This window comes from Vagococcus sp. (assembly GCF_052102835.1).
Taxonomy (GTDB): domain Bacteria; phylum Bacillota; class Bacilli; order Lactobacillales; family Vagococcaceae; genus Vagococcus.
The window spans coordinates 1-57671 of sequence record NZ_JBQEIL010000003.1 but is presented as its reverse complement, the minus strand read 5'-3'; the positions used below and the strand labels follow the sequence as shown (position 1 = coordinate 57671).

The window sequence follows — 57671 nt, the reverse complement described above, 5'->3', positions numbered from 1 at the left end:
CGCATATTTTACCTTATCACGTATGTCACGAATTTCTTCAACACCATTATTACTCGCAGCATCAATCTCTAAAACATCGTTAATTTTACCCTCAGTAATGCCAATACAACTTTCACATTTATTACAGGGTTCACCATTTTCACTATGAGGACAGTTGACTGCTTTAGCGAATATTTTAGCTGCACTCGTTTTCCCAGTTCCTCTTGGTCCTGTGAAGAGGTAGGCATGTGATATCTTTTGATGCATAATTGCATTTTTCAACGTCTGTGTCATCATTTTCTGACCAACTAAGTCATCAAACGTTTGACTACGCCACTCTCGATACAGAGCTTGATACGTCACATTCAGTTCCTCCCTTTTCTATGAAATCACTTCTTCCATTATACGTGAACTGGCCTAAAATTACCATCAATTATGATAAATTACTCTTCTTTCCTCAGACTTTAGAATGATTGCTAGTCTTGTAAAAACTATGATAAAATATAATGATAACGAACAAAGGAGTGATTTAATTATGGGACTTATTAAAGCTGCAAGTAGTTCACTATCTGGTGGGTTAGCTGATCAATGGCTAGAAATCATTGAACCAGATAACTTAAGTGATCAAACCGTTCTAACTAGAGGAATTAAAGTCAGAAAAAATGATCGTCGCGGTTCAAATCGTAAAGGAACGGAAGACGTTGTTTCAGATGGGTCCGTTATCCATGTTTATCCTAATACAATGATGCTTTTAGTCGATGGTGGAAAAATTATTGACTTTACTGCTGAAGAAGGCTATTTCACTGTTAAAAATGACCTTGCTCCATCCATGTTTACTGGTGGAATGAAAGAAGCTATTCAAGAATCTTTCAATCGTTTTAAATTTGGAGGTGTCACTCCACAAAAACAACAAGTGATTTATATTAACTTACAAGAAATTAGAGGGATTAAGTTTGGTACAAGTAGTCCCATCAATTATTTTGATAATTTTTATAACGCCGAACTCTTTTTAAGAGCTCACGGAAACTATTCGATTCAAATTGTGGATCCGATTTTATTCTACACGAATGTCGCAGGTAAAAATAAAGAGCATATCGAAATGAATGATATTAACGAGCAATTTCTTGCAGAATTCTTAACGGCACTTCAAACCTCAATCGGTGAAATGTCGATGATGGGGGAGCGAATTTCTTATATTCCTTCAAAAACAACAGCCCTCAGCCAACAAATGGCTACAGTTTTAGATGATAGCTGGCGAGCTTTACGTGGAATGGAAGTTGTTTCTGTTGCTGTTTCGAGCATCTCTTATACGGATGATTCTAAAGAATTAATCAATATGAGAAATAAAGGAGCCATGCTTGGTGACGCCAATATTCGTGAAGGTTTTGTTCAAGGTTCGATTGCTGAAGGTTTGAAAGATGCAGGCTCTAATCCAAATGGAAGCATGACTGGTTTTATGGGAATGGGCGCTGGCATGGGGGCCTCTGGTCATTTCTTTGGCCAAGCATCCCAAACAAATCAAGAACAAATCAAACAACAACAAGCTCAACCAAGCAATGATGAAAATTGGACTTGTCCCAAGGATCAGACTGTTAATACTGGAAAGTTCTGCTCGGAATGTGGGTTACCAAAACCCGAAGCCACTACGCCACAAGGTATTAAAATGCGATGTAGTGCCTGTCATGCCGTAATTACCGTTGTCGATCAATTGCCTAAGTTTTGCCCAGAATGCGGACAGCCTTTCCAAGCCGTTCCGTTATAAAAAGGAAGGATTGGAAAAAAATGAATGATGTGGTTTCGCATAAGTGTCCCAATTGTGATGGACCTTTACTTTTTGATCCAGAGAAGCAACAATTCCATTGCGAATACTGTTTAAGTAAATTTACAGAACAAGATATTCTGACCGACCAGTTCGCTGAAAAACAAGAAAACCTCCAAGAAACAAAAGAAAAAACATTTAATCTTTATCATTGTCCAAGCTGTGGTGGCGAAGTCGTTACCAACGATACCACTGCTGCTACCTTTTGTTATTATTGTCACAATCCTGTTGTTTTAACCGACCGAATCACTGGTGATTTCTTGCCTAATGCAATTTTACCTTTTAAGATTTCAAAAGACGACGCTCAAAAAAAATTTTTAAACTGGGCTAAAGGAAAAAAATTTATTCCTAGTGGTTTTTTTAATAAACAACAAATCGAAAAATTAACAGGGGTTTACTTCCCTTATTGGAATGTGGATGCAACCACAAAAGGAAAAGCAACAGCTAAAGCAACAAAAATCGATATTTGGCGGGTAGGAGAAACCGAATATACACGAACGAGACGTTATGATATTATCCGAAATGGGACGATTTCTTTTAAAGCTTTACTAAAAAATGCGCTCTCCAAAAATGATAAACAAAATATGATAGAATCCGTTCAACCATTTCCTGTGGAAGATGTTCAAGAGTTTCACAGTCAATTTCTTTCAGGATTTCAAGCGGAAAAAAGAGATATCGAATTTACCTCACTTCATCAAGAAGTTAATGAAGAATTAAGTCACTTTACCAAAGACGTCTTATTAAATGATGTTTATGGATATACTTCAGTGACACGGCAACAATCAAAAACAAAAATAATTGATCAATCTAATCTTTATCTCTTATTGCCTTTATGGTTGATTACTTATCAAGATACCAAAACAAAAAAAGTTTATTATTATGCGATGAATGGTGCAACGGGTAAAGTTAGTGGTATCCTCCCCATTAAAAAAAGCAAACTTTTTAGTTATGCCTTATTAATAGGAGCCGCACTTGCTGGACTCCTTCTAGCTGGGGGGTATCTGATTTTCTAATGACTGTTAAAAAAATGAATTTATTTTTTATCATACTATTGAGTGGGGTTTTCTTATTCGCTAGTCCAACTTTTGCACAAACACCTGCTGAAACCGATAACCGTATTTTCGATGAAGCAACGCTCCTATCCACTGAACAAAAGGATGAGCTCAATGACAAAATTAAAGACTTGCAAAAAGAATTTAAAATCGACATTGTCCTTTTAACGACAAATGACACTCAAGGACAAGAGACAAAAATGTTTGCTGCTGACTTTTACGACTATGGTGGTTTCGGTTTTAATGAAACAAAGGATGGCGTCATCTTCATTATCAACATGCAAGCTCGAGAGTTTTATTTTGTCACTACTGGCCATCCAATTGCCGTTTTTTCAGACAGACGAATTAAAAAAATAACCGACCAACTAACTGAACCTATGTTAGAAGAAAACTATTTTGAAACGTTTAACCTTCTTCTATCTTTAGTTCAAGATTATAGTTTAAAAGGGGCTCCTAAAGGCTATCGTTACAATTCAAAAACAGGGCAAGTCGAGACTTATCGCTACCTTTCAGCCACTAAAATTATCGTTGCCCTCATCGGTGGCATTGTCGTCGCTTTTGTTTTTGTAACTATCATTATCCGTCGTTATCAATTGAAAGATCCAGATTATCACTACGATTATCTTGCTCAGAGTGAAGTTGAATTTCAAGTGCATCAAGATATTTTAACAAGCAACATTATCACGACACGACATATCCCTAAAAACAATGGAGGTTCTGGTTCGAATATGGGTGGTGGTTCCTCTACCTTCACTGGTAGTAGTGGAACTAGTCATGGTGGTGGAGGCGGGAGCTTCTAGCTTAATTTAGTGAAAAAAACAAAAGACTGACCTACTTCAAAATTGAAGTAAGTCAGTCTTTTCATTCATTTTTATTTATTAAGAGGTTGGTCCATTACTTTATACGTTTTGTGTTGCACACGATTTAAAATAATTTTCGTAATTTCCATTAACACAACAGCAACTAAAGCTAAACCAATACTTAAAAAGATATAATTTAACGTAAAGCTAGCCGGTAATGAAAAGACTGTTCGTAATCCTGGCAATAGAGTCACACTATAAAGTATCGCACATAAAGCAACCGCTAAAAGGACCATACGATTACTGAAAAATCCAGCTTTGAAGGCTGTTTGTGTATTTGATCGTGCTGGAAAAGTTTGTAGTGTTCGACTCCAAATCAAAGTCGAGAACGCCATTGCTACTCCCAATTCGGGTGAATGTAGATTACCAATATATTGTGCTACAATTACAACCGCTCCTATGATAACACCACGATAAATAACTGAATTCAATGTGCGTCCACTAAAAATCCCTTCTTTAGGATCACGAGGTGCTAACTTCATAATTGAAGGTTCTGCTTTTTCCATACCTAAAGCAATCGCTGGTAATGAATCATTGACTAAATTTATAAATAGTAACTGTAAAGCAGTAAATGGATTATTCCAACCCACCACTAAAGCAAAGATAATAGCGATAATGGCACCCAAGTTACCTGAGAAAAGATAAGAAATAGCTTTTTTGATATTATCAAAAACACTTCTACCTACTTCAATCGCACTCACGATTGAAGCAAAATTATCATCCATTAAGACCATTGCAGCCGCATCTTTTGCGACATCCGTTCCTGTTCCCATCGCAATTCCAATATCAGCTTGCTTAAGTGCCGGTGCATCGTTCACACCATCGCCGGTCATTGCAGAAATCTTCCCTTTATTTTGCCAAGCTCTAACAATCCTAATTTTATTTTCTGGAGAAACACGCGCATACACCGAAACCTTCTCTAAATCACGCATCAACTCATCTTCATTCAATGCATCTAGTTCTGTTCCTGTTAAAGCCATATCACCATCTTCAAATATACCTATTTCACGTGCAATCGCTACGGCGGTTGTCTTATGATCCCCCGTAATCATCACGGTTTTAATCCCTGCCGATTTAGCATCTGCAACCGCACCATATACTTCTTTACGTGGTGGATCAATCATTGCCAATAAACCTACAAATATTAAATTATTTTCATCCTCTAAAGTTAAGGTTGTTTCTTCTAAAGGTTTATACGCAAAAGCTAAAACACGTAATGCTCGTTGAGAAAAAGCCTCATTTTGTTCTTGTAATTGGCCTTTAATTTCTTCAGTCAATGGAACAACTTTACCATCAAGTAATACATGTGAACAACGACTGAAAATGATATCTGGACCACCTTTAGTCATCATTAATGTTTCGTCATTCATTTTATTTAATGTTGACATTAATTTTCGTTCCGAATCAAAAGGTAAATCAGTCAAACGAGGATGTGCTTTTTGTAAGGCTTTAAATGACTGGTTATTGGTGTCACTATAATCGATTAAAGCAATTTCAGTTGGATCACCCAGCTTAATTCCTTCGTCTGTAATCGTCGCATCATTAGCTAAAACACTGACTTCAATCAAGCGACGCTCAGCCATTGTCCAAGTTTCAGGTTGTGAATTAAATGCTCCAGTTTGACCATTTGGTAAATAATAATCGAGAACCGTCATTTTATTTTGAGTTAACGTTCCCGTTTTATCCGTACAAATAATACTTGTAGAACCCAACGTTTCAACCGCTGGTAATTTACGAATAATCGCATGGCGTGCTGCCATTTTTTTAGTGCCAATCGATAATACAATCGTAACAATCGATTGTAAGGCTTCTGGTATTGCAGCAACGGCTACAGCAACGGCAAACATAAAGGCATTGACAATTTCTGTCGTCATATCTCCATGGCTACCATGAACAAATAGTCTAAAGAGTTGAACACCTAAAATCACAAGTGACAAAATCAAAATTCCAATACTTAATTTCTTACTAAATGTATCTAAACCACGTTGTAGTGGTGTTTTTTGTTCAGTTGTTCCTTCTAAAAGACTTGCGACTTGACCAATTTCTGTCTGATTACCAGTGGCTGTCACTAGGTACTTCGCACGACCGTAAGTAACAATCGTCCCACTAAAAACCATATTTGTTCGATCGCCAATTGGAACGACATTTGAAATATCGGTTAATGTTTTTTCAACAGGTACAGACTCACCTGTCAACATTCCTTCGTCCACTTTTAGTGAGCTAATGTCTAACAAGCGGCCGTCCGTCGGAACATAATCTCCCGCTTCAAGAATAACAATATCACCTACAACTAAATCTTTTGCTGGGATACTTTGCTCGCGGCCTTCACGGATAACCGTTGCATCTGGTGCTGATAAACTTTTCAATGCATCTAAGGAACCTTCTGCTTTTTTAGTTTGGATCACACTAACGACTGAATTCAATAATAAAACGGCGAAAATAACAATAGATTCAATATAGGCACCCATGACCATTTGAACTACTGCCACGACAAGTAAGACAATCACCATTGCATCTTTAAATGTCTCTAAAAACAATTGAAAACTACTTACTTTCGCGGCTTCTTTCAAAGCATTTGGACCATTTTCTGCTAATCTTTGTTTTGCGGTTTCTTTCGTTAATCCTTGCTCTGAACTATTGAGATTTTTAAAAATAGCTTCAATAGCTTCTTGATACATTTCTTTTTTCAATCGACATTCCCCTTATATTTTTTTAATCCTCAAAGCCCGAAATAAAAAGAGACCTAAGGCAGGATTTACCCTTGCCTTAGGTCTCACCATTTAAGATGATACCAGAAAGTTACGTAGAAACTTCCTGACTGTTGATATCATCGCAATATTTTGCCGGTTACTCCCCTAAAGGATTGATTTATTTAATTTATTATAACGGAAGCTAAACAATTTATCAACTTCTTTATTCTATTTCTAAAATTTACTAATGACTTCTTCGACATTTTTAATCATCACAGATAAAGTGCCATCAGGATGATTAATAAACTCAACAATTTCTTTATCTTTAAAAACATCAACTGGAATCGTCAATTCAATTCCATTCGTCAATTTAAATTTTTGTTTACTATATTTTTTTTCGTATTTCGGAACATTATTTGGAATTTCCTCGGAAAAGCGAGTTTGTTTCACCAAATCTAAATAATCATTTTGCGCAGAGAGATTCGTTTCAAAAACACTTTCTGCTATTCGTTGATTATCTAAACTTCCCTGTTCTTCAATACTCTCAAATATAGCCTGTTGTGCCTGAGAAAAAGCAACAAATTCAGATTCATTATACTTATTAGATATCTCTTTCACGGCTTTTTTTACGATTTTTAAATTTTCAGTAACCGTCGGCGTTGGATCGATTTTTAACCAACGTTCGGTGATAAAAAAGCGTTTTTGTCCTTCAAATTGATATTTTTTCTCAACAATTTGTGTTTGATAAGTCATTTGATCAACTAAGAGACACTCTTCAATTCGTTGGGTGGGAGACGGAAAAATTGTTTTATTTAAAATAATATTGTTTTGCATAATATCTTCTTGATAGTCAACAAAATGCGTATAACTGGGTTTATAATTAAATTTAACAATTCCGAAAAGAGGGCCCTTTTGATCTTTACCTTCAAAAAAGAGTAAGTCTCCACTTGGTGCATCTTCACTAATCGCTAAACTATCAAATAAATCTTGAGCAATATCTGCTGTTTTTTCTTCAAACGAGACATCACTCTCTTTAATTTTTTGATAGAGTAACGTTTCTTCAGATAATTGACCTAATTTAAATTCTGCTTTTTGAAGTTGTTTTACCACTCCTTCTAAATATTGTTTGACTGCATATTCATTTAAATCTAAAACTGCTTGTGAACAAATTAAATGTCCCGCTTCCCGATCTAAAATATGCAAGATTGCTTTCGTAATTTCCATCCTATCGTCTCCTCTATAAAAGGGTTGTAACAGATTAGAACATCCGCTACAACCCCTCTCAACTAATTATTTTTTATTTTCTTTTTTCGAATTTTTCTTTTCTTCCGAACGAATTTGGTCACTCAATTCTAAAATCAAATTTTTTAAATCTTCTTTAATTTGAGGATGCTCCAAGCCATATTCGATACTTGTTTTCATAAAACCAAATTTATCGCCAACATCGTAGCGTTTCCCTTTATAATTTTTAGCAAAAACGCGTTGTGTTTTATTCAAAGTATCAATGGCATCGGTTAATTGAATTTCATTGCCTGCTCCTGGTTTTTGATTTTCCAAAATGTTAAAAATTTCAGGAGTTAAAAGGTAACGACCAATAATTGCCATATTACTTGGTGCTTTATCTACAGCAGGTTTTTCAACAAAATTAATCACATTAAATAAGTCAGGTTCAACCTCTTTTCCCGGATTAATAATGCCATATTTATTGACGTCTTCTTTAGGCACTTCCATTACGGCAATAGTTGACGCATGAGTATGGTCATATTTATCAATTAGCTGCTTCGTCAATGGAACTTCGTCGGTCATTAGATCATCACCTAGCATCACAACAAAAGGTTCATTGCCTACAAAAGATTTTGCTTGTAGTACGGCATGGCCTAAGCCTAAAGGATGTGATTGGCGAATAAAATGTAAATTTAACCCTGTTGTTTCTTCAACTAGTTTTAATAAATCCGTTTTACCTTTTTCTTTCAGATTCATCTCTAACTCTAGATTCGAATCAAAATGATCCTCAATCGGGCGTTTGGCTTTACCTGTAACGATCAGAATATCTTCAATACCTGAAGCCCGTGCTTCTTCAACAATAAATTGAATCGTTGGTTTATCGACGATAGGTAACATTTCTTTCGCCATCGCTTTCGTTGCTGGTAAAAAACGAGTCCCTAAACCAGCAGCAGGGATAACTGCTTTTTTAACTTTTTTCATTTTATAGATCTCCTTATTAAAATTCTTGTTCAGATTTATAATCTCTCAACATCGTTTCTTTAATAACTGAAGCAATCGATCCATCTTGATAAAGGACGCGATAAATCGCTTCTGTAATTGGCATTTCAATTTTACGTTCCTGAGCCAATTCATAAGCTGCTTTCGTTGTCGACACACCCTCAACAATCATCCCCATATTCTCCAATACATCATCTAAATTTTGACCCTGACCCAATAAATTACCGGTGCGCCAATTTCTAGAATGGATACTATTACACGTTACTTCTAAATCGCCAACGCCACTTAAACCAATAAAGGTTAATGGATCGGCTCCCATTGCTACACCTAATCGGCTAATTTCTGCTAAACCACGCGTCATAATTGCTGCTCGTGCATTATCACCATAACCTAAACCATGTAATGCTCCTGAACCTAAAGCAATGATATTTTTCAAGGCAGCACCCATTTCAACACCAATCACATCTTGATTCGTATAAACACGGAAATAAACATTTGAAAAAATAGCTTGAACATATTTAGCACTTGCTAAATGACTGCAAGCTGCGGTAATTGTTGTTACATCTTTAACTGCCACTTCTTCTGCATGGCTAGGACCAGATAAGACCACGATATCTTTACGTTTATTTGCGGCGATTTCTTCTTCTAAAACAATCGAAATTCGTTTGTGTGTTTTTTGTTCCAACCCTTTACTTGCATGAATAATAATCGGTTGGTTTTCACACACTTCATTAAATGATCTCGACACTTCCCGCATCGCTTTTGTTGGAACAACAAACAGAACTGCATCTGCCTCCTTAACACACTCAGCGATTGTTTCAGACGCTTTTAATGCCTGTGGCAACTCAATATTAGGAAGGTAATTTTTATTAGTATGAATTGTATTAATCTCTTCAATCTGATCTTTATGATGACCCCAAAGAGTTACCTCATGACCATTTTCTACTAAAACCATAGCTAATGCCGTTCCCCAAGAACCCGCACCTAAAACAGCGATTTTTTGTCTCATTATCATTCTCCTTAAACTAATCTGACTTCTCTTCTATTTTAACATAGCTCATCTAAGATGGTAAGGCTTTATTCCGAGTATAATAAGGAACCGTTTGTGTCTTGCGACGATAAATAAACAAACCAATAGCTGCTACGAAAAGGATTCCAGATAAAACTTGTGAGATTCTCAACGTATTAAATAACATCAGACTATCTGTCCGCATTCCTTCGATAAAGAAACGACCAAACGAATACCAAATAACATACGTCAAGATGATTTCTCCCTCTTTAAAGAAATTCGTCCGACGACGAAGGATGATAATAATAATAAAACCTAAAAGACTCCAACTACTTTCATAAAGAAAAGTAGGTTGACGATAAGCCCCTTCAATATACATATTCTCAATAATAAAGTTTGGTAAATGAAGTTTTTCTAAGAAAGTTTTTGTTGTCACTTCCCCAAATGCTTCATGATTCATAAAGTTACCCCATCTGCCAATTGCTTGCGCTAAAATAACACTAGGTGCTAAAACATCTAAAAATTTCCAAGTCGAGATAAAGCGATGTTGGGTAAAGAAATAAACCACTAACGCACCTGCAATTAACCCACCGTAGATGGCTAACCCACCATTTCTAAACGCTAATATTTCTAATGGATGCTTAATATAATAGTGCCATTCAAAAAGAACATAATAGAGACGGGCCCCTACAAATGCAATTGGAATCGCCCAAAGCATAAAATCAACAATATCATCTTCTCTCAGTCCGACACGTTTTGCTTCCCGACTAGCAAGATAAGAGGCTAAAACAATCGCTGAAACAATAATGATCGCATACCATTGAATGGCAATCCCAAAAATCTCGAAAGCGGTAGGATTAACAGTTGCTAACATCAATTAATCATCCTTTCCTTCTGAGTTCGTTTGAATTAATTGAGCTAAATTATTTTCAAATTTTTTCGTGGCATCATACCCCATCGTTCGGGCTCTAAAGTTCATAGCAGCGACTTCAATAATAATCGCTACATTTCGCCCTGTTGAAACAGGAATTGTAATTTTCGGAACAGGAACATTTCCTAAAACAATTGATTCTGTGGCTGAACCTAAACGATCATACTTATTATCCTTACTCCAATCCTGCAAATTAACCACCAATGAAATTTGTGAGCTATTTCTTACCGAACTAGCCCCAAAGAGATTCATGATATCAACAATACCAACCCCTCTAATTTCCATCAAGTGTTCTAAGATTTCAGGCGCTTCCCCTATGACGGTTCTTTCGTCTTGTTGATAAATATCAACGCGATCGTCCGCAATTAACCGATGGCCTTTTTTAATTAACTCTAAACCGGTTTCACTTTTACCAATTCCACTATGTCCTTGAATTAAAACTCCCAGACCATACACTTCGACCAGAACGCCATGAATAGAAGTTCTTTCGGCCAGTTCACCTTCTAAAAAGTTAGAAATAATTCCTGATAAGCGTGAGGTTGAAATCGTAGACGTAATAATTGGAATTCCTGCTTTATTCGCTCGCTCAACCATTTCTAGTGGAGGAATATAACCTCGTGCAATCACAATACAAGGGGTATCTTTTCGACATAAACTTTTAAAAATCATATAGCGTTCTTCAGAAGTCATCTTTTCAATAAAAGTAATTTCTTTACGACCAAAAAGTTGGATTCTATCATGTGGATAATAATTAAAATATCCCGTTAATTCTAGTCCAGGTCGTGAAATTTCACTGGAAGAAACGGTTCTATTTAAAAATTCTTCTCCTGAATAGACGTTTAATTGCAATTGGTTAACGATTTCTTTAATTTCTACTAATGGCATTTGTCACAAACACTTCCTTTCGATTACAGTTGACTGCTTCATTTTAGCATTTTATAGTCACTCTTACTAGAAATCTAACCAAATAAAAAAAGCCGAATCTTATTTTCGACTTTTTATATATATTTACTGGCATTATGATTAGCAACAATTGAATTAATCACTGATAAAATCAATGAAATAAATAACGCTGAACCAAAGCTAGAAAAAGCAAAATAATATTCGCCCATGATAGCTGAGGTCATCATTAACATCGCAGCATTAATCACAAAACTAAACAAACCAAAAGTAATAATCGTTAAAGGTAACGACAAAATGTGAAGCAATGGTTTGATCGTAAAATTCAAAACAGCTAAAACCAAGCTAGCGATAACAGCAATCAAGAAACTGCCGACATAAATTTTAGAAGGGAACATCACCGATAGTGATACAAATGCTAAAGTATTAACAATAATTCGCTGAAAACCAGACATTAAAAATCGCTCCAGTCGTCATCATCATCCACTTTTTTAGCTTCTTTTCTAGGACGACTATCTCCTTGTCGTTTTTGATAATAAGGATTTTCCTTATAATGCGTTGATTGCCCAAAAAAGTCGTTGCGTGATTTATTTTCTCTTGATTTAGGAATTAAAATCATCAATAAAATGTACACCATGATGCCTGGAAAACCTGCTGAGAAAAAGGATAGTATGATATAACATACCCTTAAAACAGTTGGATCAATCCCTAAGTATTCTGCAATTCCTGCTAAAGATCCTGAAATAACAATGTTAGTATTTGATTTTGTTAATCTCTTTTTCATTTTATTCACCTCTAATTTTATCTTTAATTTTTGCTATCAGTATCTTTCAAATAAATATTCCCTGTCGTTGTACTTAATTTCAACTGTACCATTTCTTCTTTCAAGCGACGCATTTCTAACTTTTGACTACTACGATCTTTTTTCTCACGTATAATTTCTAACTCTGCTAACCGACTTTTGATATTCCCAAAGTTTGTCTTACATAAACCTTCCACACCCAATTCACTAGGAAGGGCAACTTTAATTGAACCACTCACAACACTCGCTTCGATACGACGATAAGTTGAGTCAGTTGCGGTTACTCTCACGTCTCCATTGATTAGATTAATTTGTTGATTAACAACATTGCCTCTAATCGTTACATCCCCATTCACTAAATCTCCTAAGAAATCCGTAATGTTGCTGTCTTTAATTTTCACTTCTCCATTGACGCCTTCAACTTCAACCATCGTTGCTGTAAAGTTAGTAACAGTCATGTCACCGTTCGTCGTTTTTAAGAAAACATCTGTCGCATCCATATTATTCAAATGAATGTCACCATTTAGCATCTTGATAGCTAAATAATCATACATATGATCTGGCAAATAGATTTTTAACTCGGCACGTACCCGTTTATTCGGAATATGAACTAAGATCTTATCATCATCCACTTCAAGGCGACTACGTTCTAGAAAAGCTTCTAACGGTGTCCCTGCATTCATCTTACCATACAATTTAATATCAGCTTCAATCTTAACATCGGGTTGATCCCAGGTTTCAAGTTGAACTTCACCGTTTGCCAATTTGATATCAAGAATCGTCGCTTCATTCGCTGGATAGATAAATTCATGCGTGAAGCTCTGAGTGACCACACTTGGAACTTTAATGTTAATATCTTTCCAATCAATATTATCATTGACTGAGCTACTCACAGTTTCAAAGGTTTTTTTGACAATCGTACCAAGCTGATTCCCTGTTTTTCCCATTTTGTTGGCGAAACGATTAATCGTTTCATTGGTTTGTTCTTTCCAATCTTCTGGTAGATCAAATTTAGAGAGCAGATCGTCTTTCTTTTGATGTCGTTGCGTTTTTTTGATGCCTTCTAATTTATTTTGTAACCCTTCTTTTTCTAGTAGCAAACGTTTTAATGTTTGTTCTAATTCTTCTAAACGATCATAATGTGTTTCACGTTCTACTACTTGTTCAGCTGATATTTCTTCTAAATCTTCAAACGTATCGATTACAGTAATTACTTCTTGCGCATCACTCATTTGGCGTTTAATTAAATGAATATCTTCATTCACTTGATCTAAATGGACAGAAACTAAATTAGCTTCTTCTAATAACTTGGCATATTGTTCTTCGCGTTCGGCTTCATAAGTTTCATTGACTTGTGAACTCGTTTTTACACGAGCTGCTTCTTCATCAACTAGTTTTTCATCTTTCTCAGTTGCTATATTTTCAAGTAGCACTAATGCTTCTTCAGTTGACAAGACACCTTGCTTTACTAAGTCTAAAATTCTTTCTCTTTCTTGCATCTTAATAGCCTCCTTATAATAGGTCTTTCCTATGTCTCTATTATGCCAAGTTTCTTGCCAATTGTCATAGGACCTGAGTTGGATTTATTCATCTATTTCTAGTCTGAGCTTTTTCTAGTCTTTTAGATAAAGTGGCGCACGAAAATAATCTTGTTCGCCTTTAATAGGGCCTAATTGATAAACCAGACCAGCTTTTATATCTAATGATAATCGTTTTTCATTTTTACGATTGATATTAGTAATCAACGGTGAGGATACTTTCGGTTTTTGCTGTTTTAAATAGGAACGACCTTTTTCATTAAAGCCTAAAACTCTTAAATAAGAAGAAGCGTTCGCTTCAAGCATTTCTTTTTTACTAATATTTAATAAGACATAGGTCAAAAGTCGTTGAATTCGTGTCCACGTATAGCGTTTAGATTTTAGCAATTCAACCAAATGTTCAAAAGAAGTTGCTTTTTTGCTCATTTCTTTTAATCGATATTCTAAGCCTTCTGACACTTGATGGATTTGACTTAGTTCCAAGATTGAACTGGTTAATAGGCGATATTGAAGTAACGGCCAAAAATCAGACCATTGCGTGATGGGGGTATTTTCTAATAAACGATAGCTTGTTTGAGGAACAAAGGATTGAATCGTCGGCAGCTCACCTCTTACTAAAGCTTGACGAATCGCAGTTGCACTCGTAAATTCTTGGTTTTTAAGTTCCACCTCATGATAAGTACTTCCTTTTCTCGCTATCGGATAAAGTATCATTGGTTCATCAAATCTTGCGTTTTCCTTAGCATAAGCCATTCCTAAAATATGATTAGGTGATGAAAAATCAAGGGTCCATTCAGGAAGTAACTCACGATAAATAGTAGTCATTCGCTCTGGATAACTAGCATTTTGTTGTTCTAATTCTTGGAAACGTTGGTTAATTCGTGCTTCCTGACTCACATGAAACTTGCCAAAAGCTGCATAATCCATTGTTTCTGTTTGATCAGTCCCAAAACACAAACTATCCACACCTAATGCATGGAGTAACTTAATACCACCTGATGCAAAATAATCGGCAGATTGAACGGCGGAAGCAAAAGGTAATTCCACAACTAAATCGATACCTGACGCTAAGGCCATTTCTGTTCGTCGCCATTTATCGAGACACGCTGGTTCGCCACGCTGTAAAAAATTACCACTCATCACTGCTACGATGACGTCCGCTTGACTTTTTTTTCGCGCTTGTTGGATATGATACGCGTGCCCAAGATGAAAAGGATTATATTCAACAATTAAACCACAACTTTTCACGGGTTTCTTCCTCTCTCTTTTTTTATTTACAAAAAGGTTGCAACAAAATAGTTTCATTTTGCCACAACCTTATCTAAATTTTATTATTTTTCACAGACAAAGAACCAACGTTTAGATTCTTGAGTTGGTACTTGATCAGTAAAATCAGCATACGTTTTAATCATTTTAAACCCTGCTTGTTTTAAAAGTGTCAGATAAGTTTCGATTGGATACGTTCTTTCTTCATGAAGTTCATCATATCGAGTGAATTTCTCTTTTTCTTCTTGGATGAAAAAAGTTAAAAAATGCTCAACACTATGGTCAACTTCACCAGGATAAGATTCCCATAAAAAGGCAAAATCATCCGTCTGATAATGATAACTGTACTCCTTAAAACCATTCTCTATTTGAGAGATGGAGTGCACATCAAAAATAAAGGTTCCCGTTTCTTTTAAACTTAAATAAACACCTTCAAAAACTTGTGCCAATGCCTCTTCATCTGCCATATAGCATAATGAATCAGAATAGCAAGTCACCGCATCAAAAAGAGTTTCTTGCGATAATTCTAACATATCGCCTTCTACAAATTTAGCATTTGAGTTAGCGGCTTCACCACGTTCCTTAGCTAATTTAACCATCTCAGATGATAAATCTAAGCCAGTCACATCATATCCCTTAGCTGCTAGCAAAAGAGATAAAACTCCAGTCCCACAAGCTAATTCTAAAATACGTTGTGCTGATTGAGGTAACCTTTTTTGAGTAAATGCCAACCAATCTTCATACAGACTATCATCCATAACCTCATCATAGATTTTAGCAAATGTTTCATAGCTAGCCATTTTAATCAACCATACCTGAAACATCAACTAGTGGTGCATCACGCCATAATTTTTCTAAATTATAGAAGGCTCTTTCTTCACCATTGAAGACATGAACAATCACATCTCCTAAATCGACAAGTACCCACTTACCAGAATCACGACCTTCGACTTGTTTCACTTCGCCTTTGTTTTTATAGACGCCGTCAGTGATTGCATCAACAATAGCCACCACTTGCTTCGAACTATTTCCATGACAAATCACAAAATAATCGGCCAATAATGACACCTTTGACACATCTAATGCTATAATTTCCTCGGCACGTTTATCGTCTGCTGCTTTTACTGCTATTTCTAAAAGTTGTTTGCTTTCTAACATAAATCCTCCTTGTAGTTTGCTACCCATGTATTGTAAACATCGATTGTTTTTGGGTAAATTTTTTGATTCTTTGAAGCTAAGAATAAAAGTGTTTGCTTGATTTCATATCTGACGGCTTCATCTAAATTAGTCAGAGCTAGTTGACGTGCGTCCTCTACACCTGGAAAATCACGACCTTCTTCAACATAATCGGCTACAAATATAATTTTGTCTAATAAAGTCATGACGACATCTCCCGTTGTATGCACACGAATCGCTTGCAAAATTTCCGCATCCGTAATTCCTAATTCTTCTTGAACAATTTCAGCTCCCATCACACCATGCCAAATGGCATTACCAAAAGAAAGGATGGTTTGATCGACCTGACTTTTTTTAATTCTTGCAATCATTTCCTCATCTGGGCGTTCTTTAGCATAATCGTGTGTTAAGGCTGCGATACTAACTTTCTCTAAATCCATTGGAAATTTCCCTGCAATTTCGAGAGCTTTTTCTTCAACACGTAAAACATGTTGAAATCGCTTGTTACTCATTTGAGAAGCGACTTTAACTAAAAGTTCATCACGTGATAAAGCAACAAAGTTTTGACGCCACTCAGTTTGTTTTGTCATTCTTTGTATAACCCTTCTTTCATTATATAATCAATCACTGAATCTGGTAAAAAATACTTGACGGAACACCCTTGCTTTATTTTTTGGCGAATAGCGGTTGAACTTAGTGACATTAAAGGCACATCGACCCAAATAATAGGATAAGGGGTTTCTTTCAAATAACCAGGTCGATTGACCCCTACAAACTGAACCATTTCAACAAGTTCATCAATTCGATACCAAGTTGATAAATACTCTACCATATCTCCACCAATAACGAAATAGTATAACGTATCTGGATTTTTTTCAATCATTGATTGAATCGTATCAAAAGTATAGCTTTTTCCACCCCTAGTAATTTCTGATAAATCTAAGCTAAGATTAGGATTATCTTCTGTGGCTAATTTAAGCATCTCAACTCTTTTATCCGCACTGATTGTTTGTTTTGGATCAACGTGTGGTGATTCAAAACTAGGAACGAGATAAAACTCATCTAAAGAAAGCTGATGACACACTTGATCCGCGATAAGCAAATGCCCATAATGGACAGGATTAAAACCGCCACCCAACAATCCAACTGATTTCTTCGGTTGCATTGCCGCTATTCTTAAAGTTTCAACTTGCGTACCACTACTTGTTTTGAGCTTCATTCGTTAAAGTCACCTCCAAATCTTAAAGCACACGAACTTGTTGTGAAACTCTTTGATATTTTTCCTTTGATGAAGGTCTAAACACAACTAATACTCGACCAATCATCTGAACGACATCGGCATGTAATGTTTCTTCAATAACTTCAGCAACATCTTTAGCTGTTTCTTCAGTGTTTTGTAATAAACTAACTTTAATTAATTCACGACGTTCTAAGCACTCATCGATTTGATCTAATAACGTTTCACTTAAACCACTTTTTCCAATCTGAACAACTGGATTCAGATGATGTGCTTCACTACGTAAAAAACTTTTTTGCTTTCCTCTTAACTTCATTTATATCCTTCTTTCATTAAATTAATGCTTTTCTTATCACAACATCAACACCCTTAGGCGCCCATCCAGCAACAACTCCTGGATCTTTTACTGTAATCCAACCTAACCCAGCAAAAACTAAGTCTGTTGGTTCTTTAATCGAATACTCAAAACGAACGAGTTCTGGAAAATCAGTTACTTCGTCTTTAGCTGGTGGTTTTAATAACTCTCCAACATGTGTTTTATAAAAATCTGTGGCTGTTTCTAACTTCGTACGATGTAAATATAATTCATTAGAAACATATACCACAAAAGCTGTTTTAGCTCCTTGAATATAATCAAAACGAGCCAGTCCACCTAAAAATAAAGTTTGACCTGCATTTAATTGATAAACTTTTGGTTTAATTTCCTTCGTTGGTGACGTTAATTTTAAATCTTTCTTACCTAAATAATGGGCCATTTGATGACGATGAATAATACCAGGAGTATCAATTAATAAACTACCATCTTCAAAAGGAATTTCGATTTTATCAAGCGTTGTTCCTGGAAATTGAGAAGTCGTAATAACATTATCAACACCTGCCGTAGCACTGATGATCGCATTGATTAACGTTGATTTACCAACGTTCGTCACACCAACAACATAAACATCTCGGCCTTTTCGATATTTTTCAATTTCATCTAATAAATCAAACATCGCATTTTTCTTCTTAGCGCTCGTTAATACAATATCAATTGGATGTAGTCCTGCTTCGTGTGCTCGCTCACGCATCCACTGGGTTAACTTCCCTTTTTTAAGTGATTTTGGTAAAATATCAACTTTATTCCCCACTAACAAGACAGGATTATCACCAACAAAACGGTGCAATCCAGAAATCAAACTACCATTGAAATCAAAAATATCAACAACATAAACAATCAATGAATCCGTTTGACCGATACTATTTAATAGACGTAAAAAATCATCATCTGACATCGCAACATCATAAATATCATTATAGTGTCTTAAACGAAAACAGCGCTGACAATAAACTTCACCTGACTCGATACCTTTGTTCAATGCTGACACAGGTGTATAGCCCATCTCATCCTTATTTTCTGTTTGAATCAATGCACCACAACCGATACAATGAATTTCTTCTGTCATCATAATGATGTCCTCCATTTCATTTCTTCTGGATATTTAGTTAATAATTCTTTCATGACACGTTTTTCACGCCAACGATTTATTTTCGTATTCCAAGCATCACTTTCCACAATTGGTTTAACCAAAATAGAACGTATCCCTGCACGATTAGATCCTCTGATATCTGTCATCAATTGATCGCCAACCATGACTAGCGATTCTTTGGGTAATTCAAAACGACGTTCTACTTCTTTAAAGCCTTTTGTGAAAGGTTTCATCGCACGAGAGACATACTCCAACCCTAAATGTTCAACCGCACGGGCAACACGAGACGCTTTATTATTTGAAACAACAATGACAGGAATATCTGCTTCTTTCATTTTTTTAATCCATTGTTTTAATTCTGGTGTTCCATCTGGATTATTCCATGCAATTAATGTATTATCCAAATCAGTCAAAACAGCTTTGATTTGATGGGTTCGTAATTGTTCTGGTGTAATATCATAGATTGCTTCCAACACCCAATCTGGTTTATAATTTTCAACCATACCTTTTCCTTTCATTAAAAAAAGGAGACCTTTAGAAAGCCCTCCTCAACTCTTACCCCTCATTATACGGTAAAATTCAAGAAAATTCATCTAATTTGACAAGAAAACTGAGGGAAAGTAAATGAAACGCTCTCTTTAATGTGATTTGCTTAATCACTATAGAAATCGACACGCTTATAAAATTGCTGAATTCAAATAAAATCGATTGTTATTTATTATAGAAACTTAGGCTTTCCCACAAAAAAAGACGAACCTAAAAAGGCCGTCTCTCTTTATTTTATTCTATTTTCCTAAATCACCACGATAGTAAAATCGATCCAATGGTTGCTTTTCTAACCACTGATACAACGTAGTATGTGCTGCTGACAGGTCTTCCTTTGTCGTAGTAACTAATAAAATGCGTCCACCGGCCGCTATTAGATTAGGACCACTTTTAGCTACTCCCGCATAAAACACTTGAATATCTTCTGGTTGATCAATAAAATTGGGAATTAAACTACCTATTTCATATTCGAGTGGATATCCCTTTGCGGCAATGACGACACCTAAACTAACGCTATTTTTCTTCCATTTAATTATTGGTGCTTGATTTGCTAGTAAATCTTTAAAAATCAAAGCTAAATCACTATCTAATTGTTGTAATAAAACTTGGGTTTCAGGATCACCAAATCTTGCATTATATTCTATCACCTTTGCTCCTTCTGAAGTCAGCATTAAGCCTGTATATAGAATACCCGTAAACGTAATTCCTTCTTCAGCCAACGCCGCAACAGTTGGTTCAACAATGTTCGCAATTATCTGATCCTGCTGGTGTTCTGTCATTTCAGGAATCGGACTAAAGGCTCCCATCCCACCGGTATTAGGTCCTCTATTGCCATCGTAAATCGCTTTGTGGTCTCGTGCTGTTATCATCGGATAAATCCCTTTCTCTGAAACAAAAGAAAGAAGAGAGCACTCCTTACCCACTAAAAATTCTTCAATAACGACTTTTTGGTTTAAACCTTTGGCAAATAATTCGATTAATAATTTTTCGCCTTCTGCTTCATTTGCTACAATTGTCACTCCTTTGCCTGCAGCTAAGCCATCTTCTTTAACTACTGTTGGAAAATCTTGTTGCTTTAAATAAACTAAAGCGGGTTCTAAAGAGGTGAACGTCGCAAAATTGGCCGTTGGAATTTGATATTTCTTCATCAGCTGTTTAGCGAAATCTTTGGATGCTTCCAGTTGAGCGGCTTGTTTGGTAGGTCCGAAAACCAATAAATCAGCTGCTTGAAAAGCATCCACGATGCCTAAACTAAGGGGCAACTCGGGACCAACGATAGTATACGTTATTTCTTCTCTTTGACAGAAAGTAATGAGTTGACAAAAATCAAGTTCTTCTATTGGAACACATTCAATTCCATCTTGGTGCATACCTGGATTTCCTTTAGCACAAAAAACACGACTGACTTCAGGACTTTTCAAAAGTGATACTGCTAAAGCATGTTCGCGTCCACCACTGCCTATTACTAATATTTTCACAACTTTGCCTCCGTCTTTTTTAATGTTTAAAGTGACGTTTTTTCGTAAAGATCATCGTCATATTCGCTGCATCAGCTACCTTAATTGACTCTTCATCCCGAATACTACCACCGGGTTGAATAACAGCTTTAATCCCTGCTTTCGCTAATTTTTCCAAACTATCTGGCATTGGAAAAAAAGCATCACTCGCAACGACTGCATCAGTTAAACAACCTTTTGCTTGTTTTAAAGCGAGTTCGACAGAGCCCACCCGATTCATTTGACCGGCTCCAATCCCTAAAGTTTGCTTATCATTTGTTACCACTACCGCATTGCTTTTGACGTGTTTAACAACCGACCAAGCAAATTTTAGTGCATTAATTTCTTCACTTGTTGGTTTTCGCTGTGTAACAACCTTCCAATCCTCAACACATTCTTCTGCCAAATCCTGCTCTTGTAACAAGACACCACCCAAGAGAGAAGTGACTTCTAACGTTGTTTTTTCTGGTTCTCTAGCCATTGATAATGTCAATACTCGAAGGTTTTTCTTCGTTTTTAACCAAGCGAGTGCTTCTTCCGTAAATTCTGGAGCAATAATAATTTCTAAAAAAATAGACGTTAGCTCTTTCGCTAAATCCAAAGAAACGATTCGATTAAAAGCAACAACTCCTCCAAAAATTGAAACAGGGTCACTTTTCAAACAGTAATCAAAAGCGAGTTCAATCGTATTGCCAGTTCCTACTCCACATGGATTCATATGTTTGACTGCCACTGCCGTAGGTTGCGAAAATTCCTGTAACAAACGGATTGCACTATCTCCATCTCGATAATTATTAAAAGAAAGCTCTTTTCCTTGATGCTGTATCGCATTAAGCAAAGAATAATCTGGAAGTAATGCCGAGGCATAAACTGCCGCTTGTTGATGATTATTTTCTCCATAACGCAAAGAATCCACACGTTCGTAACCTAAACTTATTTTTTCAGGAAATTTTTCATTTTCAGCTTGCGTTAAATAATTTGCGATAAGTGTATCGTAGTAGGCTGTATGGCGAAAAGCTTTCGCTGCAAGTTTTCGACGTGTTAATGATGTGACTTCTTTAAATTCTGTCAATTCTTGAATAATCTTCGAATAATCATTTTGTTCCACAACAACGGTCACTCGTTCATGATTTTTAGCGGCACTCCGTAACATACTTGGGCCACCAATATCAATCTGTTCAATCGCTTCCTCCATCGTCCTATCTATTTGATCAATCGTTTCTTTAAATGGATACAAATTCACAATCACTAGGTCGATAGGAGTAATTTTTTGGGCAACTAACTCCGCTTGATGTTGCTCTCGCGCTAATATTGCGCCATGAATATTTGGATGTAATGTTTTTACTCGCCCTTCCATCATTTCTGGAAAGTCAGTCACTTCTGACACCGAGAGTGTTTCAATGCCTGCTTCTTCCAAATAAGTTTGAGTTCCTCCCGTTGAAAGTAACTCGAAACCTAATATTTTTAAAGACGTCGCTAATTCAATAACACCTGTTTTATCAGATACACTGATTAATGCTCGTTTTTTTATCATCGTCCTACACTCACTCCTTTTAACCATTTTTCTAACACTCTTGGAAAAACACGGTGCTCCACAGTATGCATTCTTTTCTCTAATTCAGGCAGAGTCTCCTCTGGCAAACAAGCGAAACTCTCTTGATAAATAATCGGTCCAGTATCAATTCCTTGATCAACTAAATGAAGGGTGACTCCTGTTTCTTTCGCTTGATTTTCATATGCCTCTCGAATCGCTTGTTTTCCAGGATATTTAGGTAATAAGGAAGGATGAATGTTGATGATTTTTTGTGGATAAGCCTCTAAAAGAGTCGAACCGATAATCCGCATAAAACCAGCTAAAACTACTCTATCAATTTTCTCGGACTCTAAAATCTGTAATAAGCGAGCTTCATAAGCTTCCTTAGTTTCTTTTTTTAACCGTTCAACAAGATAATATGGAATTCCTGCTTTTTTAGCTCTTTCAAGGACAAATGCCTCACGTTGATCACAAATCAGACAGACAATATCAGCAGTCAAATGCCCTGCTTGAGTGGCCTCATAAAGAGCGGTAAAATTACTCCCATTACCAGAAGCGAAAACAGCTAATCTTACGCTTGCCATGTTGTTTCACTAGTCCATTCAATAGCTTCTTCTTTTTTATCTATGACCGTTCCTATCGGATAAAACGCTTGGTTGGTCGCTGTAAAATGGCGAACTATCTCTGGATATTCTGCTCTAGAGCAAGCGAAGACCATTCCAATTCCCATATTAAAAATAGCCAACATCTCATCCGTTGTTAGCCCACCCAGCTCTTGTAAAAAATTAAAGATGGGTAAGACAGGCCAACTTTCTTTCGTTAAGCGGGCAGCTAAACCTTCCGGCAACATTCTCGGTATATTTTCAATAAAACCACCACCAGTAATATGTGCAATCCCCTTCATTCGTTTTTTCTCTAATAAAGGTTGAAGAGTTTTTACATAAATTTTTGTCGGTGTTAATAAACAATCACCTAAAAATTCGTTATCTAAAGCTGATATTTTATCCGTTAATTTATAAGCATGGTCTTTAAAAAGGATTTTACGAACTAATGAAAACCCATTAGAATGCAAACCACTTGAAGGCAGACCAATCAGAAGATCATCTGCTTGAATCGTTGCACCTGATAACATCGCCGTTTTTTCAACAACCCCCACAGCAAAACCGGCTAAGTCATAATCTGCACTCGCATACATATCAGGCATCTCTGCCGTTTCACCACCAATTAAAGCTAAGTCGCCTTGAATACAACCTTCTGTAATTCCGGCAATGATTGTTTCAATTTTTTCTGGCTGATTCTTACCAACCGCTAAATAATCTAAGAAGTATAAAGGGGTTGCTCCTTGAGCGATAATGTCATTGACACACATCGCCACACAATCAATCCCAATTGTGTCATGTTTATCCGCTTCAATCGCTAACATCAATTTAGTCCCGACTCCATCTGTTCCGGAAACCAAAATCGGCTCTTTTAATTGATAAGCACTTAAATCAAAACAGCCTCCAAATCCACCTAAACTACCCATAACCCCTAATTTATCCGTTCTTTTTACATGTTTTTTGATTCGTGAAACGACTTCATAACCAGCTTCGATATCAACGCCGGCCTCTTTATATGCTTGATCCACAAGAGCCCTCCTCAAATTTTATTTTAGTAATCGTTCTTGATAATCGTATAAATCGGTTGGATAATCACTATTGAAATAGGCCATACATAAACCCTGATAAGGACCTGGTAACTTTAAATTGATTGCGGCAACTAAACCAGCTTCGCTTAAAAACTCTAGTGAATCAGCGCCAATTATTTCTTGAATTTCTTTAACACTATGATCTGAAGCAATTAATTCTTTTTTTGTTTGAATATCAATTCCATAAAAACAAGGATATTTTAAAGGTGGAGCTGATATCCTGACATGCACCTCACGTGCACCTGCTTCTTTTAAAAGTTGAACAATCCTACGACTCGTTGTTCCTCGGACAATCGAATCATCCACCAAAATTACTTTTTTTCCTTCAACAACACCTCTTACAGCTGAAAGTTTCATACGAACACCCTCTTCACGCAAGGCTTGCGTAGGTTGAATAAAGGTGCGAGCAATATACTGATTTTTTACCAAACCCATCTCATAAGGGATTCCACTTGCTTCAGCATAACCACTCGCAGCTGAAAGTGACGAATTGGGTACTCCTATCACCATATCGGCTTCACATGGTGCTTCCTCTGCCAAATAACGGCCCATCTTCTTACGCGCTCGGTGTACATTAACTCCCTTGATAATCGAATCGGGACGTGCAAAATAAATGTATTCCATCGCACAAATCGAATAACTGGTTTGACTTGTATAAGTCATAATCGTCAAGCCCTCATCATCAATTCGAATTAACTCTCCAGGTTCAACATCTCTTAAAAACGTTGCACCAATCGTTTCAAGCGCACACGTTTCACTCGCTACAACATAGGCGCCATTTCTCATTTGACCAATTGCTAAAGGTCGAAAAGCATGAGGGTCAAGCGCCGCGTAAAGTCCCGTTTGTGTCATCAACAGATAAGCAAAACCACCTTTAATTTCATTGAGCGCTTCTTTTAAACGCTCTTCAAAAGTAGAGGCTTGGCTTTTACGAATCAAGTGCATCAAAATTTCTGTATCCGAGCTGGAATGAAAAATGCCACCCGTTTGCTCGATTTGATAACGAAGTGATTTAGCATTTACTAAATTTCCATTATGAGCTAAAGCATAATCACCATCAAAAAACTGGAAAATAAAAGGTTGAATGTTAGTCACATCACCATGACCAGAAGTAGCATATCTTACATGACCGATAGCACCATTTCCGATTAGCTCTGAAAGAGTTTGAGGTGAAGCAAAAACTTCAGCAAGTAGCCCTAACCCTCGATGTCCTTTTAAATGACCGGCATCATTTACAACAATCCCGGCGCCCTCTTGACCTCGATGTTGCAAACTATGTAAACCAAAATAAGTCAACCGAGCAGCATCTGGATGACCCCAAATACCAAATACACCACACTCTTCATTTAAACCTCTTACTTCATAAGACATGGTATTGCAGCCTCCCATAATTGTTTGGCTTCTATAATATCAAGCGAGATGGTTTCCGTTTGCGTTTGAATCTCCAAATTAGGTTCACTTTGAACTTTGCCTAAAAGGGAAGCATACTCACCCATTAATTGTTCAAAAGCAAATTGTTTTTCTGGTGTAACGGAAACAACAAAACGAGATTGCGTTTCTGAAAACAAAAGGCTAGCTGCAAAGGAAACTTCAAGTGAAGCTCCCAGTTCCTGTTTAAAACAGCTTTCTGCCAATGCGACGCCCAGACCACCTTCACTAAGGTCATGTGCACTTGAAATTAAACCAGATTGAATGGCAGACAACACCAAATCCTGATGCTTTTTCTCCACCTCTAAATCTAAATCATTCAAGGTCCCTTCGATTTTCCCTAATAAATATTTTTGGATTTCCGAACCATGGAAATCAGTTTCAGTCTGACCAACCACATAGATCAAGTCATCCGCTTGTTTAAAATCTTGCGTCATGACATGTGCTAAGTCTTCAACTAATCCAACCATGCCGATCATGGGCGTTGGATAAATCGCCTGACCATCTGTTTCGTTATAAAGTGAAACATTACCTGAAATAATTGGGGTCGCTAACTTGTTACAAGCTGCACTTATCCCATCTGCTGATGTTGCCAACTCCCAAAAAACTTCGGGATTATCTGGAGAACCATAATTCAAGCAATCTGTTACAGCTAAAGGCTTAGCACCACTAGCAACCAAGTTTCTCGCTGCCTCACTAACAGCTATTTTGCCACCAATTTCTGGATTTAAATAAAGATAGCGTGAATTACAGTCTGTCGTCATTGCCAATCCTTTATTCAAGCCCTTTATTCTTAAAACCGCGGCGTCACTACCTGGTCCAATCACAGTATTTGTTCGCACTTGAGAATCATAGGTTTCATAAATTGCTTTTTTAGAAGCAATGGTTGGTTGTTGCAATAATATTTTTAATATCTCAGTTGGGTTTTCAATCTCTGGGACATAGGTTTCTAAAGCTTGATAAGCAGCGATACGTTTTGGCTCTAAACTTTCTTTGTAATAAACGGGACCTTCTTCTGCTAAAGCATCTACTGGAACACAAGCGACTTCTTGCCCCTGATGGTACAAGCGATACATTTTATCTTGTGTTACCTTACCAATCGTAACCGCATGTAAACCATAGGCTTCAAATCGTTCTACAATTTCAGCTTCACACCCTTTTTTTATACAAAGTAACATTCGCTCTTGTGATTCCGATAACATCATTTCATATGGTGTCATTTTAGTTTCGCGCTGAGGAACATCATCTAAATAAAGAACTAAACCCGACCCCGCTTTGGACGCCATTTCAGAACTGGAAGAAACTAGTCCCGCAGCCCCCATGTCTTGAATCCCAACTAACGCTTCACGATGATTTTTTATGACATCCAAACAAGCTTCCATTAATAATTTTTCCATAAAAGGATCACCCACTTGAACAGCCGAACGTTGTGCCTCTGCCTCTTCTGAAAATTCTTCTGAAGCAAATGTTGCGCCATGAATTCCATCACGACCTGTTTTAGCACCAACATACATAATCGTATTATCTAACCCCTTAGCCTGTCCTTTTTGAATATCTTTATGGTCAATTAAGCCCACACACATCGCATTAACTAGTGGATTGCCCTCATAACAAGCATCAAATTGAATTTCTCCACCGACTGTTGGTATGCCAATACAATTACCATACCCCCCAATACCAGCCACAACTTCTTTGACCAAATATTTAGTTCTTGGTTTATTTAACTCACCAAATCGAAGCGAATTTAGCATGGCGATTGGACGAGCACCCATACTAAAAATATCACGAATAATACCACCTACTCCTGTTGCTGCCCCTTCATAAGGCTCAACTGCCGAAGGATGATTATGACTTTCTGCTTTAAATACAACCGCTAAGCCATCGCCAATATCAACAATTCCTGCCCCCTCACCTGGTCCTTGCAGAACTTGAGGACCTGTCGTTGGGAATTTTTTTAAAATGGGTTTAGAATTTTTATAAGAACAATGTTCGCTCCACATCACTGAAAAAAGACCCGTTTCGGTATAGTTAGGTAACCTCCCTAAAATCGAGTCACAAATTTGCTCGTATTCAGCATCCGATAGGCCCCACTCTAAATAAATTTTTTGTTTCTTAATTTCTTTTGGGGTTAATTCTTGAGTTTTCATTTATTTCGCTCCCTCTTTCACATAATTAATCATCGATTGAAAAAGTTTCACTCCATCATCTGACCCAAGTAAAAGTTCCATCGCCCGCTCTGGATGAGGCATCATTCCTAAAACGTTACCTGCTTGATTGGTAATGCCTGCAATGTTTTTTAAACTTCCATTTGGATTTTCACCTGCATAAGTTAATAAAATTTGTTGGTTTCTTTCTAATTCTGCTAACGTTTCTGTATCACAATAATAATTTCCTTCACCGTGAGCAACAGGCAAATTTAAAATTTGTTTTGGTTCATAAAGTGATGTAAAAGGAGAGGTCCTTTTTTCAACTTTTATTTTAACCGTACGGCAGATAAAATTTAACGTATTATTTTTCAGAAGCACTCCTGGTAAAAGACCTGCTTCCGTTAATATTTGAAAGCCATTACACGTCCCAAAAACAAGCTTGCCTTCTTTTGCAAAACGCTGAACTTCAGACATAATTGGAGCAAAACGAGCAATCGCTCCACAACGCAAGTAATCACCATATGAAAACCCACCTGGAATTAAAACTCCTTCAAAACCAACTAAACTTGTGTCTTCATAGGAAACATACTCTGTTTCAACACCTAATATATCTGCAAAAGCATGATATAAATCAACATCACAATTAGAACCTGGAAAAACCAAGACAGCAAATTTCATTTAATTAACCTCCACTACTGAAAATTCATAACTTTCCATCGTGACATTTGCCAATAACTGATCACAGAGTTGGTCGACCTGTTTTTCAGCTGTTGCTAAGTCAGTCGCATCAATAGAGAAATCAAATTGTTTACCGATTTTTAAATTTTTAATGGTCCCTTTTTCTAAGTGATTCATTGCTTCTGTAATTACTTCAGCTTGTGGATCCAATACAGAATCTTTATAACTCACATAAACATTTACTTGATACATTTTTTTATCCTCTTTCTTTACTCTATTTTCTAAGCGTTGTAAAATTTCTTGATAAACAGGAATAATATCGCCTAAATCTTTACGGAAAAGATCTTTATCATAAGAAGCATTCGTCGCACTATCCCATAAACGACAAGTATCAGGGGTCACCTCATCAGCTAATAAAATAGTACCTGCCTTATTTTTGCCAAACTCTAATTTGAAATCAATCAGTTTCAAATCCATTTCTTTAAATAAAAGTTGTAGTACTTGATTGATTTTTAGGGCTTCTTTTTTTATCACTTGAATTTCATCATCTGTCGCTAGTTTTAAAAAACGAATATGCTCTTCAGTCACTAAAGGATCATCTAATGTATCTTCTTTGAAGTAAAATTCTATTAAAGGTGGTGTTAACCCCACCCCTTCTTCAACGCCTAACCGACGAGTAAAACTTCCTGTCGCAACATTACGAACAACAACTTCTAAAGGGATAATCTCAACTGCTTGAACCAATTGTTCTGTTTCTGAAAGTTGTTTCAACCAATGGTGTCGAATTTTTTTTCGTGTTAAATAATCAAATATTCTTGATGTAATTTGATTATTCAGTGCACCTTTACCAACCACTTGTTCTTTTTTCTTACCATTTAGTGCCGTTGCTTGATCTAAATACTCTAAACGTAATTCATTGTCATTGTTCGTCTTATATACCTTCTTAGCTTTTCCTTCGTATAAAATAGTTGCTTTTTCCACTTTTAAACCTCCATAAAGTTAATGAAAACAGAATAAAACTAACAAACGTCCGTCTTTACAAATAAATCATAACTGCTTCATTCAAGATTGTCAATCCATTTAATGAACTTTATCATTTAAAATAACCTTAATCGTTCGTTTATAAGTTTAATATCATGGTAAAAAACAAAAAAAGACGATAAATACAAGTAAAAAAACAAACACTTGTATTTATCGTCTTTTAAAATTTAGGCTAGGCCTACTCGTTTAAAAATCGTATCGACTTCTTTCAAATGATAGTTATAATCAAAAGCATCATCTAAATCAGCTGAATTTAAAACCGTCATTACTTCAGGATCAACCTCTAAAAGCGGTCGAAATGCCTTTTGATGATCCCAAGCATAGGCAGTTTTAGGTTGCACCAAATCATAGGCTTCCTCGCGACTCATCCCTTTATCAATCAATTTTAATAACACACGTTGACTGTAAATCAAACCAAATGTCGCTTCCATATTTCGCAACATATTTTCAGGAAAAACCGTTAGATTTTTAACAATATTACCAAATCGATTCAACATATAATTAAGTAATATCGTCGCATCTGGAATAATAATTCGTTCCGCAGAAGAATGTGAAATATCACGTTCATGCCACAAATTAACGTTTTCATAAGCTGTAACCATATAACCTCTTAAAACACGAGAGAGTCCTACCATATTTTCTGAACCAATTGGATTGCGTTTATGTGGCATTGCCGATGAACCCTTTTGACCTTTCGCAAAGAACTCTTCAACTTCTCTCGTTTCTGATTTTTGAAGACCACGAATTTCAGTTGCAAATTTTTCAATACTAGTTCCAATTAATGCAATTGTCGCTAAATAATCAGCATGCAAATCTCTTGGCAAAACTTGAGTCGAGATTTCTTGAGCACGAAGACCTAATTTTTCACAAACAAAAGCTTCAACTTCAGGAGGTGTATTGGCAAATGTCCCGACAGCTCCACTAATTTTTCCAGCCTCTACGCCCTTAGCTGCTTCTTCAAAACGTTTAATATTACGTTTCATCTCTGAATACCACAAAGCTAATTTCAAGCCAAATGTCGTTGGCTCAGCATGAACTCCATGCGTTCGTCCCATCATCACTGTATATTGATACTTTTTCGCTTTTTCACCAATAATTTCTAAAAAACGATTTAAATCTTGACGTAAAATATCATTGGCTTGTTTTAACAAGTAACCATAAGCTGTATCGACAACATCTGTACTTGTTAAGCCATAATGAACCCATTTACGCTCTTCACCTAAACTTTCAGACACTGCTCGTGTAAATGCAACGACATCATGTCGTGTTTCTTGTTCGATTTCTAAAATACGATCAATATCAAATGTTGCTTTTTCACGAATTTTTTTTACATCTTCTTGAGGTATTTCACCAAGTTCTGCCCAAGCCTCATCTGCTAAAATCTCGACTTCTAACCACGCTTGATAACGGTTTTCATCTGTCCAAATATGTCCCATTTCTTCTCTCGTATATCGTTCTATCATTGGTTAATTAACCTTCCTTTGTCCATATTTTAGTTTGCTGAGCCTCTTGTATCCTATCTTCAATTTTACCATGTACCATCGTTATATGTCCCATCTTACGGCCCTTTTTTTCTATTTTTTTTCCATAATAATGAAAGAACCAATCTGGTTTTTCAGAAAGATAAGCCATTGAGCGTTTCTGTTCTGTCCCAATTAAATTAAACATAACCCCCTCATTCTTTATTTGAACTTCAGGTAATTTCCAACCGCACAACCCCATGATATGACCATCAAACTGACTGATAGAACAAGCTTCCATTGTAACGTGGCCTGAGTTATGTGGGCGTGGTGCAAGTTCATTAATTATCAATTGATCCTTTTCAGTCACAAATAGTTCAATCGCCATGGTTCCGACTAATTGAACAGCATTTGCAATCTTTAGACCCAATTGTTTCGCTTCTTCACTAAGCTTCTCGCTAACTTGAGCAGGTAAAATAGAACAATGTAAAATATTATTTTGATGCTGATTTTCAATTATTGGAAAAACGGCATATTCACCCGCTAAATTACCGGATACAATAACGGATACTTCTTTTTTAAAAGGAATCCATTGTTCTAAAACATAAGATTCCTTTTGAGAAAAGAGCTCCTTTACCAGCGACAAGTCCGAATCAGTCCTTAAAACCCATTGCCCTTTTCCATCATAACCTCCAACCACAGTTTTCAATACACAAGGATAGCCTAAGTTTTGCACACCAATATTAAGTTCAACTTCATTAGATACTGAACAAAAAGCAGCAACGGGTAAGTTATTTTCTTTTAAAAATTTTTTTTCAAAAAGACGGTTTTGACAAATTCTCAAAAAACGACTCCCTTGTGGAATATAAGTTATTCTACTAATTGCTTCCAATCCTGAGACACTAACATTTTCAAATTCATAGGTTACAACATCTGACCAATGAGCTAACTCTTTAAGCGCGGTCAAATCATCGTAGTTACTAATAATTTGCTTGGTCGCAATAGAGCGAGCAGGACAAGCACAATCTGGATCTAGAATGGCTACTTCATACCCTTTTTCAATAGCACTTAATCCCATCATTTGCCCTAATTGTCCCCCACCTATGATCCCTATTCGGCTCCCTGGTTTAAGTTGTTTTTTCATCCTAAGCTTTGCTCACTTTCTAAGACTAGTTTTATTTGTTCTTCGCGATAAGTAATTAACTGCTGACTCAACCTTGTATCAGTTAACGCTAAAATTTCAAGCGCTAATAAAGCCGCATTTTTAGCACCAGCAGAACCAATTGCCATCGAAGCCACCGGAACGCCACCAGGCATTTGAACGATGGATAATAAAGAATCTAACCCATTCAGAGACTTACTTTTTATCGGAACGCCAATCACAGGGAGGATTGTTTTAGCAGCTATCATGCCAGGCAAGTGAGCAGCTCCGCCAGCACCCGCGATAATAACATTAAACCCTTTCTCTTTTGCTTCCTCTGAAAAAGCGAACATTCTATCAGGTGTCCGATGTGCTGATAATATTTTTTTATCATAAGATACACCAAATTTTTCTAGAATTAGACAGGTCTCTTTCATGGTATCCCAATCACTCTTACTACCCATCACAACAGCAATTTTAGTCATCAAAAAACATCCCTTCTATTTTTATTTATTTTAGCAATAAATAGAAAGGATGTCAAAACTATTAACGTAGCTTATCCGTGTAACTAACGTTTATAGTTCGTCTTTTAACGTTTTTTTGAATTTTTCGTAATAAGTTTGGTATGCGACATGATTTGAATCATTGAAAAAAATACGTTTTTGATCAGTAAATAATGGATACGCTGATTTTTCAACGAGACATACCGCTCCAAATGTTGGTTCTGCATAATCTGATAGCAAACAATTTTTTCCAAAAATATCAGCAACTAAAGTCGAAAGTTCTTCATGTTTGAAAAAACCACCATTAACAGATAAATCACGAACATCTAATTCCACTTGATCACTAATCACCTTTAGATTAAAAACAACACCTTCGATCATACTTCTCACCATATCAAAACGATGGTGCCGTCCTGTTAAACCTACAAAAGTGGATGTAGCGGTTGCTTTCCACAAAGGCGCACGCTCTCCAAATAGATAAGGTAAAAACAACAAATCGTGACTACCGATGGGCGATTCATTAAATAATTCTGTTAATGATTGATAAAGTTTTTCTTTGCCATAAAAAACTTGATCTGCCCAATCTAAAACTTGTCCGCCATTGTTCGTCGCTCCACCAACAACCCAATGTTCTTTATTTAGGTAATAACAAAAAGTTTTTCCTTGATCATCTAATTCAATTTTTTTAGTTATTTTTCTAACTGCACCGCTTGTTCCTAAAGTTAAGCTTGATTGAGTTCCATTGACGACATAACTCGCATAGCTAGCTAAACAACCATCACTTGCGCCAACATAAACTTTAACCTCTCGTGAAACAAACAATTCATCAGCTAATTCAGGTAATATTTTTGTCGAATAATCCGTATCCACTAAATCGCCTAATTGCATAGCGTTAATCTCAAGAAAAGAAAGTATTTCAGCATCCCAAGTTAATTTTTTTAAATTCAAAAGCCCCGTTGCTGAAGCAACTGAATAATCAACAAGGTATCTTCCAGTAAAAGAATGCATAATTAATTCCTTAATACCAACCCATCTTTTTACCTCTTTAAACCATGGTTTTTGCTTAAAGGCTGCGATTTTCGCGAAAGGACTCATTTCATGAATCGGAGTACCTGATTTTTGATAAAAGAGCGCTGCTTCTTCCGTCCCCTTAAAGTGTTTAATAAAATCTGAACTTTGTTTATCTTGCCAAGTTAACATTTCTTGGTCTAACTGGGTATCTAATACAGGTGTAATCGTATGCATCGCTGTACTAAATACAATGCCTTCAATTTCTAAACCCGCTTGGGTCATCTTACGAATGGCCCTTTTTATTTGTACAATTATCCGTTCTGGATACTGAAAAACTTTACCATGCTCTCCAAAATGGGTTTCAATCCTAAATTGCTCTTGTTTAACTGATTGATTGCCATCAAACAATTCACATTTTAAATTAGTAGTTCCAATGTCGACTGCTAAAATTTTCATTGCACTTCCTCATTTCTTTCATTGCTTTAACGACTAATAATGATAACGCCTACTATGATAGCACAAATGGCCAAACATTTTAATGGTGTTAATTTCTCTTTAAATATAAAATAAGATATAATAACTGTCCAGACATAGGTTAAAGAAGTCATCGGAAAAGCAATAGAATAATCAAGATAATTAAATAATAAAATGTTAGTCACCGAGCTAAAAATATAAAGTAAAACCCCAATGATTAACCAACGATTTTTCAAAATAAAACTGATTTTTAACTCAATCAATTGATTCATACCGTACTTTAAAGATAAAGCTCCAATACTCCCAGATAAAGTCGTCAATAAAAGAAGAGTGACAATCGATGTTAAACTAACCATCTTCTCGACCTCCCTCATAACCTAGAAGTGCCGAACCCAAGATAATCAAAAAAATTCCTAATAGTTTTGCTGGAGTCACCAATTCGTGTAAAAAAAGAGCTCCTAAAAAGACTGATAACGCAAAACCGATACTCATCATCGGTTGTAAAATTGAAACTTCACCAAATCGAAAAGATAACATCAATAAAACCATTCCTACTCCTGATAAAATAAATCCCAGTAAATAAAGAACGACCGACTTAATCCCTTCTGAATCAACGCCAATTTTCCAAACAAATTGACCTAAACTACTTCCCGTTGCTGCAAATAAAATTAAAATAATAGCAATATGCATTTTTTCTTTCTTTTTCATTAAACATACCTATCCCTTTTATACTTGAAATACGACTATCTTTTTTCAAACATACTTCATTTTAACATTGATTAAAATGAAGTGCCATCCATTACTAAACGCAAAGAAAAAATCTAGAATTAATCTCATTAATGATTAATCCTAGATTTTATAAAAAAACTAAGCGTTTAATTGTTTTTGATAAATACCTGCAAAGTCTTGATACATTTCAGCAAGTGAAACAGTGATCTCTGTTCCAGTAGCCATTGTTTTGACTTTGACAATACCTTGCGCTAATTCATCCTCACCTAATACTAAAACAATTTTAGCCTTTTGTTTATTAGCAGACTTAAATTGTGTTTTCGCTTTACGGTTGAGATAATCACGCTCTGAAATTAGACCTGCATAGCGAGCTGCTTGAACTAATTTCAAGCTTTCAATCGATGTCGCTTCACCAAGCCCAACAACATAAACATCTAAAGGTTTCACTGTTGGAAACTCAAGTTCCTCTGCTTCCATTGTGATAATAGCACGTTCTAACCCCAATGCAAATCCAAAACCTGAATCATGTGAAGTCGGTCCACCTAATTCCGTCACCAAACCATCATAACGACCGCCTGCACAAATCGTCGTCAAAGCACCATTAAACCCTGGTGCATTACTCATTAATTCAAAAACAGTGTGATTATAATAGTCTAATCCACGAACCATACGGTGATCGATAACATAATCCACCTCTAAAGCATCTAATAATACTTTAACTTCTTCGAAAAATTGATGAGATTCTTCGTCCAAATAATCTAAAATCGATGGCGCAGCTTGAACAAATTTTTGATCTTTTTCATCTTTACTATCTAAAACTCGTAATGGATTATCATGCAAACGACGTTGTGAATCTTCACTTAGCTCTTCAAAATGAGGTTCTAAATAATCAATTAATGCTTGGCGATAAATTTTCCGAGATTCAATATTACCTAACGAGTTAATTACTAATTTTGTATGTTTAACTCCTAATCGTTTGTAAAAGTCTAATGCCACTAAAATCCCCTCAACATCGGTTGCAGGATTTTTACTACCAATTACTTCCATTCCAATTTGGTGGAATTGACGTAAACGGCCTGATTGCGGACGTTCATAACGGAACATTGGGCCAATGTAGAACGTTTTAAATGGATTTTGGTGTTCCGGTCCAAAGAATTTATGCTCAACATAAGCACGAACCAATGGAGCTGTTCCTTCTGGTCTTAAAGTGATGTGTCGATTACCTTTATCATGAAAATCATACATCTCTTTTGTGACAATATCCGTCGTCCCACCAACACCACGGCTGATGACTTCAATATGTTCAAAAATTGGGGTACGAATTTCATGAAAATCATACTTTTCAAAGACATCACGTGCAACTGCTTCAACATATTGCCATTTTTCAATTTCACCAGTATAAATATCAGTTGTTCCTTTTGGTTTTTGGTAACTCATTAACAACACTCCTCCACAATAGTTTCTTTCATCCATAGTACCTAAAATGCGTCAATTTAACAAGTCATTTCCCTAAAACATGTCGTCTAAATAACATTTTCTAATTCTTCCTTTGTTTAAATAAGGCGTCTTTCACTCTTCTTTTTTGTAGCATTTTAAACCCATAAACTGGAATTCCCATTGCTGTTAACCCAATTCCCATTAAAGCTAACTTCGGATTAGTCAATACGGTCGTTAATAAAATAAAAAGTCCCCCTAAAATAGCCAAGCAAGGAACTACTGGGTAAAAAGGAACACGATAAGGTCGCTTCAATTCCGGTTCTCTTTTTCTTAAAATGAACACTGCTAAAAAAATTAAGACGCTAAATAACCACATGACAAAAACCAACATATCCGTTAGTAAATCAAACGATCCCAGTAATACCATCATCATTGAAATAGCTAGCTGGACAAAGGCTGCAACATACGGTGTATTGGTCCTTCGAGAAAGCCTGCGAATCCAAGAACTAAAAGGTAATAAGTCTTCTTCAGCTAAGGCATACGGAATTCTAAGCCCTGTCATTGTATAGCCATTTAAAGCACCATAAACAGAGATTAAAATCCCTATTGTTACTAACCTACCACCAAAGCCACCAAAAATACGGGTCGCTGCATCCGACGCTGTATTTAAATTACCTGGGATACTATTGAAGGGAACGGTCACTAAAAAAGTCAGGTTAATCAAGACATAAACTAGCGTTATAAAAGTCAAACCTAAAAAAATAGCTTTGGGCAATATTTTTTCGGGATGTTTCATCTCACCAGCTAGATTTCCTACTGCCAACCAGCCATCATAGGCAAAAAGAGTCGCAAACAAAGCAGGAGCAAATTTAGCTAAAAAACTAGATTTTTCAGCAGTACCTAACACAAAAACAGCACTTACCCCATCGCTTCCTCGAATCAAGCCTACCAAGACAATTAAAATAATCGGAATTAATTTTAAAATTAACGACCAAGATTGAAAAGTTGCAGCGACTTTTGTTCCTAATAAATTAATAACCGTCACACTACAGCAAACGAGTAGTGTTAATGGGATTAGCCACATTTTTGGTAATTGAAAAAGATGAATGAATTGCGTACTAAAAATAATACCCAAGGCTGCAATATTTGCGGGAAAATAAATGACCGTTTGAGCCCAACCTAATAAAAAGCCCCAAAACTTTCCATAAGTGTATTCAATATATTTGATTGCCCCTCCTGTTTTGGGAATAGCCGTAGCCAACTCTGCACAAGTGAGCCCTGCAAAGACTGTAATTAATCCACCCGAAAGCCAAGCCAATAGACTAATCAATGGTGACTGTGCAAATTCGGCGACAGTCGTCACCTTGAAAAAGACACCTGCCCCAATCACTGTTCCCATCACCGTTGCGAAAGCAGCAAAAAATGATATTTCTTTTTTTAAATGATTTTCCCCCATAATTGACTCTTTTCTTGTGAGCATCACTTTCTCACTATTTTTAATTATTTTAATTATAAGCCAGAAAAAAAAGATAGTCAACATTCAAATTAAAGAATGTTGACTCATCTGGTGTATTATATTAAATTAAATTGATTTAATCGATTGCTCTAGTCGCATCCGCATTAATATAGCCTAACCATTGATTATTTAACGTATATAAAGAATAGTAAGTCGCTCCATTAAAATGTTGATAGCGTCCTTTAGCACGGACCGTTTGGTTTAGATAATCCTTAGACGAATTTTTTCTATTCCAATTAAAATTAGAATACATCGTATAATTCGGATTACTTATTTTCACTTCGCGACCGTCCGCTATATAAGAGCCTTGACGATGAGTGGAAAACGAAATGGTATCTTCTTTAAAATAACCTTGCCAACGATTAGTAGCATCATAAACTGAATAATACGTGTCTCCATCAAAATGTTCATAACGACCACGCGCTTGGAATGTTTTCATGTAGACATTTGAAGAATTGTTTCTGACTGATCCACTAAAGCCATTATAAATCTTTTTATTTTTCTGAGTCACAGTTACATAACGACCATCTGCTATGTAAGGTCCAGAAACGCTCGTTAACGTTGTCGCTTCCGCAGCCACATACCCTATCCATTTTCCTTTTGCGTTATATAATGAATAGTAAGTAGAGCCATTGAAATGTTCATAGCGACCACGTGCTTGATAAACATTACCAAAATGATCTTTTGTTTTTGCTTTCACTTTCCAATCAAACCCTTGATAAATTGAGGCATCGCGACTGGTCATTTTTACGTAGGAACCATCTGCTATATAAGAACCTTGCAAAGCTCCTGTCGTTTTCTTAGTATAAGCAGCATCGATATAGCCTAACCAAGTCCCTTGTCCATTATAAATGGAATAATACGTTTTCCCATTTAAATGTTCGTAGCGACCACGTGCTTCTAGCGTTTTTTGATAAAAACTTCCCGTTGAATTTCTAATCGACCAATCAAAGTTAGCATAAATCGGTTGATTGATATCGGTAACCACAACTAAGCTACCATCCGAGATATATTTTCCTTGTGCTATTGCTTTTTTTGTTGACGTTGCATTAACATAACCAATCCAAGTAGCATTATCATAAACTGAATAATAAGTTTCACCATTAAAATGTTCATAACGCCCACGCGCTTGGTAGGATTTCCCTAAATGTTTTGAAGTCGTGTCTCGTTTACTCCAACTAAAATCATTAAATATATCCTGATTTACTTCGGTAATTTCCACGTAACGGCCATCATTTTGATAAATTCCTTGTGGCCCACTTGCTGGTGTTACCGCTCTAGAATCAAGATAACCTTGCCATGTCCCCTCACTATCGTACATTGTATAATAAGTTAAACCGTTTGAATGCTCATAACGGCCACGCGCTTGATAGGTTTTTTGATGTATTTTATCAGTCTGTCCACTAACACTCCAATTAAAATTAGAGTAGATATCATAATTATTATTCGTTACGGTCACATATCGTCCATCCGCTATATAAGGTCCAGGGGTTGTTTCAATATTTGGTGTTGCACCTTCCGAATAAATCCCGGCATAATCAGACGAAATATCAAATACACCTCTGACACCTGGAAATGTAAGATTAGAGGCCCATTGCCACGCACCATACTGTGTGTATTCTTGTTGACTCGGAGTATATGGATAAGCAGCCACCCACGTTTTTTGATAGCCTAGTAAGCCAGGCTTAATCTTATTTTCGTTAATCCAATGTAGGCCCATATAATGTGAAACATTCGAATAACCATGTGCTTTTAAGATGTTTTCAAAATGTTGGGAGTTCTCCGTATGATTTGCCTTACTTGCTTTTAATTGATGATCTTCAATATCATTCACCATAATCGTTGATTTAGGTAAACCTAAAGCTGCTGCAAAGTTCGCAAAATAAGTTGCTTCTTGCTTTGCCTCATTAGGTGACATAAACCAACTGTAATGATAGGCCGAGATTTTCAACCCTGCCGCCTTAGCATTTTTTATTTGCGTTTGGGCATACGGATTTTGATAATTTGTAAATTCAGTTAATTTAATAATTACGCCTGTTACACCATATGATTTAATTTTTCTGAATTCAGCAACACTCAATTCTCCATTATGTGATGAAATATCAATAAAATCAGCCGTTGGTAATGTTTCGTCTGTAATTGATAGCACACTTCCTCTTGCACTAAAAGCCATTGCTCTAGGTGCCAAATCTGAGCGACCGGTTGGTAAACCAAAGTCATATTCTACTTCTTCTTCTGGTTCTTCTACGTCCACTTCTTTTTCTGTTTCAATTGACGGTTCTGTCGTGGTTTGTATTTTCTCACGAGTTTGTTCTGTTTCTTCTAAAGTCGAGCTTTCAGTATTAACTTTTGCGGTATTCGCTTCCTCCTCAGCAAATACTGTCGATAATGATAGCATTGAACCTAATACCAAATTAGCCAACAAAAGATATTTTATTTTTTTATTCAATAACAACAACTCCTAATTTTTTATGTATAGTCGCTATTAGTCTACCATGAATGGAGCTAATAATTAACTAAAACTTTAATTGACTCAGAACTTTTTAATCATAATATATAAATTAGTCTATTTGTAATCAAACGAAATACTGGATTTATAAATAGTACTTGTGGTAACATAACAGATACAAAAGGAGTGATAATGATTATGGTGAAAACTAAAAAAGCAATTACTGAAATAACACACGAAATTCTGTGTTCTCCCCTTTATATTGAAAAAGGAACGCTCGTCTTGGTTCACAACAATACTGAGCGTGAAATTCACGATGCTATCGATTTTTTTGAAATCGTTTATAGTGGTGAAACTTTAAAACTTAATTTTTCAATTGTAGGCACTGATACAAAATATAATAAAAGTATTGACTTAACCACGATTCATAATATAAATGGCGTTTTAATCCATCCCGTCTATTAACCTTTTTAAAAAGACCTCTTAAATGAAGGTCTTTTTTTATTGATTTTTTATGACGAAAGGTTGAATTAGCAAGACTTCAATTTTTTTTTAGGGATACATAATCTTTTTTTTCCCTCTTTTCTAAATAGAATAGCTCCTGTTATACTAATTCTTATAACTTAGAGGGGGATACAAATCATGAGTGATCGTATAAAACAATTAAAGCAAGCTGAAAAAGGGGCTATTGTAAGTATCATCGCTTATACTCTACTAGCCATTTTAAAACTATCGGTTGGATCCTATGCTAGTTCAAAAGCTTTATCAGCAGATGGTATCAATAACTTCACAGATACGATTTCTTCAATTGCCATTTTAATCGGTCTACGCCTATCACAAATTCCCGCTGACAGCGACCATCGCTATGGCCATTGGAAAGCTGAAAATGTAGCTAGCCTCATTACTTCTTTAATTATGTTTATTGCTGGTTTTCAAGTAATCATTGGGTCTTTCACACAATTGATGCGACACGAGACAGAGTCTCCGGAGCCAATTGCTGCAGCAGTTGGCATTTTTTCTGCCGTTATTATGTTCGCGGTCTATTATTATAATAAATCACTCGCTAAAAAACATAATAGTTCTTCACTTTCTGCCGTTTCAAAAGATAACTTCAGCGATGCTCTTACTAGTATTGGAACCGCTATCGCTGTTTTCGCCGCTACCTTTAACCTTGGCTGGTTAGACTTATTAACAGCCTTTGTTATTGGATTGATTATTATTAAAACGGCATATGACGTTTTCAAAGAAAGTACTTTTTATTTATCCGATGGTTTTGATTTAGAACTTCTTTCCCAGTACAAAGTCGCCATCCTTAAATTTGATGGCATCATGGATGTTTCCGCGATTAGGGCTAGAACGTTGGGAGCTAATATCTTTCTGGATGTGACAGTTAAAATGAGAGCCAATTTATCTGTGCAAGAAAGTCATGAAATTGTCGATGCTATGGAGATACAAATCAAAAAACAATTTGATATCTTTGACATTGATGTTCATGTTGAACCTTATGAAGCTACATTAAATTAAAAACCAAAAACCAGACAGACTAATTGACTTTTCTATCTGGTTTCTTCATATTTAAAAGAAAAAGACAAGGAGTCTTAAGATGAAACAAAAAATAGCAATTATTGGAGGCGGTATTGTTGGATCAACAACTGCTTTTTATTTATCAAAAAACAAACATTTCCAAGTCACTCTTTTTGATGATGGCGTAGGTCAAGCCACAAAAGCAGCGGCCGGTATCATCTCACCGTGGCTTTCTCAACGCCGAAATAAAGAATGGTACTATCTCGCAAAAGAAGGCGCTGCTTTTTATCAAATCTTACTAAACGACCTGGAGGTAACTTCTAATAATGAAATATTTGAACGAAGTGGAACCCTCTTGTATAAAAAAGATGACAAATTATTAACAAAATTAGAAAAATTAGCTCACAAAAGAAAAGAAGATGCTCCAACGATTGGGACAATTAAACGATTATCTGCTCAAGATGTCCATGCAAAAAGAATGAACGTTTCTTCTAATCAAGAGGCTCTGTTTATTTCTGGTGGTGCAAAAGTTGATGGTAAAAAATTAACAGATACACTACAAAAAAACGCCCTAACGCCAAACTCTCTGATTCGTCAAAAAATAGTTAGCCTTTCCCAAAGCGCCAACCAATGGAAACTCGCCACACAAACAACTACTTACTTATTTGATCAAGTCGTTTTGACTTGTGGTGCTTGGCTCCCGGACCTTTTAGCTCCGCTCAACTATTCTGTTGATATTCGCCCACAAAAGGGACAACTTATCGAATATGGGCTAAAAAACAACCAAGAAAACCGCCCCGTTTTAATGCCCGTTGGGGAAATAGATATTATTCCTTTTAAAAACAAATGGGTCATTGGTGCGACTCATGAAAATGACCAAGGCTTTGACTTAACGCCAGATAAGGATAAATTAAAACATTTAAAAAGCCAAGCAGAAGCTATTTTACCAGATTTGAAAAAAGAGTCTGTCACTAATTATAGAATTGGTACTCGAGCTTATACTTCTGATTTTTTACCTTTTTTTGGCGAAGTAACTAATTTAAAAAACTTATGGGTTGCGAGTGGACTTGGTTCCTCGGGGTTAACAACGGGACCAATTATCGGAAAAACCTTGGCTGATTGGATTGAAGGAAAGAGAACTCCTTTTGAGCATTACCGTCATTTACCTAACCGTTATGTTAAATTAAGTGACGTAATGAACAAAACATGATAATATTAAAGTCAGGAATAATTGAGAGGATGATGTCTAATGGGTTTAACCTATCGTAAAAAAGATAAATTAGAAAAATTATTTGAAGAATTTGCTATTGAACCAGATAAAAAAGAGACGGTTAAGGTAGAAAAAAAAGCGTCTCAATCTGAAAAAGTTTCATTCAAAGTTAATGTTACCTCTCATGACAATAACAACGAAAATTAAGATGACGTAAAAGCAAGTGCCTATCAGTTTTAGATAAAACACTTGCTTCTTTTTTTATCATCAAGAGGAGTTTTTTTATGTGGCTTGTTTTGAGTATTATTTTTAGTGTCGTCGCACTAATTTTACCGATTGCTCGCTTTTTTAAAGCAGGAAAACATTTACACTTATATAGTTTTATCAGTCTAAGTTTGGCACTTCTATGCCAAATATTTTATGTCAATTCACTCGTCAGAAAAGAGGATTTTGTTGCTTTATTAGATACAACACCCACTCTAACTGAAATTAGTAGTGTCTTACTCATCCTCGCGTTGTTGATTAATATTACTGGACTAATCAAAAACAATAAATCTTAAATAGGACTAGTAAAAAGGATCCATTTTCAGTGCCTCACATTTTGAACAAAAAAGCTAAAAAATGATATTATTTTTTAGCTTTTTTCTTGTTTTTTATTTTTAGGATCTTTCTTGATACTAATCATAATAAATGTAATTCCACAAATAATAAAAGTTAAAGCAATTGCAAAATTATTCATCAATAACTCAAAAACAAAACCAGATATAAGTAAAATAATACCTAGAACTAAGTTTACTTTATTTTTTATAACCATTTGAATCACACCTTCCTTACTCTAATAAACGTTCTATAATTATAACACATTTCTTTTTAAGAAACGCTTTCGACCTCTTTTACAAACAAAAAAAGATAACTTTATTTTTCTTGTATCAAAAAGCTTATAAGATATTATCCAGGAAGATAATCGTTGACATCATTGCTTAGGTGGTCAATATCAGGTTGATCATCACTTGAACAAATAGATGAAGTCAATCCTAAAAATCTCAAGATAAACTATTTAACGTTAGTTTATCTTGAGATTTTCTTGCTTAACTGTATCTTTTCCGAAGATATGCATAAATCATATAAGACACACTCTGAGCAAGCTGTTTTTTTTGCGTGACAGACACGCATTCCAAAACCGATTAACCATTCGTTTATATTTATCAGGTGTCATTTTATTTATTATTTCCGAGCCTTTTTCATGAGATGAAGTATTAAATATTCCTAAACGCGTCAGGACTCTAAACACATGCGAATCTACAACGATACTATCTTGGTTAAATTCAAAATTCAGCATTATATTTGCACATTTTTCCCCTACTCCTGTTAATGATAGTAACTCTGTTTTAGTTTTGGGAACATCTCCATCAAAATTATCAAGTATTTCTTGACACATTTTTTTAAGATATTCCGTTTTTCTATTGTAGTGAGCAACTGGTTTTATTAGCTCTCTCAGCTCATCATTCTCTAACTGTAAAAGCTCCTCAGGAGTATCTGCAACGGAATACAACGCTGTCGCAGCCTTTATTACTCGTAGTGTGTATGTCATTGTCGATAAAACCACGGATACTAAAGCTTTAAAATGTGTGTTACTTAAACCATTTCTAGTCCAGTCATCATCAATTTCATCAAATGTCGGTTGATCGATTTCTAGTCTCTTGTATATTTCTTCTATTTTTGATTGCATTATTTTTTCTCTCTCCTTTCTTTATATACTACACAATTCTTGAAACGATTGTCAGCACAAAGACTTTTTAAATAAATCAATCACTTTTAAATAAATTGGAAAGAAACAAAAATAAAAAATTCACAATAAGCGATGAGTCAATTAAAATCAGTTACACAATAAACCGTAAGAATTAGCTTTTATCAGTAAATAACAAAAAAAACAGAGTTTTTATACTCTGCTTTAACTTTTATTTTATTCAATTTAGAAACTCATTCACATCATTTGACGAAGGAGCAATTATCCTTCATTTCTATAAATATTTTTCAATTGCTCGCCAAGCTTCTTCTTTTCCTGTTTTAGTTTCTGATGAAAAAACAATAAAATCATCACTCGGATCAAAATTTAAATTTTTCTTAATCGCCGATTCATGTTTGTTCCATTTTCCTCTAGGTATTTTGTCAGCTTTAGTTGCTACAACAATCACTGGAATTTTATAATATTTTAAGAATTGATACATCTGGATATCATCCGCCGTTGGGTCATGACGCATATCGATCACAGAGACTACAGCTTTCATTTGTTCTCTTTGAGTTAGATATGTTTCAATCATCTCGCCCCATTTTGCACGTTCTGTTTTAGATACCTTTGCATATCCATAACCAGGAACATCGACAAAATGTAACGCTTCTTCAATTAGATAAAAATTTAACGTTTGTGTTTTTCCTGGTTTACTTGATGTTCTAGCTAATCCCTTGCGGTCAATTAATGTATTAATAAATGACGATTTCCCCACATTAGATCGACCAGCTAGAGCAATTTCTGGTAACGGTGTCTTAGGATATTGTTCTGGACTCACCGCACTAATTACAATCTCTGCATGATTGACTTTCATAGTATTCACTACTTTCTTTATAAAATCTCTTTCATCATAACAAAAAAAAGAAGAAATGAACACTTAAATTCATCTCTCTCGTTTAAATGGTAATCGAACAATCACCGTTGTGCCCTCGTATCGCTCACTCGTTAATTTAACACTACCACCTAAAATAGTAACATAATGCAGAACAATCGATAATCCAAGACCAGACCCTCCAGTATTGCGTTGGCGAGATTCACTTACACGATAAAAACGTTCAAAAATACGATATTGATCTTCAACTGAAATACCAATACCTGTATCTTCTACCGTAAAAATAAACTCATTATTTTGCTCGACTAAGTAAATAAATATTTTTCCTTGATCTTCTGTATATTCAATCGCATTTTCAATTAAATTTTTTACAATTAGTTGAAATGCATTTCCTGGTAACTCAAGTTCCTCTGAGAAAACACTATCGAACTGAACCTCAATTTGTTTCGCTTCCAATTTAAAACGAAAACGTTCCAATTCTTTTTCAATAACTGTTTTAGGACTGACACTAACCTCATCTAACATATAAACATCTTTTTTAGTTTTAAGTAGCATCATGATATTTTGAATTAAACTCATCAAACGATGACTCTCTGTTTCAATAATTTCTAAAAATTGAGTCGTTACTTCGGGGTCATCTTTTGCACCAGAAAGAAGGGTCTCAGCAAACCCCATGATTGATGTTGTTGGTGTTTTCAACTCATGAGAAATATTACTAATAAAATCCTCATGTACCCGTTCAATTTGGCGAATATCTGTGACATCATAGATAATACCAACATATTCTTTTTTTTCAGGATCTAAAATTAAAGGACGGATAATAATCTTCAATTCATGAAACTTAGGAGATAAAACTTGTAATTCACTCTGAACTAATTGTTTACTTGTCATCACTTCTCGAATCATTTCCTGTAATTGTGGCTCTTTCAACCAATCTAGAACAGATGACCCTTTTTTATTTTTAGGAAATAATTTTTCAGCAACTTGATTAACCAATGTTACTTCTAATCCTTGACTAAAGATAAAAATCCCAATATCCAAATTTTCAAAAAGAAAATGTAATTTGTTCTCATCTTGCTTCTGCCTATAGTATAAAGTATTGGTTTCATCCATCAACTCGTAAACCGTTTCATAGAGCGCTTGCCACTCAGAAGGCGCATCTACTACTTTTTGCTTTTTATTTGGATTTTTGATGGCATCTCTCAAGATAGGTAGGATAAACTGGATGGGTTTACGGCTTTGTTTCATTAAAAAGTAATACATTACCAAAAGGGCGAACGCTAAGAGTAAAAAAACACCAACAAGTTGACGTTTAAAGCGTTCTAATGATTTTGAGACTCCTGTGTATTCTTCAGACAATCGTAAGATACCCAGAAACTGTTGCTTCTCATAAATTGGTTTAGCCACATAAATAAATTTGCTTTTTACCGTATCACTTTCTCGAATAGAAGCCCCTATTTTTTCTTTATGTTCTAAAATACTTTTTATTTCTGGCCTTTTTTCTCGAGTTCCCTTAGCTAATGCCTGATGTGATGAGTCATAAATGATTTGTCCCTCTGTATCTAAAAGAGTTAGTCTTTCATTGGCTTGAATACTCTCATCTAATCGCTGTTCATCAACCTTTAATTGATTATTCTCAACTAAAAAAGGCGTTAACAAATCAATTTCTGTCGCCAATTTTTCTTTTTGTTGAGAAATTACCTCACTTTTAAAAAAAGAAGTGGTATAAATACCACCTCCAATAAAAAGTAGAATGATCCCAACTCCTATCAAAAAGGGTGACCTCTTTTTACTTTCTTCTTTCATCGCTCTGGCTCCTGAAATTTATACCCAAACCCACGGACTGTTACGATATATTTAGGTTTTTTAGGCTGGTCTTCAATCTTTTCACGCAAATGGCTAACATGTATATCCACCGTTCTCGATAGATGATACATTTCATCTTGCCAAATTGAAGTCATGAGTTCTTCACGACTGATAATCCGGTTCAATCGACGCATAAAATAAATTAATAATTCAAATTCCTTTTTTGTAAAACTTAATTCTACATCATTTTTTAAAACTCGATAATCTTTAGGATAGGCAACAAGTTCTCCAATTTTTAAACTATCTTGAGTCTCAGCCTTACCTTTATTATCCTGCATTGATTTTTTTTCAGTCACTATTTGCTGACTTTCATAACGTCGTTCTACAGCACGTATTCTAGCCACAAGTTCCCTCGGACTAAATGGTTTCGTTAAGTAATCATCCGCTCCCATTTCCAGTCCTATAATCTTATCCACCGTATCGTCTTTAGCCGTAAGCATAATAATCGGGGTTTGAACATGTTCTTTTCGTAAACGTTTCGTCACGTCAAATCCATTCACTTTTGGTAGCATTAAATCTAAAATAATAAAATCAAATGAGGTCGAAAGCGCCGCATCAATGGCTTGTTGACCATCATGAGCGACTTCCACCTCAAAATTTTCTTTTTCCAGATTATATTTAAGAAGGGTCGTGATTGAAGGTTCATCATCCACAACTAACATTCGCTTCATCACTCATAAGCATCCTCTCTAACGTTTATTTGCTTCATTATAGCATATCAGCAAATATTATCTAGAATATGAGCGTTTCCTATTTGATCTTTCCGTCAACCGTTCGCTCCACTTTCATTCCTGACATTGGAATATAACCCAATTCTTTGACTACATTTTTTTGAACATCTTCACTCTTCATATACTCAACAAAAGCTAAAATTTCTTTTGATGCCTCTTTCTGTGTATACATATGCTCATAAGCCCAAATCTTCCAAGAGTTATCTTGAACATTTTCATCTTTAGGTTCTATTTTATCAATTGATAAACCTAAGATACTTTCATCAATATAAGAAAAGGCTAAGTAACTAATGGCACCTGGTGTTTCAGCTACAATTTTACGGACAGTCCCTGATGAATCTTGCTCTTGACCCTTGGTAGGTTGTTCGCCATCTAAGACCCATTGTTCGAACGTTGCACGTGTTCCACTACCAGAGGCACGATTAATTAATTCGATTTTTTGATCTTTCCCTCCAACCTCTTTCCAATTCGTAATCTTACCAGTAAAAATCTCTTTTAATTGGGCGGCTGTTACATTATCAATCCCAACTTCTTTATTCACAACTGGAGCAACTCCAACAACTGCGACACGATGATCTTCTATTTTTGAAGCATCGATCCCGTCTTTTTCTTCTGCAAAGACATCAGAATTACCGATATCAACCGCACCACTTGAAACTTGCGTCAACCCTGTACCACTACCGCCACCTTGAACCGTAATTGAATAATTAGGATGATCCGTCATATAAATTTCAGCAACCTGCTCTACTAATGGTTGAAGCGCTGTTGAACCAACTGCTGTAACTTCAACTTTGTCATTGCTTGATTTTCCAGTATTACCTTTATCTTCTTTTGCTTGACCACTACCACATGCTGCCAACCCTAATGTTAAACCAACCACCGATAATGAGAATAAGAATTTTTTCATGTTTTAAATCTCCTTTGTTTTTGTTTACAAATGAATTCTACCAACCCTTTGTAAACTTAAAACCTGTAAACTTGTAAAGTCTTAGTAAACTTTATAAATTTAAAGCAAAGTTCTTTATTTCTTTCCCCAATAAATCCCTTTCTACTCTTTTACAAGACGAAGAAATCAAAAAAAACACCAACAAAACCAGACTACTGGCTTTATTGGTGTTGTTCCTTACGTCTTAATTAGCTTTAAGTGTTAATTCAGGGGTTCCTTCATCCAAAACAGCTTCTTTTGTAATGACTACTTTGTCGACGTCCTCACGTGTTGGAATCTCATACATAATATCCATCATTATATGTTCAATGATAGATCTCAACCCACGAGCTCCCGTATTTCGTTCAATTGCTTGATTAGCAATTTCGTTCAACGCTCCTGGTGTGAAGTCTAATTGAACATCATCAATAGACAATAATTTTTTATATTGTTTAACTAACGCATTTTTAGGTTCTGTTAAAATACGAACCAAGTCTGCTTCTGTTAATTTTTCTAGCGAAGCCATCACAGGCAAACGACCAATAAACTCAGGTATTAGCCCAAATTTTAACAAGTCTTCTGGAATAATTTGCGCCATCACGCTTGCTTCTTCATTGCGTTTTTTATTCGTAGAACCAAAACCAATCACTTTTTCGCCTAAGCGTTCTTTGACAATCGTTTCAATTCCATCAAATGCCCCACCAACAATGAATAATATATTCGTTGTGTCTATTTGAATGAGTTCCTGTTGTGGGTGCTTACGTCCACCTTGTGGCGGAACACTTGCTACCGTTCCTTCTAATATTTTTAAAAGGGCTTGTTGAACGCCTTCTCCAGATACATCACGAGTGATTGATACATTCTCACTCTTACGAGCAATCTTATCAATCTCATCTATATAAATAATACCATGTTCGGCTTTTTCAACATTGAAATCTGCTGATTGAAGTAGTTTTAGAAGGATATTTTCAACATCTTCACCAACATAACCAGCTTCTGTTAGACTCGTTGCATCTGCAATTGCAAAAGGAACATTCAATGTTCTTGCTAAAGTTTGCGCTAGAAATGTTTTACCTGATCCCGTTGGTCCTATCAAACAAATATTACTTTTTTGAAGTTCAACTTCGTCTTCTTCAACATCCTCTTCAAGCATTAACTGTTGGACACGTTTATAGTGATTATAAACAGCGACAGCTAGAACTCGTTTCGCTCGCTCTTGACCAATGACATATTCATTTAAGACTTCTAAAATTTCTTGTGGTTTTAAAATATTAATTAAATCCGTTGCCATTTCGTCTTGAATTTCTTCGTCAATGATTTCTTTACATAAATCAATACATTCATTACAAATGTACACACCAGGTCCCGCTACTAGCTTCTTGACTTCATCTTGTGATTTCCCACAAAAAGAACAGCGAACATCCTTATTTTCTCCAGTGTTATCGTACATGAACCTACCTCCTAATTCATAAACATGAAAGGTCCTAATCCTTGATTGACTCTTACATCATCTTATCTTATTTATACTACCACATAAAAAACAGAAGTGCACTTAATAAGGTGAAAAAAGGCGAAGATCAGAGACCTTCACCTTACGTCAATTTTGAAGAATTAAGCTTCTTTTGCAGAAGATGTAATTACTTCAACCGCACGTTTCATGTTGATATCATGAGCAAGCATATCATCATTCAATGCGCCACGAACGGCTTTCTCATCCATACCATATTGAGCTGCTAATTCTTTAACTTCTTTTTCAAGATCTTCTGCAGTCACTTCAAAGTTTTCTGCAGCAACAATTGCTTCAATTACAAGATTTGTTTTGACGCGGTTTTCTGCATCGCCTTCAAATTGTTTATGTAAATCTGCTTCAGTTGTTCCTGTCATTTGATAGTACAATTCAGGAGTGATTCCTTGACGTTGCATATTTCCTAAGAATTCTTCCATGCTACGGTGAACTTCATCATGTACCATTTCATGTGGTAAATCAACAATCTCAGCATTTTCAACTGCTTGCGCAATTGCTGCTTCTTCAACAGCTTCAGTTGCCGCTGCTAATTTTGTATTTGTTAATTCTTCCTTAATGTTTTCACGTAATTCAGCTAGAGTTTCAACTTTTTCGTCAATATCTTTAGCAAATTCATCATCTAATTCTGGAAGTTCTTTTGCTTTAACTTCATGAACTTTAACTTTGAAAACAACTGCTTGACCTGCTAAATCTTCTGCTTGATATTCTTCTGGGAAAGTGACGTTAACGTCTAGTTCATCACCAGCTTTAGTTCCAACTAATTGTTCTTCAAATCCAGGAATAAATGAATTTGAACCTAATTCTAGTGAGTAATTGTCACCTTTACCGCCTTCAAATGCTACATCATCTTTGAAGCCTTCAAAATCAATAACAACAGTATCACCATCAACAGATGTACCTTCTTTAAGAACTAACTCAGCTTGATTCGCTTGTTTTGTTTTTAAGTTTTCTTCAACATCTGCCTCTGTTACTTCACGGTCTTGTTTAGGAACTGTTAAGTTTTTGTAGTCGCCTAATTTAACTTCTGGTTTTACAATCACTTCTGCTGTAATTGTCCAAGGTTGACCTTTTTCCATACTTGTAACATCAATTTTTGGTTGCGTTACTGGATCAATAGCAGCTTCTTCAATTGCTAATTGATACATTTCTGGTAAAACAAAGTTCAAAGCATCTTCGTATAAAGATTCTTCGCCATACATTTTAGCAAACATTTGGCGTGATACTTTTCCTTTACGGAAACCAGGAATACTGATATCTTTTTTAATACGATTAAATGCAGCTTTTAATCCAACTTCAATTTTATCTTGTGGAATTTCAAATGTTAAGATTCCATCATTTGTTCCTTTTTTTTCCCATTTAATAGACATGTATAATTACCTCCGAATTGTTTCATATTACAATTTTATAACTGTTCATACCTTACAATCTTACACTATCGTTTGCGGAATGTAAACATTTTTAATCGACTCTTTTTCTTGTTACGTCTACATTTGTCTGAATTTCCCTTCAAACTCTTTAATCTTTAACTTCCGTAGACTTAATCCAGATTCATTCATTGAACTCATTTGAATCCTCTCGATTTCAAACAAGTCTAAATAAGCAGACACCCAACTTGTTATTTCCTTATCAAATAAAGCAGTAAAGGGATAGTTCAAGCCAATATGTAACGTAACCAATTGAACGATAGGTTGATAATAACTTGGATGATTCGCTTGAAGTGACTCTTTTATTCCATTTAACAAGGCACTGCTTTGTAAAACGCCACTTAACGTTTTAAATTCAACAGGCAAGCACTTTTGTACGTCGCCTTCCAAATCACATACCTCAACCACTTCAGTGCTCTGTAATTCAACTAACCGATTAAACCAATCTGAGCGTACCAAGGGAGCTAAGTCTTCTTTTTTTAATAAGGATTGCATTGTATCTAAAAAGAACTCTTTTGGCAAATATTTAACTTCTTTTGAACGTAACATCTGTTCCATTGGCTCTAAGTCAGATATTTTTGTTATAGCTGCCTGTTTCTTCAAAATAAATTCTTTAGAAAAGGTCAGATAATAATCACGAGCGGTTTGATAGATAGAACGTGTCGCTTCTTTTATTTCCTCAGATTGAGTTTCCCATAAACAATCCATTCGTAAATAATTTTGTTCCGCTATTAGTAATTTTAAATAGAGTGAAAAGCCAATTGCCTCCTTTTTAAATTGTGCGTCAAATAATTTCAAATAGTAAGTCGCTTCCTTCATATCCCCTTGTTCAATAAGAAGACTAACCAATGATTGTGCTAACTCATAATCAGGTTGTCTTTCAAATGCTGCTTCAAAATGATATAAAGCTTGATCCAATTGTCTGTTTTCTAAACTTAGTTTAGCTAATTCTCGATGCTTTTTAGTCAAATCAGGTATTTCTTTCATTTTAATTAAGCCCACTTCTTTCTATAAAAAAAGAACTTGAGAATATGAAGCGTCTCTCAAGTTTCTTTTTATTATTTTTACCTTATCATACTAACGATTGACTAGACTAAAAAATTAGTCTTGTAACAATTCAAAAATTTCTAATGCTACTAAATCAATATCATCAAATTGATAGCTTTCTTGCGAACCAGATTCAGTCATTTCAAACATCTCATTATTACTATCGAAAGTAACGATGCAACGCTCTTGACCTTCCCTTTCAAATCGACGAACTTGAACTTCACTGTCATTAGCTTCTATCATAGCACTCAATCTTTTTAAAATTGCTGCGAGTTGGGAATTTTTCATAGAGCTAGCCTCCTTAAAATTTCTTCTGTTACATTGTAACAGAAAGAGAGCGAACATGCATGGAAAATAATTATTTTTTTTATTTATTAATATTTTCCTAAGGGTTTGGTTGGTCTAACGATCTGGCTAACTTACGGTCCTTGAATAAAGTCAAAACTCATCTCACCTTGATATGTTTGAGCTTTAGCTTCTCCAGCTGGGACATCGAGGATAAAGCCATCATTTTTTTTCGAAAAACTCGGATCATCTAAAATATATTCAAATGTTTTTTTCTCTGGTCCAGCACTCTCCTGAACAGACTGCAAAATTTCACTCCCTACCCCTTCTAAAGAAAAAGGCTGACTTCCTTTAAAATAAAGTAATGTTGAATTGGCTAGATGCCCACCAGTTTCAACCCCTTCAAAAGGGTGTGATAATCTTGCTTGAATCTTAAAATTACCGCGAGTGTAAAAAGACTCTGTCGAGGGACTAATACTTTGTTGGCGATTATCTCTCAAGACTAATTTAAACGGCTCCGTTAGTTTCGTTTTTAACTCTTGCTTGAAAGGACTCGCTTTCCCTTTTTCAAAAGTTAATTGATCGGGTGCGTTTATTGAGACTAACCCTTCATACTTATAAAATACCGTTTGTGTATCTTCCGTTAGCACTAAATTATTTTCAGTCCCCGTCACATTACCAGCATCAAATTTAATCAAACGATAATCAGAACTTAAATCTTTCATTTTATCTTTTACTTTCTTTATTTCAGGATGAGTAGTTAAATCTAACGGTGTGTGTTTTGGATGAACAATTGTGACCGCTTCAATATTTTTTTCTAAAATAGGCGTCCCATCAGCATAAGTAAATTTCACAACTACTCTGCTCGTTGCTGACAAATCAACAAAAAAGTTATTCTCAACACTATTTTCACTAAAACGAAGTTCTTTTCCAGAGCCTTCAGAATATTCCGGATTCAAATCGTAACCTTCCGGTGGTTCTAATTGTTTCAAATAATACTTTGAAACTAAGGCATTATTTAAATGGATATTACCATTTTCATCTGAAGGGCCTATTAACTGTGTATGATTAGAAACATCATCTTTTAATTCAAAAATAGCATTGGGTATTCCTTTTCCAGTTCCTTTATCTCTCACTGTTAACTTCGCGCTCGTTAACGTTAAATTACCACTCCCACCAGAAGAATCGGGTATTAGCTCAAGACTGTTTGTATCTAAGTTAACCAAAGCTGGCGTTGTATAAGTATATCTACTGTTACTTTCATGATGAATCAAAGCCTGAGAATTAAAAGAAACGGATTGAGAAGTACTTGAAACGATTGGTATTGTCAACTTAACTCTCGCATCCATATCAGCATTAAAAACGACTTTAAATTGATTGGAATCTTTTATCACTCTGACGAGGTTTGAAGGCAGCTCTTGATTTTCTTCATCTTTAAGTAGAATATGTCCATTCATAATTTCCAGTGCTCCAAAATTTTTCGCATTCGGTGTAAAAACAATTGTCGTTCCTTTAATTATTTTACCTTTTGTCTTAGAAGCATCCTGAAATGCAAAATCTAAATCACCCACATTATCATATTCTTGATTTTTTTTCCAAGTAGCTGTCCCTCTTAACGAGCTTGCCATATCCACTCGACTTTCTGTACTATCATTCATATCTTCTGAATCTGTCACCTTATACTTAATTCTTCCACCTGGAATTTCTAAGGTTGGTACCGATGTTTTCCATCTTGATTTTATAACAACTGGATCGTTTATTTTTTTATTAAAAATGATTTCAGCAGAGGAAGTATCCAGCTCTTTAATTCTATAAAGACTGTTATCAATAGGTTTTAATTTTTCTATAATGGATTGATAATTATAGTCTGATGTATTTAGCTTGTTTTCTAATTTATAAACCATTATTTTATCTTCTTCTTTTTTGTCATAAAAAAGGAGCTGATTTAAGTTATTATAAGAATCGGATGTGATGGTTACCTTTGGTTGATTGACTTCTTGTTTTTTTGGATTCACAACTAATAAGTTACTATTAATTGGAAGTCCTTGTCCCTCTTTATTTTCGTACCTTTTATCTAATTCAGTATCACGATTCACATGTTCACTGACTGAAAAAGGAATGTTTTTATAAAGAGATTGGTCAATAGAAAAAGATTGGTTTTCATAATGATAACGTTTTAACCCCGTCCCTCTTTCCTCAATAAACGAATCTATGTAAATGGATTGATAATTTAAAGAAGACGTTATAAAATTCGACATATCATATTTAAGTTTCAAATTTCCTAACAATTGATAGTTCATATTTTCTTTCAAAAATGTAATGACAACTTTTCTACCTTCTAAAACAGAAATTTTATAATCTTCGTTTTCAACTAAATTTTTTATACTACCATTTATCGCTTTCCCTTTCAAATCTGATGAAATGAGTCCCTCCAAATAATAAGGTTTTAAACCGTCAGATGAAGGGCCTATTTCAAATGTAAAATTACTTAAAGTAATATGACCTAGATTTGTATTATTTTCGTAGTTAGTGAAATTCAGCTCAAGTTGATCCTCTTGAGTTGCTGATATCTTGTTATTAACAACAATGGGTAATGTTGAAGTACGTACTTCGAGCTCTGATTTTTCTTCTTTACCTAAATCATCTTTCCCCGTCACAATGTATTTATTGATATGTTCATTACGATTTGCCGACGTTCCAACTCTAAATTGAAGTGCTAAAGAGTCCGTTGTCGTTTCTCCCTTGTACACTAATTTTAATTTATGACCATTATCTGCAGGGAGTACTTCCCAGTCATTGCTTGTCTTAAATTTATCTTTTTCAAGCGTTTCTTCACCATCTTCCGTCATGCTAACATGTGTTTGTTTAATTGGTTCATTTAATATTTTGTTTAAATAAGTGACCTCATGATTAGTTGTTGATAAAAGTAGCTCCGAGCCTTTCTTTAATTCTTTTTCATCTAAGTTAATATATAGAAGAATGTCAATCAGACGACCTTGTGTGTCAATATTTTTTAACTTAAGATATTCACGAGCACTTTTTGATTCGACCTCTATATAATCTCCAATGAGTTCAACGTTAGTTGATTTTATTATAGGATAGTTAATCAATGTGTTCTCTGTAAATGATAAATAGGGATTAAAAGGAATTCGTTTCGCTCCAGGACTAGGTTTAAAATCATCATAGTTAATTTCTACATCATAAGTAAACCTAAGCATTTTTCGATATTTCCCTTTAAATTTTATCTCAATCGAACCATCTTGTTGAGATAAAACGTCGTACTTATCTTGCGTGATTAATTCTTCTGGTGATAGTTCTTCACCAGTTGATTTGTTCTCTTTCCCATAAATTTTAATCGATTCGGAAATAATTTTATTCGTAACACCATGACTAGGATACATACTGTTATAAAGCTTTAACTTTATACGATCCAAATTTAACTGGTATTGATTCGTTTGGTATTCAATTTTTGCTTTTACGGGCATTTTTTTATCTGCCTGTCCCGTAGCATTATAAAAAGCGAGTTTTCCTTTTGGTAAATAAATATTTGGATTTCCTTTTTTTGTATTGAAAGGAACGCTCAGATGATAGGTTTGTTTACCACTCGTCGTATCAAAAGATAATTCTCTAAGGATCGACTTTTGATCATCTTTTACTTTTAAATTAGCCCGAGTAAAAATTGTATACTTAGCTGACACTACATCCTTGATCAACTCTATTCTAATTTTACCTTCGCTTTTAGATAAATAATATTTAGCTGTCCCACCTGCACTCCCATCATCAATATTTCCTTCACCGTCTTTTTCAACATCAATCCAATCTGGGATATTTATTTCAAATATATCACCTTTATTATACTTTGAACTTCCTTCTTTTAATTCAAGATTCCAATTCACTTTTACTAAACTACCATTAGGTAAAAAATCAGCTTCTGGCTCAATCCTTATTTCTTGAGCATTTTTATTTTCTAAACTAAAAATATCAACTGATTTGACAATCTGTTTGTCAACTAATTGCCTATTATCACTGAATTTTGCACGTAATGCTTTTTCCTTCTTTGTGACGACACTCTTTTTTTCGACTGCATTTAATGGCTTAGCCGCAGAATAATTTACTCCTAGACCCACATATAAAAACAGGATTAAAACGATTCCAAGAATTATTTTTTTACTATTATTTTTCATTGTCATCCCCTCTTCCTAAAACGATATTTACTTAAAAATATAGATTACCTGTCAATAGCGGTTTAAAAATGTAGGTTTATGGCGGTTTGAAATTGTCGGAAAAA

Annotated in this window: 54 protein-coding genes and 1 pseudogene (1 of these 55 running past the window's edge); 8 read left to right on the top strand and 47 right to left on the bottom strand. The window is 35.5% G+C overall.

Annotated elements, in window-relative coordinates:
* Positions 1–342: the beginning of a DNA polymerase III subunit gamma/tau gene (gene dnaX / locus ACTJFD_RS04090; protein ID WP_442259838.1), read on the bottom strand. Its footprint begins 1368 nt before the window's first position; 342 of the gene's 1710 nt are visible here — the first part of the coding sequence; the start codon lies at positions 340–342; the stop codon falls past the left edge of the window.
* Between the two features lie 172 nt (positions 343–514).
* Here dnaX and ACTJFD_RS04085 point away from each other — a divergent pair, with 172 nt between their 5' ends.
* Genes ACTJFD_RS04085 through ACTJFD_RS04075 form a run of 3 tightly spaced genes read left to right on the top strand, consistent with a single transcriptional unit; the run spans position 515 to position 3650 of the window.
* Entirely contained in the window at positions 515–1741 is a 1227-nt protein-coding gene (locus ACTJFD_RS04085; RefSeq protein WP_442259837.1) for an SPFH domain-containing protein, read from the top strand.
* Between the two features lie 20 nt (positions 1742–1761).
* Positions 1762–2811: a TFIIB-type zinc ribbon-containing protein gene (locus ACTJFD_RS04080; protein ID WP_442259836.1), complete on the top strand. Its 1050-nt coding sequence runs from the start codon at positions 1762–1764 to the stop codon at positions 2809–2811.
* Positions 2811–3650: a TPM domain-containing protein gene (locus ACTJFD_RS04075; protein WP_442259835.1), complete on the top strand. Its 840-nt coding sequence runs from the start codon at positions 2811–2813 to the stop codon at positions 3648–3650. Before ACTJFD_RS04080 ends, ACTJFD_RS04075 begins: the two co-directional genes overlap by 1 nt.
* A 71-nt stretch (positions 3651–3721) precedes the next feature.
* Here ACTJFD_RS04075 and ACTJFD_RS04070 read toward each other — a convergent pair whose 3' ends face one another.
* The 35 genes and pseudogenes from ACTJFD_RS04070 to ACTJFD_RS03900 all read right to left on the bottom strand — a co-directional run bounded on the left by ACTJFD_RS04070 (position 3722) and on the right by ACTJFD_RS03900 (position 40225).
* Entirely contained in the window at positions 3722–6388 is a 2667-nt protein-coding gene (locus ACTJFD_RS04070; protein ID WP_442259994.1) for a cation-translocating P-type ATPase, read from the bottom strand.
* A 246-nt stretch (positions 6389–6634) separates the two neighbouring features.
* On the bottom strand, positions 6635–7624 hold the full coding sequence (locus ACTJFD_RS04065; RefSeq protein ID WP_442259834.1) for a nucleoid-associated protein: 990 nt from the start codon (positions 7622–7624) through the stop codon (positions 6635–6637).
* Between the two features lie 66 nt (positions 7625–7690).
* Positions 7691–8605, bottom strand: a complete 915-nt coding sequence (galU, locus tag ACTJFD_RS04060) for a UTP--glucose-1-phosphate uridylyltransferase GalU (RefSeq protein ID WP_442259833.1) — start codon at positions 8603–8605, stop codon at positions 7691–7693.
* 16 nt (positions 8606–8621) lie between these two features.
* Entirely contained in the window at positions 8622–9632 is a 1011-nt protein-coding gene (locus ACTJFD_RS04055) for an NAD(P)H-dependent glycerol-3-phosphate dehydrogenase (RefSeq protein ID WP_442259832.1), read from the bottom strand.
* A 52-nt stretch (positions 9633–9684) separates the two neighbouring features.
* Positions 9685–10506, bottom strand: coding sequence for a prolipoprotein diacylglyceryl transferase (gene lgt / locus ACTJFD_RS04050; protein ID WP_442259831.1), 822 nt, complete (start codon positions 10504–10506; stop codon positions 9685–9687).
* A 3-nt stretch (positions 10507–10509) separates the two neighbouring features.
* A complete protein-coding gene (gene hprK, locus ACTJFD_RS04045; RefSeq protein WP_442259830.1) occupies positions 10510–11448 on the bottom strand; it encodes an HPr(Ser) kinase/phosphatase in 939 nt (312 codons plus the stop codon).
* Positions 11449–11561: 113 nt separating this feature from the next.
* On the bottom strand, positions 11562–11918 hold the full coding sequence (locus ACTJFD_RS04040) for a phage holin family protein (RefSeq protein ID WP_442259829.1): 357 nt from the start codon (positions 11916–11918) through the stop codon (positions 11562–11564).
* Complete coding sequence (locus tag ACTJFD_RS04035; RefSeq protein WP_442259828.1) at positions 11918–12247, bottom strand: PspC domain-containing protein; 330 nt, start codon at positions 12245–12247, stop codon at positions 11918–11920. The genes ACTJFD_RS04040 and ACTJFD_RS04035 overlap by 1 nt, the downstream gene beginning before the upstream one ends.
* Before the next feature lie 23 nt (positions 12248–12270).
* The gene (gene liaX / locus ACTJFD_RS04030; RefSeq protein WP_442259827.1) at positions 12271–13764 is read right to left on the bottom strand and encodes a daptomycin-sensing surface protein LiaX; all 1494 of its coding nucleotides are present in this window, start codon (positions 13762–13764) and stop codon (positions 12271–12273) included.
* 114 nt (positions 13765–13878) lie between these two features.
* Positions 13879–15051, bottom strand: coding sequence for a nucleotidyltransferase (locus ACTJFD_RS04025; protein WP_442259826.1), 1173 nt, complete (start codon positions 15049–15051; stop codon positions 13879–13881).
* Positions 15052–15134: 83 nt separating this feature from the next.
* A complete protein-coding gene (locus ACTJFD_RS04020) occupies positions 15135–15869 on the bottom strand; it encodes a class I SAM-dependent DNA methyltransferase (RefSeq protein ID WP_442259825.1) in 735 nt (244 codons plus the stop codon).
* 1 nt (position 15870) lies between these two features.
* Entirely contained in the window at positions 15871–16227 is a 357-nt protein-coding gene (rsfS, locus tag ACTJFD_RS04015) for a ribosome silencing factor (RefSeq protein ID WP_442259824.1), read from the bottom strand.
* Positions 16221–16835, bottom strand: coding sequence for a bis(5'-nucleosyl)-tetraphosphatase (symmetrical) YqeK (gene yqeK, locus ACTJFD_RS04010; RefSeq protein WP_442259823.1), 615 nt, complete (start codon positions 16833–16835; stop codon positions 16221–16223). The genes rsfS and yqeK overlap by 7 nt, the downstream gene beginning before the upstream one ends.
* On the bottom strand, positions 16832–17464 hold the full coding sequence (locus tag ACTJFD_RS04005; protein ID WP_442259822.1) for a nicotinate-nucleotide adenylyltransferase: 633 nt from the start codon (positions 17462–17464) through the stop codon (positions 16832–16834). Before ACTJFD_RS04005 ends, yqeK begins: the two co-directional genes overlap by 4 nt.
* A 22-nt stretch (positions 17465–17486) precedes the next feature.
* Positions 17487–17798, bottom strand: coding sequence for a ribosome assembly RNA-binding protein YhbY (gene yhbY, locus ACTJFD_RS04000; protein ID WP_442259821.1), 312 nt, complete (start codon positions 17796–17798; stop codon positions 17487–17489).
* 16 nt (positions 17799–17814) lie between these two features.
* Positions 17815–18924 carry a ribosome biogenesis GTPase YqeH gene (yqeH, locus tag ACTJFD_RS03995; RefSeq protein WP_442259993.1) on the bottom strand — a complete coding sequence of 370 codons (1110 nt, stop codon included), beginning with the start codon at positions 18922–18924 and terminating at the stop codon, positions 17815–17817.
* Entirely contained in the window at positions 18924–19451 is a 528-nt protein-coding gene (locus tag ACTJFD_RS03990) for a YqeG family HAD IIIA-type phosphatase (RefSeq protein ID WP_442259992.1), read from the bottom strand. The genes yqeH and ACTJFD_RS03990 overlap by 1 nt, the downstream gene beginning before the upstream one ends.
* A 282-nt stretch (positions 19452–19733) precedes the next feature.
* Positions 19734–20972: a phosphoribosylamine--glycine ligase gene (purD, locus tag ACTJFD_RS03985; RefSeq protein ID WP_442259820.1), complete on the bottom strand. Its 1239-nt coding sequence runs from the start codon at positions 20970–20972 to the stop codon at positions 19734–19736.
* Positions 20973–20991: 19 nt separating this feature from the next.
* Positions 20992–22524 carry a bifunctional phosphoribosylaminoimidazolecarboxamide formyltransferase/IMP cyclohydrolase gene (gene purH / locus ACTJFD_RS03980; protein WP_442259819.1) on the bottom strand — a complete coding sequence of 511 codons (1533 nt, stop codon included), beginning with the start codon at positions 22522–22524 and terminating at the stop codon, positions 20992–20994.
* The gene (gene purN / locus ACTJFD_RS03975) at positions 22521–23108 is read right to left on the bottom strand and encodes a phosphoribosylglycinamide formyltransferase (RefSeq protein WP_442259818.1); all 588 of its coding nucleotides are present in this window, start codon (positions 23106–23108) and stop codon (positions 22521–22523) included. The genes purH and purN overlap by 4 nt, the downstream gene beginning before the upstream one ends.
* Positions 23096–24151 (bottom strand): phosphoribosylformylglycinamidine cyclo-ligase, encoded by a 1056-nt coding sequence (gene purM, locus ACTJFD_RS03970; RefSeq protein ID WP_442259817.1) that lies wholly within the window; start codon positions 24149–24151, stop codon positions 23096–23098. Before purM ends, purN begins: the two co-directional genes overlap by 13 nt.
* An 18-nt stretch (positions 24152–24169) precedes the next feature.
* Positions 24170–25582: an amidophosphoribosyltransferase gene (gene purF / locus ACTJFD_RS03965; RefSeq protein WP_442259816.1), complete on the bottom strand. Its 1413-nt coding sequence runs from the start codon at positions 25580–25582 to the stop codon at positions 24170–24172.
* A complete protein-coding gene (gene purL, locus ACTJFD_RS03960; protein ID WP_442259815.1) occupies positions 25567–27786 on the bottom strand; it encodes a phosphoribosylformylglycinamidine synthase subunit PurL in 2220 nt (739 codons plus the stop codon). Before purL ends, purF begins: the two co-directional genes overlap by 16 nt.
* Entirely contained in the window at positions 27787–28464 is a 678-nt protein-coding gene (purQ, locus tag ACTJFD_RS03955) for a phosphoribosylformylglycinamidine synthase subunit PurQ (RefSeq protein ID WP_442259814.1), read from the bottom strand.
* Positions 28465–28716 (bottom strand): phosphoribosylformylglycinamidine synthase subunit PurS, encoded by a 252-nt coding sequence (gene purS / locus ACTJFD_RS03950; protein ID WP_442259991.1) that lies wholly within the window; start codon positions 28714–28716, stop codon positions 28465–28467.
* Between the two features lie 3 nt (positions 28717–28719).
* Positions 28720–29445 (bottom strand): annotated as a pseudogene (gene purC / locus ACTJFD_RS03945) (phosphoribosylaminoimidazolesuccinocarboxamide synthase); the annotation flags it as partial.
* 227 nt (positions 29446–29672) lie between these two features.
* Positions 29673–30968 carry an adenylosuccinate lyase gene (gene purB, locus ACTJFD_RS03940; protein ID WP_442259813.1) on the bottom strand — a complete coding sequence of 432 codons (1296 nt, stop codon included), beginning with the start codon at positions 30966–30968 and terminating at the stop codon, positions 29673–29675.
* Between the two features lie 7 nt (positions 30969–30975).
* Positions 30976–32109 carry a 5-(carboxyamino)imidazole ribonucleotide synthase gene (purK, locus tag ACTJFD_RS03935; RefSeq protein WP_442259812.1) on the bottom strand — a complete coding sequence of 378 codons (1134 nt, stop codon included), beginning with the start codon at positions 32107–32109 and terminating at the stop codon, positions 30976–30978.
* Positions 32106–32591, bottom strand: a complete 486-nt coding sequence (purE, locus tag ACTJFD_RS03930) for a 5-(carboxyamino)imidazole ribonucleotide mutase (protein WP_442259811.1) — start codon at positions 32589–32591, stop codon at positions 32106–32108. The genes purK and purE overlap by 4 nt, the downstream gene beginning before the upstream one ends.
* A 90-nt stretch (positions 32592–32681) precedes the next feature.
* Positions 32682–34076 (bottom strand): gluconokinase, encoded by a 1395-nt coding sequence (locus ACTJFD_RS03925; protein ID WP_442259810.1) that lies wholly within the window; start codon positions 34074–34076, stop codon positions 32682–32684.
* Positions 34077–34102: 26 nt separating this feature from the next.
* Entirely contained in the window at positions 34103–34450 is a 348-nt protein-coding gene (locus ACTJFD_RS03920) for an EamA family transporter (protein ID WP_442259809.1), read from the bottom strand.
* Positions 34443–34802, bottom strand: coding sequence for an EamA family transporter (locus ACTJFD_RS03915; RefSeq protein WP_442259808.1), 360 nt, complete (start codon positions 34800–34802; stop codon positions 34443–34445). Before ACTJFD_RS03915 ends, ACTJFD_RS03920 begins: the two co-directional genes overlap by 8 nt.
* 159 nt (positions 34803–34961) lie before the next feature.
* Positions 34962–36260, bottom strand: a complete 1299-nt coding sequence (gene hisS / locus ACTJFD_RS03910) for a histidine--tRNA ligase (protein WP_442259807.1) — start codon at positions 36258–36260, stop codon at positions 34962–34964.
* 100 nt (positions 36261–36360) lie between these two features.
* Complete coding sequence (locus ACTJFD_RS03905; RefSeq protein ID WP_442259806.1) at positions 36361–37716, bottom strand: APC family permease; 1356 nt, start codon at positions 37714–37716, stop codon at positions 36361–36363.
* A gap of 136 nt (positions 37717–37852) precedes the next feature.
* Positions 37853–40225: a GH25 family lysozyme gene (locus ACTJFD_RS03900; RefSeq protein ID WP_442259805.1), complete on the bottom strand. Its 2373-nt coding sequence runs from the start codon at positions 40223–40225 to the stop codon at positions 37853–37855.
* A 198-nt stretch (positions 40226–40423) separates the two neighbouring features.
* Between ACTJFD_RS03900 and ACTJFD_RS03895 the strand changes: the two genes are divergently transcribed.
* From ACTJFD_RS03895 to ACTJFD_RS03875, 5 genes are all read left to right on the top strand, one after another.
* Positions 40424–40690, top strand: a complete 267-nt coding sequence (locus tag ACTJFD_RS03895; protein WP_442259804.1) for a hypothetical protein — start codon at positions 40424–40426, stop codon at positions 40688–40690.
* 177 nt (positions 40691–40867) lie between these two features.
* Entirely contained in the window at positions 40868–41749 is an 882-nt protein-coding gene (locus ACTJFD_RS03890) for a cation diffusion facilitator family transporter (RefSeq protein ID WP_442259803.1), read from the top strand.
* Between the two features lie 79 nt (positions 41750–41828).
* A complete protein-coding gene (locus ACTJFD_RS03885; protein WP_442259802.1) occupies positions 41829–42959 on the top strand; it encodes an NAD(P)/FAD-dependent oxidoreductase in 1131 nt (376 codons plus the stop codon).
* A gap of 39 nt (positions 42960–42998) precedes the next feature.
* Positions 42999–43166 (top strand): SPJ_0845 family protein, encoded by a 168-nt coding sequence (locus tag ACTJFD_RS03880; protein WP_442259801.1) that lies wholly within the window; start codon positions 42999–43001, stop codon positions 43164–43166.
* 77 nt (positions 43167–43243) lie between these two features.
* On the top strand, positions 43244–43519 hold the full coding sequence (locus ACTJFD_RS03875; protein WP_442259800.1) for a hypothetical protein: 276 nt from the start codon (positions 43244–43246) through the stop codon (positions 43517–43519).
* Between the two features lie 74 nt (positions 43520–43593).
* Here the strand turns inward: ACTJFD_RS03875 and ACTJFD_RS03870 are convergent, their stop codons facing one another.
* From ACTJFD_RS03870 to ACTJFD_RS03820, 11 genes are all read right to left on the bottom strand, one after another.
* Positions 43594–43773, bottom strand: a complete 180-nt coding sequence (locus tag ACTJFD_RS03870) for a hypothetical protein (protein ID WP_442259799.1) — start codon at positions 43771–43773, stop codon at positions 43594–43596.
* Positions 43774–44079: 306 nt separating this feature from the next.
* Positions 44080–44688, bottom strand: coding sequence for an endonuclease III domain-containing protein (locus ACTJFD_RS03865; RefSeq protein WP_442259798.1), 609 nt, complete (start codon positions 44686–44688; stop codon positions 44080–44082).
* A gap of 292 nt (positions 44689–44980) precedes the next feature.
* On the bottom strand, positions 44981–45562 hold the full coding sequence (gene yihA, locus ACTJFD_RS03860; RefSeq protein WP_442259797.1) for a ribosome biogenesis GTP-binding protein YihA/YsxC: 582 nt from the start codon (positions 45560–45562) through the stop codon (positions 44981–44983).
* A 69-nt stretch (positions 45563–45631) separates the two neighbouring features.
* Complete coding sequence (locus ACTJFD_RS03855; protein WP_442259796.1) at positions 45632–47386, bottom strand: ATP-binding protein; 1755 nt, start codon at positions 47384–47386, stop codon at positions 45632–45634.
* The gene (locus tag ACTJFD_RS03850) at positions 47383–48117 is read right to left on the bottom strand and encodes a response regulator transcription factor (protein WP_442259795.1); all 735 of its coding nucleotides are present in this window, start codon (positions 48115–48117) and stop codon (positions 47383–47385) included. The genes ACTJFD_RS03855 and ACTJFD_RS03850 overlap by 4 nt, the downstream gene beginning before the upstream one ends.
* Positions 48118–48196: 79 nt before the next feature.
* Entirely contained in the window at positions 48197–49084 is an 888-nt protein-coding gene (locus ACTJFD_RS03845; RefSeq protein WP_442259794.1) for a phosphate ABC transporter substrate-binding protein PstS family protein, read from the bottom strand.
* A 223-nt stretch (positions 49085–49307) separates the two neighbouring features.
* Complete coding sequence (gene clpX, locus ACTJFD_RS03840) at positions 49308–50552, bottom strand: ATP-dependent Clp protease ATP-binding subunit ClpX (RefSeq protein ID WP_442259793.1); 1245 nt, start codon at positions 50550–50552, stop codon at positions 49308–49310.
* Positions 50553–50713: 161 nt separating this feature from the next.
* On the bottom strand, positions 50714–51994 hold the full coding sequence (gene tig / locus ACTJFD_RS03835; protein WP_442259792.1) for a trigger factor: 1281 nt from the start codon (positions 51992–51994) through the stop codon (positions 50714–50716).
* A 117-nt stretch (positions 51995–52111) separates the two neighbouring features.
* Complete coding sequence (locus tag ACTJFD_RS03830; RefSeq protein ID WP_442259791.1) at positions 52112–53038, bottom strand: hypothetical protein; 927 nt, start codon at positions 53036–53038, stop codon at positions 52112–52114.
* 114 nt (positions 53039–53152) lie between these two features.
* Positions 53153–53386: a YkuJ family protein gene (locus ACTJFD_RS03825; RefSeq protein ID WP_442259790.1), complete on the bottom strand. Its 234-nt coding sequence runs from the start codon at positions 53384–53386 to the stop codon at positions 53153–53155.
* Between the two features lie 131 nt (positions 53387–53517).
* On the bottom strand, positions 53518–57567 hold the full coding sequence (locus ACTJFD_RS03820; protein ID WP_442259789.1) for an MSCRAMM family protein: 4050 nt from the start codon (positions 57565–57567) through the stop codon (positions 53518–53520).
* Positions 57568–57671 lie beyond the last annotated feature (104 nt).

Bases quoted from the DNA above. Each gene is read 5' to 3' on its own strand.
- ACTJFD_RS04005 (WP_442259822.1), bottom strand. From the start codon at position 17,464: ATGAAGCTCAAAACAAGTAGTGGTACGCAAGTTGAAACTTTAAGAATA.
- ACTJFD_RS03845 (WP_442259794.1), bottom strand. From the start codon at position 49,084: ATGAAAAAATTCTTATTCTCATTATCGGTGGTTGGTTTAACATTAGGG.
- ACTJFD_RS03920 (WP_442259809.1), bottom strand. From the start codon at position 34,450: ATGGTTAGTTTAACATCGATTGTCACTCTTCTTTTATTGACGACTTTA.
- ACTJFD_RS04040 (WP_442259829.1), bottom strand. From the start codon at position 11,918: ATGTCTGGTTTTCAGCGAATTATTGTTAATACTTTAGCATTTGTATCA.
- clpX (WP_442259793.1), bottom strand. From the start codon at position 50,552: ATGTACGATAACACTGGAGAAAATAAGGATGTTCGCTGTTCTTTTTGT.
- rsfS (WP_442259824.1), bottom strand. From the start codon at position 16,227: ATGTTAGAAAGCAAACAACTTTTAGAAATAGCAGTAAAAGCAGCAGAC.
- ACTJFD_RS03905 (WP_442259806.1), bottom strand. From the start codon at position 37,716: ATGGGGGAAAATCATTTAAAAAAAGAAATATCATTTTTTGCTGCTTTC.
- ACTJFD_RS04035 (WP_442259828.1), bottom strand. From the start codon at position 12,247: ATGAAAAAGAGATTAACAAAATCAAATACTAACATTGTTATTTCAGGA.
- yqeH (WP_442259993.1), bottom strand. From the start codon at position 18,924: ATGACAGAAGAAATTCATTGTATCGGTTGTGGTGCATTGATTCAAACA.
- ACTJFD_RS03865 (WP_442259798.1), bottom strand. From the start codon at position 44,688: ATGCAATCAAAAATAGAAGAAATATACAAGAGACTAGAAATCGATCAA.
- ACTJFD_RS03925 (WP_442259810.1), bottom strand. From the start codon at position 34,076: ATGAAAATTTTAGCAGTCGACATTGGAACTACTAATTTAAAATGTGAA.
- ACTJFD_RS03850 (WP_442259795.1), bottom strand. From the start codon at position 48,117: ATGAAGCGAATGTTAGTTGTGGATGATGAACCTTCAATCACGACCCTT.
- ACTJFD_RS03855 (WP_442259796.1), bottom strand. From the start codon at position 47,386: ATGAAAGAAGAAAGTAAAAAGAGGTCACCCTTTTTGATAGGAGTTGGG.
- ACTJFD_RS04070 (WP_442259994.1), bottom strand. From the start codon at position 6,388: ATGTATCAAGAAGCTATTGAAGCTATTTTTAAAAATCTCAATAGTTCA.
- ACTJFD_RS03880 (WP_442259801.1), top strand. From the start codon at position 42,999: ATGGGTTTAACCTATCGTAAAAAAGATAAATTAGAAAAATTATTTGAA.
- purF (WP_442259816.1), bottom strand. From the start codon at position 25,582: ATGTCTTATGAAGTAAGAGGTTTAAATGAAGAGTGTGGTGTATTTGGT.
- hprK (WP_442259830.1), bottom strand. From the start codon at position 11,448: ATGCCATTAGTAGAAATTAAAGAAATCGTTAACCAATTGCAATTAAAC.
- ACTJFD_RS03830 (WP_442259791.1), bottom strand. From the start codon at position 53,038: ATGAAAGAAATACCTGATTTGACTAAAAAGCATCGAGAATTAGCTAAA.
- lgt (WP_442259831.1), bottom strand. From the start codon at position 10,506: ATGTTAGCAACTGTTAATCCTACCGCTTTCGAGATTTTTGGGATTGCC.
- yqeK (WP_442259823.1), bottom strand. From the start codon at position 16,835: ATGACAAAACAAACTGAGTGGCGTCAAAACTTTGTTGCTTTATCACGT.
- yihA (WP_442259797.1), bottom strand. From the start codon at position 45,562: ATGAAAGTCAATCATGCAGAGATTGTAATTAGTGCGGTGAGTCCAGAA.
- ACTJFD_RS04065 (WP_442259834.1), bottom strand. From the start codon at position 7,624: ATGGAAATTACGAAAGCAATCTTGCATATTTTAGATCGGGAAGCGGGA.
- ACTJFD_RS03990 (WP_442259992.1), bottom strand. From the start codon at position 19,451: ATGGTTGAAAATTATAAACCAGATTGGGTGTTGGAAGCAATCTATGAT.
- ACTJFD_RS04075 (WP_442259835.1), top strand. From the start codon at position 2,811: ATGACTGTTAAAAAAATGAATTTATTTTTTATCATACTATTGAGTGGG.
- ACTJFD_RS04080 (WP_442259836.1), top strand. From the start codon at position 1,762: ATGAATGATGTGGTTTCGCATAAGTGTCCCAATTGTGATGGACCTTTA.
- purS (WP_442259991.1), bottom strand. From the start codon at position 28,716: ATGTATCAAGTAAATGTTTATGTGAGTTATAAAGATTCTGTATTGGAT.
- ACTJFD_RS03870 (WP_442259799.1), bottom strand. From the start codon at position 43,773: ATGGTTATAAAAAATAAAGTAAACTTAGTTCTAGGTATTATTTTACTT.
- ACTJFD_RS03885 (WP_442259802.1), top strand. From the start codon at position 41,829: ATGAAACAAAAAATAGCAATTATTGGAGGCGGTATTGTTGGATCAACA.
- ACTJFD_RS04020 (WP_442259825.1), bottom strand. From the start codon at position 15,869: ATGGCTAGCTATGAAACATTTGCTAAAATCTATGATGAGGTTATGGAT.
- ACTJFD_RS03890 (WP_442259803.1), top strand. From the start codon at position 40,868: ATGAGTGATCGTATAAAACAATTAAAGCAAGCTGAAAAAGGGGCTATT.
- galU (WP_442259833.1), bottom strand. From the start codon at position 8,605: ATGAAAAAAGTTAAAAAAGCAGTTATCCCTGCTGCTGGTTTAGGGACT.
- ACTJFD_RS03875 (WP_442259800.1), top strand. From the start codon at position 43,244: ATGTGGCTTGTTTTGAGTATTATTTTTAGTGTCGTCGCACTAATTTTA.
- purB (WP_442259813.1), bottom strand. From the start codon at position 30,968: ATGATAGAACGATATACGAGAGAAGAAATGGGACATATTTGGACAGAT.
- yhbY (WP_442259821.1), bottom strand. From the start codon at position 17,798: ATGAAGTTAAGAGGAAAGCAAAAAAGTTTTTTACGTAGTGAAGCACAT.
- ACTJFD_RS03820 (WP_442259789.1), bottom strand. From the start codon at position 57,567: ATGAAAAATAATAGTAAAAAAATAATTCTTGGAATCGTTTTAATCCTG.
- purL (WP_442259815.1), bottom strand. From the start codon at position 27,786: ATGAAAACTCAAGAATTAACCCCAAAAGAAATTAAGAAACAAAAAATT.
- purN (WP_442259818.1), bottom strand. From the start codon at position 23,108: ATGGCAAGCGTAAGATTAGCTGTTTTCGCTTCTGGTAATGGGAGTAAT.
- purK (WP_442259812.1), bottom strand. From the start codon at position 32,109: ATGAAAAAACAACTTAAACCAGGGAGCCGAATAGGGATCATAGGTGGG.
- tig (WP_442259792.1), bottom strand. From the start codon at position 51,994: ATGTCTATTAAATGGGAAAAAAAAGGAACAAATGATGGAATCTTAACA.
- ACTJFD_RS04085 (WP_442259837.1), top strand. From the start codon at position 515: ATGGGACTTATTAAAGCTGCAAGTAGTTCACTATCTGGTGGGTTAGCT.
- purH (WP_442259819.1), bottom strand. From the start codon at position 22,524: ATGATAAAAAAACGAGCATTAATCAGTGTATCTGATAAAACAGGTGTT.
- ACTJFD_RS04055 (WP_442259832.1), bottom strand. From the start codon at position 9,632: ATGAGACAAAAAATCGCTGTTTTAGGTGCGGGTTCTTGGGGAACGGCA.
- ACTJFD_RS03825 (WP_442259790.1), bottom strand. From the start codon at position 53,386: ATGAAAAATTCCCAACTCGCAGCAATTTTAAAAAGATTGAGTGCTATG.
- ACTJFD_RS03915 (WP_442259808.1), bottom strand. From the start codon at position 34,802: ATGAAAAAGAAAGAAAAAATGCATATTGCTATTATTTTAATTTTATTT.
- hisS (WP_442259807.1), bottom strand. From the start codon at position 36,260: ATGAGTTACCAAAAACCAAAAGGAACAACTGATATTTATACTGGTGAA.
- purE (WP_442259811.1), bottom strand. From the start codon at position 32,591: ATGACTAAAATTGCTGTTGTGATGGGTAGTAAGAGTGATTGGGATACC.
- liaX (WP_442259827.1), bottom strand. From the start codon at position 13,764: ATGCAAGAAAGAGAAAGAATTTTAGACTTAGTAAAGCAAGGTGTCTTG.
- ACTJFD_RS03895 (WP_442259804.1), top strand. From the start codon at position 40,424: ATGGTGAAAACTAAAAAAGCAATTACTGAAATAACACACGAAATTCTG.
- purQ (WP_442259814.1), bottom strand. From the start codon at position 28,464: ATGAAATTTGCTGTCTTGGTTTTTCCAGGTTCTAATTGTGATGTTGAT.